This window comes from Pseudomonas sp. D8002, from assembly GCF_013385695.1.
GTDB lineage: Bacteria > Pseudomonadota > Gammaproteobacteria > Pseudomonadales > Pseudomonadaceae > Aquipseudomonas.
The window spans coordinates 94,676-150,073 of sequence record NZ_JACAPM010000049.1 but is presented as its reverse complement, the minus strand read 5'-3'; the positions used below and the strand labels follow the sequence as shown (position 1 = coordinate 150,073).

Annotated in this window: 60 protein-coding genes, 1 tRNA gene and 1 pseudogene (2 of these 62 only partly in view); 39 read left to right on the top strand and 23 right to left on the bottom strand. The window is 60.3% G+C overall.

Translation table 11 applies throughout. From position 1 onward, the window contains the following. Nucleotides 1–206, bottom strand: the start of a protein-coding gene (locus HX807_RS26720) for an SDR family oxidoreductase (RefSeq protein ID WP_003210358.1). 514 nt of this gene lie to the left of the window's left edge; the window shows 206 of its 720 coding nt (coding positions 1–206); it begins with the start codon at nt 204–206; the stop codon falls past the left edge of the window. 124 nt (nt 207–330) lie between these two features. Between HX807_RS26720 and HX807_RS26715 the strand changes: the two genes are divergently transcribed. From HX807_RS26715 to HX807_RS26700, 4 genes are read left to right on the top strand one after another with little or no spacing between them, the layout of a single operon-like run. Continuing rightward, nucleotides 331–855: a GNAT family N-acetyltransferase gene (locus HX807_RS26715; protein ID WP_134325792.1), complete on the top strand. Its 525-nt coding sequence runs from the start codon at nt 331–333 to the stop codon at nt 853–855. A 23-nt stretch (nt 856–878) separates the two neighbouring features. Next, nucleotides 879–1,313: a VOC family protein gene (locus HX807_RS26710; RefSeq protein ID WP_087695151.1), complete on the top strand. Its 435-nt coding sequence runs from the start codon at nt 879–881 to the stop codon at nt 1,311–1,313. Next, nucleotides 1,310–1,693, top strand: coding sequence for a cytochrome c family protein (locus HX807_RS26705; protein WP_177051596.1), 384 nt, complete (start codon nt 1,310–1,312; stop codon nt 1,691–1,693). The genes HX807_RS26710 and HX807_RS26705 overlap by 4 nt, the downstream gene beginning before the upstream one ends. Nucleotides 1,694–1,723: 30 nt before the next feature. Then, complete coding sequence (locus HX807_RS26700; protein ID WP_087695149.1) at nt 1,724–2,170, top strand: NUDIX hydrolase; 447 nt, start codon at nt 1,724–1,726, stop codon at nt 2,168–2,170. Here the strand turns inward: HX807_RS26700 and HX807_RS26695 are convergent. Further along, nucleotides 2,134–3,096 carry an AraC family transcriptional regulator gene (locus HX807_RS26695; RefSeq protein WP_256349591.1) on the bottom strand — a complete coding sequence of 321 codons (963 nt, stop codon included), beginning with the start codon at nt 3,094–3,096 and terminating at the stop codon, nt 2,134–2,136. The two genes, HX807_RS26700 and HX807_RS26695, sit on opposite strands and share 37 nt — an antisense overlap. A 79-nt stretch (nt 3,097–3,175) precedes the next feature. Between HX807_RS26695 and HX807_RS26690 the strand changes: the two genes are divergently transcribed. Further along, nucleotides 3,176–4,141 carry an oxidoreductase gene (locus HX807_RS26690; protein WP_177051594.1) on the top strand — a complete coding sequence of 322 codons (966 nt, stop codon included), beginning with the start codon at nt 3,176–3,178 and terminating at the stop codon, nt 4,139–4,141. 39 nt (nt 4,142–4,180) lie between these two features. Here the strand turns inward: HX807_RS26690 and phnX are convergent, their stop codons facing one another. From phnX to HX807_RS26645, 9 genes are all read right to left on the bottom strand, one after another. Next, nucleotides 4,181–5,008: a phosphonoacetaldehyde hydrolase gene (gene phnX / locus HX807_RS26685; RefSeq protein ID WP_003210349.1), complete on the bottom strand. Its 828-nt coding sequence runs from the start codon at nt 5,006–5,008 to the stop codon at nt 4,181–4,183. Between the two features lie 88 nt (nt 5,009–5,096). Then, entirely contained in the window at nt 5,097–5,969 is an 873-nt protein-coding gene (locus HX807_RS26680; protein ID WP_102368178.1) for a LysR substrate-binding domain-containing protein, read from the bottom strand. A 36-nt stretch (nt 5,970–6,005) separates the two neighbouring features. After that, nucleotides 6,006–7,301 (bottom strand): MFS transporter, encoded by a 1,296-nt coding sequence (locus HX807_RS26675; RefSeq protein WP_177051592.1) that lies wholly within the window; start codon nt 7,299–7,301, stop codon nt 6,006–6,008. 93 nt (nt 7,302–7,394) lie between these two features. Then, nucleotides 7,395–8,486, bottom strand: coding sequence for an iron-containing alcohol dehydrogenase PsrA (gene psrA / locus HX807_RS26670; protein WP_177051590.1), 1,092 nt, complete (start codon nt 8,484–8,486; stop codon nt 7,395–7,397). A 126-nt stretch (nt 8,487–8,612) separates the two neighbouring features. After that, nucleotides 8,613–10,631, bottom strand: a complete 2,019-nt coding sequence (locus HX807_RS26665) for an LTA synthase family protein (RefSeq protein WP_177008164.1) — start codon at nt 10,629–10,631, stop codon at nt 8,613–8,615. Further along, on the bottom strand, nt 10,631–11,230 hold the full coding sequence (locus tag HX807_RS26660) for a hypothetical protein (protein WP_087695143.1): 600 nt from the start codon (nt 11,228–11,230) through the stop codon (nt 10,631–10,633). Before HX807_RS26660 ends, HX807_RS26665 begins: the two co-directional genes overlap by 1 nt. Continuing rightward, a complete protein-coding gene (locus tag HX807_RS26655; RefSeq protein ID WP_102606350.1) occupies nt 11,230–12,498 on the bottom strand; it encodes an exo-alpha-sialidase in 1,269 nt (422 codons plus the stop codon). Before HX807_RS26655 ends, HX807_RS26660 begins: the two co-directional genes overlap by 1 nt. Nucleotides 12,499–12,521: 23 nt before the next feature. Then, nucleotides 12,522–13,067 (bottom strand): cytochrome b/b6 domain-containing protein, encoded by a 546-nt coding sequence (locus tag HX807_RS26650; protein ID WP_177051588.1) that lies wholly within the window; start codon nt 13,065–13,067, stop codon nt 12,522–12,524. Then, nucleotides 13,067–13,333, bottom strand: a complete 267-nt coding sequence (locus tag HX807_RS26645; RefSeq protein WP_003210334.1) for a PepSY domain-containing protein — start codon at nt 13,331–13,333, stop codon at nt 13,067–13,069. The genes HX807_RS26650 and HX807_RS26645 overlap by 1 nt, the downstream gene beginning before the upstream one ends. Before the next feature lie 147 nt (nt 13,334–13,480). Between HX807_RS26645 and HX807_RS26640 the strand changes: the two genes are divergently transcribed. Both HX807_RS26640 and HX807_RS26635 read left to right on the top strand, forming a co-directional pair. Then, complete coding sequence (locus HX807_RS26640; RefSeq protein ID WP_008438452.1) at nt 13,481–14,143, top strand: response regulator; 663 nt, start codon at nt 13,481–13,483, stop codon at nt 14,141–14,143. Beyond that, nucleotides 14,140–15,537: a sensor histidine kinase gene (locus HX807_RS26635; RefSeq protein WP_177051586.1), complete on the top strand. Its 1,398-nt coding sequence runs from the start codon at nt 14,140–14,142 to the stop codon at nt 15,535–15,537. Before HX807_RS26640 ends, HX807_RS26635 begins: the two co-directional genes overlap by 4 nt. On the opposite strand, the gene HX807_RS26630 is transcribed toward HX807_RS26635, so the two are convergent. From HX807_RS26630 to HX807_RS26610, 5 genes and pseudogenes are all read right to left on the bottom strand, one after another. Then, nucleotides 15,494–15,964: a hypothetical protein gene (locus HX807_RS26630; RefSeq protein ID WP_087695139.1), complete on the bottom strand. Its 471-nt coding sequence runs from the start codon at nt 15,962–15,964 to the stop codon at nt 15,494–15,496. The genes HX807_RS26635 and HX807_RS26630 overlap by 44 nt on opposite strands. A 9-nt stretch (nt 15,965–15,973) precedes the next feature. Beyond that, entirely contained in the window at nt 15,974–16,252 is a 279-nt protein-coding gene (locus HX807_RS26625; RefSeq protein WP_008438442.1) for a colicin E3-like toxin immunity protein, read from the bottom strand. Between the two features lie 15 nt (nt 16,253–16,267). Continuing rightward, nucleotides 16,268–17,426, bottom strand: a pseudogene (locus HX807_RS26620) (S-type pyocin domain-containing protein). Nucleotides 17,427–17,550: 124 nt separating this feature from the next. Further along, nucleotides 17,551–17,871 carry a hypothetical protein gene (locus HX807_RS26615; protein WP_008438441.1) on the bottom strand — a complete coding sequence of 107 codons (321 nt, stop codon included), beginning with the start codon at nt 17,869–17,871 and terminating at the stop codon, nt 17,551–17,553. 37 nt (nt 17,872–17,908) lie between these two features. After that, nucleotides 17,909–18,277, bottom strand: coding sequence for a PH domain-containing protein (locus tag HX807_RS26610; protein ID WP_003210321.1), 369 nt, complete (start codon nt 18,275–18,277; stop codon nt 17,909–17,911). Between the two features lie 157 nt (nt 18,278–18,434). Here HX807_RS26610 and HX807_RS26605 point away from each other — a divergent pair, with 157 nt between their 5' ends. After that, nucleotides 18,435–19,070, top strand: coding sequence for a LysE family translocator (locus tag HX807_RS26605; protein ID WP_134325800.1), 636 nt, complete (start codon nt 18,435–18,437; stop codon nt 19,068–19,070). Here the strand turns inward: HX807_RS26605 and HX807_RS26600 are convergent. Together HX807_RS26600 and HX807_RS26595 are read right to left on the bottom strand one after the other, a co-directional pair. Then, nucleotides 19,067–19,396, bottom strand: a complete 330-nt coding sequence (locus tag HX807_RS26600; RefSeq protein ID WP_003210318.1) for a hypothetical protein — start codon at nt 19,394–19,396, stop codon at nt 19,067–19,069. The genes HX807_RS26605 and HX807_RS26600 overlap by 4 nt on opposite strands. 94 nt (nt 19,397–19,490) lie before the next feature. Continuing rightward, nucleotides 19,491–19,575, bottom strand: a tRNA-Leu gene (locus tag HX807_RS26595). A 108-nt stretch (nt 19,576–19,683) separates the two neighbouring features. On the opposite strand from HX807_RS26595, the gene queA reads away from it, so the two are divergent. The 6 genes from queA to HX807_RS26565 all read left to right on the top strand — a co-directional run bounded on the left by queA (nt 19,684) and on the right by HX807_RS26565 (nt 25,763). After that, nucleotides 19,684–20,733: a tRNA preQ1(34) S-adenosylmethionine ribosyltransferase-isomerase QueA gene (gene queA / locus HX807_RS26590; RefSeq protein ID WP_003210316.1), complete on the top strand. Its 1,050-nt coding sequence runs from the start codon at nt 19,684–19,686 to the stop codon at nt 20,731–20,733. A gap of 5 nt (nt 20,734–20,738) precedes the next feature. Next, entirely contained in the window at nt 20,739–21,854 is a 1,116-nt protein-coding gene (gene tgt, locus HX807_RS26585; RefSeq protein WP_003210314.1) for a tRNA guanosine(34) transglycosylase Tgt, read from the top strand. 43 nt (nt 21,855–21,897) lie between these two features. After that, entirely contained in the window at nt 21,898–22,236 is a 339-nt protein-coding gene (yajC, locus tag HX807_RS26580; protein ID WP_003175975.1) for a preprotein translocase subunit YajC, read from the top strand. Nucleotides 22,237–22,298: 62 nt separating this feature from the next. Then, complete coding sequence (secD, locus tag HX807_RS26575) at nt 22,299–24,167, top strand: protein translocase subunit SecD (protein ID WP_003210312.1); 1,869 nt, start codon at nt 22,299–22,301, stop codon at nt 24,165–24,167. Nucleotides 24,168–24,176: 9 nt separating this feature from the next. Continuing rightward, complete coding sequence (gene secF, locus HX807_RS26570) at nt 24,177–25,091, top strand: protein translocase subunit SecF (protein WP_003210311.1); 915 nt, start codon at nt 24,177–24,179, stop codon at nt 25,089–25,091. Nucleotides 25,092–25,214: 123 nt separating this feature from the next. After that, nucleotides 25,215–25,763: a glycine zipper 2TM domain-containing protein gene (locus HX807_RS26565; protein ID WP_003210309.1), complete on the top strand. Its 549-nt coding sequence runs from the start codon at nt 25,215–25,217 to the stop codon at nt 25,761–25,763. Nucleotides 25,764–25,813: 50 nt separating this feature from the next. On the opposite strand, the gene suhB is transcribed toward HX807_RS26565, so the two are convergent. Further along, nucleotides 25,814–26,629 carry an inositol-phosphate phosphatase gene (gene suhB / locus HX807_RS26560; RefSeq protein ID WP_003175971.1) on the bottom strand — a complete coding sequence of 272 codons (816 nt, stop codon included), beginning with the start codon at nt 26,627–26,629 and terminating at the stop codon, nt 25,814–25,816. A gap of 145 nt (nt 26,630–26,774) precedes the next feature. On the opposite strand from suhB, the gene trmJ reads away from it, so the two are divergent. The 21 genes from trmJ to HX807_RS26455 all read left to right on the top strand — a co-directional run bounded on the left by trmJ (nt 26,775) and on the right by HX807_RS26455 (nt 45,590). Beyond that, nucleotides 26,775–27,545 (top strand): tRNA (cytosine(32)/uridine(32)-2'-O)-methyltransferase TrmJ, encoded by a 771-nt coding sequence (trmJ, locus tag HX807_RS26555; RefSeq protein WP_003210307.1) that lies wholly within the window; start codon nt 26,775–26,777, stop codon nt 27,543–27,545. A gap of 2 nt (nt 27,546–27,547) precedes the next feature. Beyond that, the gene (cysE, locus tag HX807_RS26550) at nt 27,548–28,330 is read left to right on the top strand and encodes a serine O-acetyltransferase (RefSeq protein ID WP_003210306.1); all 783 of its coding nucleotides are present in this window, start codon (nt 27,548–27,550) and stop codon (nt 28,328–28,330) included. A gap of 299 nt (nt 28,331–28,629) precedes the next feature. Then, nucleotides 28,630–29,121 carry a Fe-S cluster assembly transcriptional regulator IscR gene (gene iscR / locus HX807_RS26545; RefSeq protein WP_003210305.1) on the top strand — a complete coding sequence of 164 codons (492 nt, stop codon included), beginning with the start codon at nt 28,630–28,632 and terminating at the stop codon, nt 29,119–29,121. 50 nt (nt 29,122–29,171) lie between these two features. Further along, nucleotides 29,172–30,386, top strand: a complete 1,215-nt coding sequence (locus HX807_RS26540; RefSeq protein ID WP_008438290.1) for an IscS subfamily cysteine desulfurase — start codon at nt 29,172–29,174, stop codon at nt 30,384–30,386. Between the two features lie 102 nt (nt 30,387–30,488). Next, nucleotides 30,489–30,875, top strand: a complete 387-nt coding sequence (gene iscU / locus HX807_RS26535) for a Fe-S cluster assembly scaffold IscU (protein WP_003209682.1) — start codon at nt 30,489–30,491, stop codon at nt 30,873–30,875. 28 nt (nt 30,876–30,903) lie between these two features. Next, nucleotides 30,904–31,227, top strand: a complete 324-nt coding sequence (gene iscA, locus HX807_RS26530) for an iron-sulfur cluster assembly protein IscA (protein WP_003209680.1) — start codon at nt 30,904–30,906, stop codon at nt 31,225–31,227. Between the two features lie 8 nt (nt 31,228–31,235). Then, the gene (hscB, locus tag HX807_RS26525; RefSeq protein WP_008438289.1) at nt 31,236–31,757 is read left to right on the top strand and encodes a co-chaperone HscB; all 522 of its coding nucleotides are present in this window, start codon (nt 31,236–31,238) and stop codon (nt 31,755–31,757) included. A gap of 51 nt (nt 31,758–31,808) precedes the next feature. Then, nucleotides 31,809–33,671, top strand: a complete 1,863-nt coding sequence (gene hscA, locus HX807_RS26520) for a Fe-S protein assembly chaperone HscA (protein WP_087695132.1) — start codon at nt 31,809–31,811, stop codon at nt 33,669–33,671. A gap of 3 nt (nt 33,672–33,674) precedes the next feature. Next, nucleotides 33,675–34,016 (top strand): ISC system 2Fe-2S type ferredoxin, encoded by a 342-nt coding sequence (gene fdx / locus HX807_RS26515; RefSeq protein ID WP_003209674.1) that lies wholly within the window; start codon nt 33,675–33,677, stop codon nt 34,014–34,016. A gap of 14 nt (nt 34,017–34,030) precedes the next feature. Continuing rightward, nucleotides 34,031–34,231 (top strand): Fe-S cluster assembly protein IscX, encoded by a 201-nt coding sequence (gene iscX, locus HX807_RS26510; protein WP_003209673.1) that lies wholly within the window; start codon nt 34,031–34,033, stop codon nt 34,229–34,231. A gap of 92 nt (nt 34,232–34,323) precedes the next feature. Further along, the gene (gene ndk / locus HX807_RS26505; protein ID WP_003175956.1) at nt 34,324–34,749 is read left to right on the top strand and encodes a nucleoside-diphosphate kinase; all 426 of its coding nucleotides are present in this window, start codon (nt 34,324–34,326) and stop codon (nt 34,747–34,749) included. A gap of 30 nt (nt 34,750–34,779) precedes the next feature. After that, nucleotides 34,780–35,928: a 23S rRNA (adenine(2503)-C(2))-methyltransferase RlmN gene (gene rlmN, locus HX807_RS26500; protein WP_003209670.1), complete on the top strand. Its 1,149-nt coding sequence runs from the start codon at nt 34,780–34,782 to the stop codon at nt 35,926–35,928. 12 nt (nt 35,929–35,940) lie between these two features. After that, on the top strand, nt 35,941–36,699 hold the full coding sequence (pilW, locus tag HX807_RS26495; protein WP_177051583.1) for a type IV pilus biogenesis/stability protein PilW: 759 nt from the start codon (nt 35,941–35,943) through the stop codon (nt 36,697–36,699). Continuing rightward, a complete protein-coding gene (locus tag HX807_RS26490) occupies nt 36,699–37,691 on the top strand; it encodes a RodZ family helix-turn-helix domain-containing protein (RefSeq protein ID WP_003209667.1) in 993 nt (330 codons plus the stop codon). Before pilW ends, HX807_RS26490 begins: the two co-directional genes overlap by 1 nt. Nucleotides 37,692–37,695: 4 nt before the next feature. Continuing rightward, entirely contained in the window at nt 37,696–38,805 is a 1,110-nt protein-coding gene (ispG, locus tag HX807_RS26485) for a flavodoxin-dependent (E)-4-hydroxy-3-methylbut-2-enyl-diphosphate synthase (RefSeq protein ID WP_003209666.1), read from the top strand. Between the two features lie 23 nt (nt 38,806–38,828). Then, nucleotides 38,829–40,118: a histidine--tRNA ligase gene (gene hisS / locus HX807_RS26480; protein ID WP_003209664.1), complete on the top strand. Its 1,290-nt coding sequence runs from the start codon at nt 38,829–38,831 to the stop codon at nt 40,116–40,118. A 40-nt stretch (nt 40,119–40,158) separates the two neighbouring features. Then, nucleotides 40,159–40,800: a tetratricopeptide repeat protein gene (locus HX807_RS26475; protein WP_003209663.1), complete on the top strand. Its 642-nt coding sequence runs from the start codon at nt 40,159–40,161 to the stop codon at nt 40,798–40,800. Further along, nucleotides 40,793–41,944 (top strand): outer membrane protein assembly factor BamB, encoded by a 1,152-nt coding sequence (gene bamB / locus HX807_RS26470; protein WP_003209662.1) that lies wholly within the window; start codon nt 40,793–40,795, stop codon nt 41,942–41,944. Before HX807_RS26475 ends, bamB begins: the two co-directional genes overlap by 8 nt. 139 nt (nt 41,945–42,083) lie before the next feature. Next, a complete protein-coding gene (gene der, locus HX807_RS26465) occupies nt 42,084–43,553 on the top strand; it encodes a ribosome biogenesis GTPase Der (RefSeq protein WP_003209661.1) in 1,470 nt (489 codons plus the stop codon). A 109-nt stretch (nt 43,554–43,662) separates the two neighbouring features. Next, nucleotides 43,663–44,811 (top strand): pyridoxal phosphate-dependent aminotransferase, encoded by a 1,149-nt coding sequence (locus HX807_RS26460; RefSeq protein ID WP_008438276.1) that lies wholly within the window; start codon nt 43,663–43,665, stop codon nt 44,809–44,811. Then, entirely contained in the window at nt 44,799–45,590 is a 792-nt protein-coding gene (locus tag HX807_RS26455; RefSeq protein WP_008438274.1) for an amidohydrolase, read from the top strand. The genes HX807_RS26460 and HX807_RS26455 overlap by 13 nt, the downstream gene beginning before the upstream one ends. Nucleotides 45,591–45,783: 193 nt before the next feature. Here HX807_RS26455 and leuA read toward each other — a convergent pair whose 3' ends face one another. From leuA to HX807_RS26435, 4 genes are all read right to left on the bottom strand, one after another. After that, complete coding sequence (leuA, locus tag HX807_RS26450) at nt 45,784–47,463, bottom strand: 2-isopropylmalate synthase (protein WP_003209657.1); 1,680 nt, start codon at nt 47,461–47,463, stop codon at nt 45,784–45,786. A 320-nt stretch (nt 47,464–47,783) separates the two neighbouring features. Continuing rightward, complete coding sequence (locus tag HX807_RS26445; RefSeq protein WP_008438272.1) at nt 47,784–48,605, bottom strand: peptidoglycan DD-metalloendopeptidase family protein; 822 nt, start codon at nt 48,603–48,605, stop codon at nt 47,784–47,786. A 3-nt stretch (nt 48,606–48,608) separates the two neighbouring features. Continuing rightward, a complete protein-coding gene (xseA, locus tag HX807_RS26440; protein ID WP_177020410.1) occupies nt 48,609–49,988 on the bottom strand; it encodes an exodeoxyribonuclease VII large subunit in 1,380 nt (459 codons plus the stop codon). A gap of 10 nt (nt 49,989–49,998) precedes the next feature. Then, a complete protein-coding gene (locus HX807_RS26435; RefSeq protein WP_177051581.1) occupies nt 49,999–50,889 on the bottom strand; it encodes a LysR family transcriptional regulator in 891 nt (296 codons plus the stop codon). Nucleotides 50,890–50,988: 99 nt separating this feature from the next. On the opposite strand from HX807_RS26435, the gene HX807_RS26430 reads away from it, so the two are divergent. The 4 genes from HX807_RS26430 to guaA form a co-directional block, all read left to right on the top strand. Then, nucleotides 50,989–51,756, top strand: coding sequence for a sulfite exporter TauE/SafE family protein (locus HX807_RS26430; protein ID WP_003209649.1), 768 nt, complete (start codon nt 50,989–50,991; stop codon nt 51,754–51,756). A 137-nt stretch (nt 51,757–51,893) separates the two neighbouring features. Continuing rightward, nucleotides 51,894–52,442, top strand: a complete 549-nt coding sequence (locus HX807_RS26425; RefSeq protein ID WP_003209647.1) for a hypothetical protein — start codon at nt 51,894–51,896, stop codon at nt 52,440–52,442. Between the two features lie 159 nt (nt 52,443–52,601). Beyond that, the gene (gene guaB / locus HX807_RS26420; protein ID WP_003209646.1) at nt 52,602–54,071 is read left to right on the top strand and encodes an IMP dehydrogenase; all 1,470 of its coding nucleotides are present in this window, start codon (nt 52,602–52,604) and stop codon (nt 54,069–54,071) included. A gap of 82 nt (nt 54,072–54,153) precedes the next feature. Further along, on the top strand, nt 54,154–55,398 hold the 5' portion of the coding sequence (guaA, locus tag HX807_RS26415) for a glutamine-hydrolyzing GMP synthase (RefSeq protein ID WP_003209644.1). Its footprint extends 333 nt past the window's final position; the window shows 1,245 of its 1,578 coding nt (coding positions 1–1,245); its start codon is at nt 54,154–54,156; the stop codon falls past the right edge of the window.

The following is a 55,398-nucleotide window of genomic DNA, read 5'->3' as shown; positions in this document are numbered from 1 at the left end:
GCCGCCACCGCCTGCTCGATGACGTGCGCCGCTTGGCCAGGCATGCCAAGGTCTGCTTCCACCCAGCGCACCTCGGCGCCAGTGCTGCACATCAAGGGATCAGGGCGACTGCGGGACACCCCGATCAGCGTATCCCCAACCCCGCCCAGCCCTTCCATCAAGGCCCTGCCCAATCCTTTGCTTGCACCGACCACCATGGTTTTCATCGCTTGTCTCCTGAACCGCTGTGCCGAGAGGAGCGGGCATGCAAGCAGAGTGGTGGGGTGATATCAATTGAGTGGCTGTTTCCAGATGTTAATCTCAGGTGTTTCAACGATCCCGGGTTGCCTCATGCTGACTGTTATCCGACTTGCCGCCGCACCCGACGCAGTGTGTTTACCTGCAATAGAGCGCAGTGCGGCCCAGTCCTTTCGTGCGATCGAATCCTTGAGCTGGCTGGCCGATGCCGAGGTCATGAGTGTTGAACGTCATCTGCAGTTGATCGCGTTGGGTACGTGTTGGGTGGCGGTGGATACTGCTGGCCAGGTCCAGGGTTTTCTCAGTGCACAGATGTTTGATGACGACCTGCACATCCATGAACTGTCGGTGGCGCAGGTCATGCAGGGCCGTGGCGCAGGGCGGCAATTGCTTGAGGCCGTGATGAATGAGGCTCGCTCGCGCCGGTTGCGGGCAGTCACCTTGACCACATTTTGCGACGTGCCCTGGAACAGCCCGTTTTATCAGCGGCTGGGATTTGAGCAAGCACATTCGCTGGCGCCGGATCATCGTTTGGCAGAGGCTCTGCGCGAGGAGTATCGTCACGGTTTTGCGCCGGGCAGTCGCTGTGCCATGTCATGGCAGGTCGTAGCGCGTTAAGTAAAGGTACTCCAAGGATTCTCATGTTTATCCGAAACCCCCTCGTCCCCGAACTCATCGTGACGGCCCTCACGAGCAGCCTCGACTTCTGGGTCACCCAGTTGGGATTCGACATTGGTTATCAGCGCTCCGAAGAAGGCTTTGCCTACCTCGACCTGCAAGGCGCGCAAATCATGCTGGAGCAATACGATCCGGATGCCGGCCAGTGGCTGACCGCACCCTTGGAAAAACCCTTGGGACGAGGCATTAACCTGCAAATCGATGTGCCTGCCGTGGCGCCTGTTCTGCAGCGTCTGGCTGCCATCGGCTGGCCGCTGTTCCGCGACGTTGAGGACGCTTGGTACCGGGCGGGTGAGGTGGAAGCGGGGCAGCGGCAGTTCATCGTGCAAGACCCGGACGGCTACCTGGTGCGTCTGGTGCAGCGGTTGGGCGAACGACCTGTGGGGACTCATTCATGAAATACGCCGCTTTACTGGCCATTGCCTTCATCGGTGGGGCCTTCAGTCTCCAGGCTCTCGCAGAAGGCGATGCCCAAGCCGGTGAAAAGCTGTTCAGCAAAACCTGTGGCGGTTGCCATAGCGTCGGCGAAAATGCACGGGGCGGTTTCGGGCCGCAACTCAACGGCATCATTGGTCGACCGGCTGGCACCACCACTGACTATCAGTATTCAGATGCGATGAAAAATTCAGGCGTGGTCTGGACGCGGGACAAGCTGGCCGCCTATATCGAGGCGCCGAAAAAGGTGGTGAGCGGCACCCGGATGATTTTCTGGGGGATCAGCGATCAGGAGAAAATCGACAACTTGCTGGCGTACCTTGCGACATTTCAGGCGCAATAAACACCGATCCCAAGACAAGGATTTCACTCCATGGTCGCACCGCGTATCCGGGCGCTTGCCCTTTGTATCTTTCACCGCAACGGTCGAATTCTGGTTCACGAATTCCAGGATGCGGTGAAACAGCAGACAGTCTTTCGCCCCATCGGTGGTGGCATCGAATTCGGTGAACACAGCGCCGAGGCCATCGTGCGAGAAGTCCAGGAGGAACTGGCGCAGCCGATTCACAGCCTGCGCCTGCTCGGCACGCTTGAAAGCATCTTTACCTACGACGGCCACCCCGGACACGAGATCGTCCAGGTCTACGATGGTCAATTTGCGGATCAGAGCCTATACGAGCAGCCGTATCTTGACGGTGCTGAAAGCAACGGTTTTGCGTTCAAGGTGAGTTGGAAGGGCAGCTCAAGCTTCACCGCGCAGTCGCCACTGGTACCGGAAGGGCTTTACGCGCTGCTCAAGGGCGCCGCGCTACTGGATTGACGGCACGCGTCCCGATAATGCCTCGGGGCCTTTCCTGTCACTCGCTTGAAGGCGTTGCTGAACGCACTTTCAGAACCGTACCCCAACGACTGCGCTAACACGCCCACTGACAGATTCCCCTCGCGCAACGCTCGTTGCGCAAGGCGCATGCGCCACTCGGTCAGGTACGCCAACGGTGGTACCCCGGCAACGCTCTTGAAGTAGTGCGAAAAGGTGGTGCGCGACATCGCAGCCGCCGTAGCCAGGTCTTCCAGTGTCCAGGCACGCCCCGGCTCGCTGTGTATCAAGCGCAGCGCGGGGGCCAGGCGCTTGTCGCTGACCGTGCGCAGCCAGCCTTCGGGTAATACGCCCGAGGTCTCGACATAGGCCCGCAGGATCTGGATAAACATCAACTGCGCCAGTTGCGCCGACGCCAAGCTTGCCCCGAGCAAATTGGCTTGCCCCTCATGTGCCAACTGGCCGAGTAGCCATTGCACGATTGTCGCTTGCGGCGACGTGGCCCGCACGTGGATCAGGGGCGGCAGCGCGTTGGCCAGCAGGCCGCCACTCTCCGGGTCCAGTTGCACGTAGCCGCCGATTTGCACACAGCACTGGCCGTCACCGATTTGCGGGAAGCGGCCGGCGTCAGCGAATAATTGCCGCGCTTCCAAAGGCGCGACCGACACATCGCCTGCAAGCACAAACGAGCGTTGCGCACACAGCAGGAACACACCGCCCGCCTCAATCAACACCGGCGCCAGTTCGCCATCCATCCACAACCAGCACTGCCCCTTCACCACCCCGAAAAACTTGATCTTGTCCGGCGCGGGAAAACGCAGGGCCCAGGCGCCGCCCGCGCTGAAGCCGCCGGTCATCACCGATTGGGCATTCACGAACGTGAGAATCTCGGAAAACGGGTCGCTGGGCATATTCGTACTTTTACGCATGTAAACGGGATGTTCGAGTATTCAGAGTACGGCTTTCGAGGGGTAGCGTGTTAACCACACGTCCAATGGAGACTCTGTCATGCCCACAGTACAAAAACCGATCCACAGCGGCTATGGAGCAGCAACCACCGCCGCCGAAGTCATCCGGGGCGTCGATCTCTCGGGCAAGGTGGCGATTGTCACGGGCGGCTACTCCGGCATTGGCCTGGTCACCGCCCGTACCCTGGCTGCCGCGGGCGCCCGCGTGATCATCCCGGCCCGTGACCTGGCCAAGGCACGCGCCGCACTCAAACCTTACCCACAGCTGCAACTTGAACCCCTGGACTTGATGGACGCCCAGTCCATCGAACAGTTTGCCGAGCGCTTTCTGGCGACAGGCTGCCCGCTGCACCTGCTGATCAATAACGCGGGCATCATGGCGCCGCCGCTGAGCCGCAATGCCCTTGGCTACGAATCTCAGTTTGCGACCAACCATCTCGGGCATTTCCTGCTTACCCAGCGCCTGTGGCCGGCCTTGCAGCGCGCCGAAGGTGCACGGGTGGTGACGCTGTCCTCACGGGGGCATGTGCACGGCGCCGTCGACTTTGACGACTGGAATTTCGAGCGCCAGGCCTACGATCCATGGAGGGCCTACGGTCAGTCCAAGACTGCCAATGCGCTGTTCGCCGTGCATCTGGATACGCTCGGTGCGGCGAGTGGGGTAAGGGCTTTTGCGGTGCATCCCGGTGGAATCATTACCGATCTGGTGCGGCACATGAAGCCTGAAGTCTTGCAGGCATCAGGCTATGTCGACGAGCACGGGAAACCGGTGATCGACCCTGAGCGGAACATGAAAACCCCGGAGCAAGGCGCGGCCACCAGTGTGTGGTGCGCGGTGAGTGGGCAGTTGGCGGGAATGGGCGGGGTCTATTGCGAGAACTGTGATGTGGCGGCGGCAGTGAGTGCGGAATCGGAAGAGCAGTTGGGTGTCAGGCCGTGGGCGGTGGATACCGGGTTGGCGCAGCGGCTGTGGATACTTAGCGAGCAGCTTGTCGCAGGGCGATAGGCCGCAGTGTGGGGTCAGCTCACTGACCCCATCGGCCCATCAAGAACCCTGCGGCGTTTCTCCGCGCGCCAAACGCGCATTGATATCGTCGATCACCGCCGGCAGTTCGACGATGGTGTCGATCAGGTAATGCGGCCGCGAGCCCTCGAACATCTGTGTAATGCGCGCACGCTCCAGCGCCAGCTCAGCAGCAGGCAGCGCCTTGTATTGCTCGTAGGTCAAACCCAGTGCGTTGCCGGAACAGGTCAGCGCCACCGTCCACATGCCGGCGCTACGGCCTTCCAGGATCCCCGGCCAGGTGTCGTCGACCTTCACGCACGCGGCCACATCGCTGACCCCCAGGGCAATCACGTTGGCCAGTGCCTGCGCCGGATGCGGGCGCCCGTTGGGCACTTCGTCGGTCGCCACCACATGGTCGGCGACGTAGCCGTTCTGTCGCGCCAGCTCGACCACCTTGGCCATCACCACCGCCGGGTACCCGGAGCAGGAGCCAATCTTCAAGCCCTGCCCGCGCAGGGTGTTGATCGCCTCAAGGGCGCCGGGAATGACCGCCGAATGCAGCGCGATTTTCTCGATCTGCAACGGCATGAAGCGTTCATACAGTGCGGTGACATCCTCGTCAGTCGGCAAGCGATCAAACACCGCCCGATAACGCTCGGCAATCTGCGGCAGGTTGCACAAGGTGCGGATGTGATCCCACTTGCCCATGCCCATCGGGCCGCGGGCTTCCTCCAGGGAAACGGCGACGCCGAACTCGCCGAACGCCTCGACAAAAATCTGCGTGGGGGCGAAGGAACCGAAGTCGACGACGGTGCCGGCCCAGTCCAGGACCACGGCTTGCAGCTTGGAAGGTTGTTGGTAGTGCATGGCAAGTCTCCATTTTCAGGTGTGAGCAGGCCGTCTCTCTCTCAAAGAAGAGGTAAGCGCCTGGTGAGGGTTTAAACGGTCAAGACGATCAGGTGGCCGGGATCGGGCTGGCCTCGAATAGCTCGGCGATCATCGGTCGGTTGCGGCGGATGCCCAGGCAACACAAGTGGTAGTCGATGAAAAACGGATGGTCGACGAAGGTGATCGGCGTGGTGCCCGGGGTTTCGGCGTATTCCACGGCAGACACAAAGCCGATGCCGATGCCCTTGGTGATCGCGTGCACAATGGCTTCGCGACTGTTCAGCTGCATCACGCAGTTCACGGCGATGCCCTGGCGCTTGCAGCTTTCTTCCACCAGTTGCCGGGTGCGTGAGCTTTTCTCGCGCATCACCCACTTTTCGCGGCTGATCTGTTCCACGTGCACCTCTTTCTGCCGGGCCCACGGGTGGTCATCGCGCACCACCGCAATAATCGGATAGCGCCGGTACAGCTGGGTATCGAAGCGCTGGTCGAACTCCGAAAGGGCCAGGATCGCCACGTCGATATCGAAGTTGAAGAGCCGGTCCAGGGTTTCCTTTTCCGGGGAAAACGAGGTTTCCAGTTCGATGTCCGGGTGGCGCTGCATCAGCTCGTAGGTCAGGTTCATCGCGATCGGCGGCGACACCGCGCCCAGGCGCAGCAGTCCGGTCTTGCGCTGCTTGAAACTCTGCAACAGTTGCATGGCTTCATCCTCCTGGCCGAACAGCCCCTGGGTGATCCCGTAAAGGGTGTGCCCGGCGGCACTCATCTCGATAAACCGCCCGCGACGGTGGAACAGCTCCACCGAGAACTGCTTCTCCAGCCCGTTGACCTGCTCGCTGACCGTCGGCTGGCCGACGCTCAGGTATTCGGCGGCGAGGGTGAAACTGCCGGTCTTCGCCACCGCATGAAACGAGCGCAGCCACTTGTGGTACTGGTACATAACGAGTCCTGTTCCTGAGGTCCGCCGGGCCGGTCATCAACGTCGGATAAACAACGCCACCGCTGCGCTGCACAGGCAGGCCGAGGTCACGACGATGAAGATCAGCGAGGTATTGCCGGTACTGTCGAGCATACTGCCGATCAGCGGTTCCGCCAGGCCGGCGAACAGATAGGATGAGAAATTCATCACGCCCGTGGCCGTACCCGCACGCTTGGCGCCGACCAGGTCCGGGCACAGCGCCCAGAAACTCGACGCCGGGCCATACACGAAGAACCCGCAGAGGAACAACGCTACCAGGCCGATTGCGCTGTGGGGCGGCAAACTCCACATCCACAGGCTGGTGGCGGCGCCGAGGAACATGTAGAGCATGATCGCCAGGTAGCGTTTGGAGCCGAACAGCTTGTCCGAGACCCAGCCGTTGCTCAGGGCGCCGATGGCCATGCCCACCGGCAGGGCCACGGTGATCCACTTGGGGTCGATCATGCTGTCGCCGCTTTTCCAGTCGGCCCCGAGGAAGTGCACCGGCACCCAGACGATCAGGCCGTAGCGGGCGGCGTTCTGGAAACCCAGGGAGATCGCGGCGATGATCAGCCGCGGATTTTTCAGCACCGCCTTGTAGCGCTGCGCCGAGGATTCGACTTCGCCGTGGGCCACTTCATGATTCTTGTCTTCGGCATTCGCCACGCCGGTATCGGCCAGGGGCTCGAAGCCCATGTCTTGAGGCCGCTCGCGGGCCACCAGGTAGAAAATGATGCCGCCCGCCAACATCAACAGCACCGGCAGGCGGAAGATCCAGCGCCATTCCAGTTGGAACACTTCCAGCACCACGATGGAGGTGACGTACGACAGGACCGAGGCGCACCCGGCCGCGAACACATAAAAGCCATACACCTTGCCGCGCTCGCCGGCGCTCCACCAATTGGAAATCAGCCGGCTGCCGGGTGCCCAGCCGAGGGCCTGGAAGTAACCGTTGATGCCCCACGGCAGGATCAGCCCGGCAAAGCCGCTGGCGAAACTGGTGACCCAGTTGGCCGCGCAGGACAGCACCGCGCCCAGGGTCATGATGCGGCGGCCGCCGAACTTGTCGGCGAGGTTGCCGTTGATCGCCTGGCCAATCGCGTAGGCCCAAAGCATCGCCGCGGAGGCCCAGCCGAGGGTTTCCTTGGTCAGGCCGAACTCGGCCTGGATCCCGGGGATGGCAAAGCCGAAGGTCTGGCGGCCGGTGTAGAAAAACAGATAACAAAACATCGCCGCCAGCAGCATGCGCCACTGGGCTACGCGAAACGATGAGGTACGGACGGCAGGAACAGGCAGCACGTGTGCACGATTCATGATGTTTTCCTTATTGTTATTCGCCCCGGCGACCGCAGCCGCTGGGGGGCACTCTTGATAGGTGCAACAGGAAACGACTGAATTACGGTGAGTCTAGGCCGCTTGCGCGCCGATGAAATTCTTGCCGCGTGCGCCTTGCAGGGCGAAGCGGATCATCGCCTCGGCCTCGGTGGCATTCACGCCGTAGTCGGCAAATTCGGTCTTCACGTCCAGGCTGTGGAGGAAGTCGCGCAGCTGCGCCTGGGCCTGCTGCAGGTCGGTGCCGAATACCCGTTGCAGGGTGCGGTCCCGCGCGGCGTCGTGCCCCCATGCCAGGCCCAGTACCAGCGGCAAAGTGAAGGAACAGGCGATGCCATGGGGCAGGCCGTGGTGCAGAGTCATCTCATAAGAGATGGAGTGGGCGAGGGCGGTCTTGGTGTTGGAAAAAGCCAGGCCGGCTTTCAGCGCCGCCAAGGCCATGCGCGAGCGCAATTCCTGGTTGCCGAGGTCACGCCGCAAGCGCGGCAGGCATTCCAGGATGTCTTCGATGGCGGAGATGGCGAAGGTGTCGGAGACCGGGTTGGCGTTGACGTTCCAGATCGATTCCAGCGCATGGGACAAGGCATCCAGCCCGGTGGACACCGTGACCCCGGCCGGCACCGTCAGCATCAACTGCGGGTCGATGATCGCCACTGTCGGCCAGGTGCAGTCCAGGTGCAGCGAATACTTCTTGAGGCTGGCGGAATCCCAGATCGTCGCCCATGGCGTGACTTCGCTGCCGGTGCCGGCGGTGGTCGGTGCGGCAATCAACAGCTTGTGGCGGGCCGGCGCGAAAGGTTTACCGGTGGCCAGCAACGCCAGCAGCTCGTCGAAATCCCCGGAATCTGTGCCGACGATCAAGGCCTTTGCCGTATCAATTGCACTGCCACCGCCGACGGCGACCACCACCTGGCAGTCACCGGCCTGCAGCCAGAAACGCTCGTAGGTGTCGCGCAGTTGGGCCACGTCAGGGTTGGGCTGTACGTCTTCAATGACGTACACCAGGCGCTCACCCAGCAGGTCCTGGATGCGGTCTACCAAACCGAGCCCGCGGGCTTCGGGAAAGGTCACGAGGGCGACGGTCTGGCCTTCGGTAAGAGCGGCGAGTTCTTGCAGGCAGCCCCAGCCGAAGCGGGTGTCTACCGGGTTTTGGAAGCGGGCAGTCATGGCGGGTTCCTGGTTTTTGTTATTGGAAGTGCCGCCATAGTCGGGGAGGGTGAGGTGGACCTCAAATCGATAGATTGTGGGGATGGATTGGCTGGGCCGATAGTACAGCCCAACCGTCAGGTGACTTCAGCGCACGTTCCGGAACAACATCAATCGCGCACTCTCATGCAGGCCACGAGTCAGCCCCTGCAACCGCTCAAACTCCTCGGGATACTGCTGAGCCACATTGTCCCTCGGCGTTTGCGACGCCAGGTCATGCAGGGTCGGCGAGCTGCCGTCGTGCTCCATTTGCAGCAGGAAGTCCTTGGTCACGCCGCCGATCAGCGGGAACGTGCCCTCGCGCAATACCAGCGGCACCACGCGCTCGCCTTCCGGCGCAGGTTGCTGGATATCCCGGCCCATCGCGCCATTGCGGAACGGTATGCCCGCCATGCCGGCCACGGTCGGCAGCAGGTCCGCCAGGCCGACGGCTTCTTCGATCACCCGGGGTTGCAGGCCGGGCGCGTGGATCATCATCGGCACGTTGTTGCTTTCCAGCCCAAGCTGCTCGAATGCCGGCGCCATGTGCGGAATCTGGCTGATTCGGGTGTTGTGGTCGCCGAAGAACACGAAGATGGTGTTGTCGTAGTAACCGCCAGCCTTGGCGATTTCCATCAGGCGGCCGATGTTGAAGTCCAGCAGGCGCACGGCGTTGTACTGCTCGACGCTGCGGCTGCCTGCGGCCTGGACTTGTTCCACGGTGAGGTCATGCACCTTGAAGCCATCGTTGGTCTTGGGGATGGTGAACGGGCGGTGATTGCCGGAGGTTTGCAGGTAGGCGAAGAACGGTTGGTCCTTGGGGATGGCCCGCAGCAGTTCGTCGCCTTCCTTGAACAGGTCCAGATCCGAAACGCCCCACACGTCCACCCGTGGCGAGCGCCAGTGGCTTTCGTCATACAGCTTCACGCCGTCGATGCTCTGGCGGATCAAGGCGTTGATATTCGCCCAGCCGGCATTGCCGCCGATCATGTAGAGCTTCTGGTAGTCCTCGAACGCATTGATCAAGGTGTGTTGCCGGGTGATCAGCGGGTTGCGGGTCGCCGTCTCCTGGCGGGTAACGTCGGGCACGCCGGTGATGCTCGCCCACACGGTTTTGGCGGTGCCGGTGACGGGCACGTAGAAGTGTTTGAAGAACCAGCTTTCCTTCGCCAGCTTGTCGAGGTTCGGCGTGGGGTTCAGCGGGTTGCCATAGGCGCCCACGGCGCTGGTGCCGAGGGACTCGAGCATCACGAAGATCACGTTCGGCGGGCGCTCGCCCTTGAGCCGATAAGGCTGCACGGCTTGTTCACGGGCGAAGTTCAACTGCTCGGGGTCGGGCTGGCTGACCCCCAGATAATTCGCGACTTGCGGGTAATGCTCTCGCACCCGCGCCTCATCGAATTGCGACTGGCCGACCTTGAGGGTGTCGTACAGAAACAGCACCGGGTTGAGGCCCACGGCGGCGATCTGGTTGTTGCCGGAAAAGAACGCGTCGCTCCAGCGCAGAGGCACCGGGTTTTCGATATTGAGGTTGGCGACGCGGCCGAGCAGGGCCAGCAATACCGCGATCACGCCGACGGTGGCCACGGATGCGATGGCCAACTTGCCAATGGGTTTGCGTTCGCCATCCAGGGTGATGCGTTCAAGGCGAACCAGGGCGTAGGTCCATAGGCCGACGGCGGCAAGCCAGCTCAAGGTTATCCACAGCACCGGGTAGGTTTCCCACACCATCTGTTGTGAAATCTGCGCGTCTTCCAGGTAACGCAGCACCGTGGCGTTGATGCGCACACCGAGGTAGGCGTAGTGGCCGAAGTCGATGATGTACACCAGCCCGACGATGGCCAGCGCCAGCAGCAGATAACCCCGTGCCAGCCAGCGCAGGGCGGGGACAGTCACCAGGTTCCAGCGTGGCAGCCAGGCGAGCAGTGCCAGGGGCAACAGGATCAGCACCGCCAGGCGCAGGTCGAAACGCAGGCCGATGCCCACGGTTTCCAGCAGTGCGGGCTCCCTCAGGCCGACCCCGGAAAATCCCCATACAAACACCAGCCGCAGTGCCGCCAGCAACGCAAATACCAAACCGATCGCGCCCACGCCGTAGCGCAGGCGGCGCGAGTGCAACCATCCCATCATTGACCTCTGTGCAATTTTAAAAGAGGGCGCCAGGCAGCCATCGCCAGCATCCACAACCCGGCCACCAGGCAGTAGCCCGTCAGCAGTGGGTCGATCAGATAGTCCCAGTAGTTTTCCGAGGCCTTGAGCCGCAGCGCGAACGCCAGGGTGCCCGCCGCGAGCATCCACACCGCCAGCGTATTACGCAGCCAGAGCATCAACAGTGCTGCCGCGCCTATCAGCACGATCATCGGCCGAGGGTTGAAACCCCAGCGGTAGGGGTCAAAGTACGTCAGGCCCATCGTTGCCGGGTACAGCACCAGGCTCAGGATGCCAAACAGCAGCAGCACCTGGACCTTCAGCGGGCGCTGGAGCGGCTGCACCACACCCAACCGGCACAGGCTGACCCACGCCAGCAACACCAGGGTGCTGATGGCCAGGTCATCGGTGAAGCTGCGCACATACGCCGCCAACGGCAGTTCGTTGACCGGGATAAAACTCACCACCACCAACACCGGCAGCAGCCAGGGGCGCCAGGGTGTTGTGACGCGCAACAGGCTGAGCAGCACAAAACCCAACAGCACAAAACTCAAATGCGCTTGCCATACAGAAACCATCACAGGCGCTCCGACAGCCAGGCTTCGTTGAAGCTGACATGTTTGATAAAGGTGTTATTCCACGAGTACACCAGGTGGTACATGCCGTCCGGGCTGCGGCTGAAGTACGGGTACTCGTATTCGAAATCGCAGCCACGGGGCTTGCACACCCGGTAATCCAGGTTGCTGAGGAAGCGTTGTTCCAGCGGCAGGCGCAGGGCACCGCTGGAGGCGCGGAAGCCTTCGCCGATGATTTCCTTGTAGGCCTCGGGGGAGAACGGTTGGCCCAAGGGGTCGGGGGATTGATCCAGTTCCACCACGGTGCGCCACTGATTGAGCTTGGCATCGGTGCCGTACAGGCTGAGCTTGAAGCGGCCGTCCTGCAGGTCGTTGAGGGCCACGAGCAAACCGTCGCCTTCAGTGCTGACGGCTGCCAGCGAGGAGTTGGGATTGGACGGTTCCAATGGGTAAGGCTCGCTCCAGGTTTGGCCGGCGTCTTCGGTGCGGCTGGCGAGGACTCGGTGATGGGTTTCGCCGGCGTAACGCAACATGGCGATGGCGCGTTGGCCGTCCTGCGGGACGATGGTCGGCTGCAGCGAGTTCTTCCCACGGCTGATACGGAATTTGTCGACCACCGCACCGTCGGGGCTCAAGTACAGGTACTCGGCGAATTTGCCCATGAACTCGTGGTACACCGGCAGGCCGATGGAACCGTCGGCGTGGAATACCGGTGCGGCGCGCACCAGCGTGCTGATATTGAAGAATGGCGAGGTGATCAGTTGCCGAGGGGCCGACCAGTTCGTCCCGAGGTCATCCGAGACCATCACGTTGATCGCGCTGGTGGCCCAGCCGCCTACCGACACCGAAACGTAGAACATCCACAGGCGATTGTCCGGTGCCAGGGCGATCACCGGGTTGCCCAGCTTGCGGATGTAGCGGTGCGTGCCGTCGCGGGTGCTTTCGCGGGTGGCCAATACTTGCTCCGGGCCCCACTCGGCGCTTTTCGCGTCAAAGCGCGCGGTGCGCACCTGCACATCGGCGGCGCCCTCGCGGGACCCGGCAAACCACACGGCCATCAGGTCGCCGCCGGGCAGGGCGGTGACCGAGGAGGAATGCACAAAGTCATTGAGCTGCGAGGAGACAAAGCGGCTGCTGTATTGCGGGGCGGCCTCTGTTGGCGAGCTGTCCTTGGGGCCTTGGGCAAACGGCGCCAATACGTGGGGCGGATGACTTTGCCAGGCGGCGAAAAACACCACCAGCAGACTGCAGATCATTAAAAGCGGGCGCATAGAGAACCTGTCGGGAAAAAGGATTACTGCGCACGGTCATCCGGCAGGCGCCTCCTGCGGCCGGTGAGCATGGATAACGGCAGGTTGTCCCGCACCTGGATACTTTCAAACAACGCCGCCAGCACATGCACGCCTACCAGGCCGGCCAGTACATTGGCGGCAGTTTCGTGCAACAGCAGCGGCCAATCGGCGCCCCACAGGGCGTCGACTTCCTGCATCAAAAAGCCACTGGCACCGATAGCCAGCAGCGCCAGCAACATCAGAATCATCACCAGCGCGCCAATGGGCGAATGGCCCAGGCGGTGCCGCGGCCGGCGGTTGAGCAGTGAACGCACATGGCCCATGAGCCGTTCCGGCGTTGGCCAGAAGTCCGCCCAGCGCGCGCTGCGCGGACCGACAAATCCCCACACCAACCGCACCAGCAACCAGGCCATGGCGTAATAGCCCAGCCATACGTGCCAGTCGTCGCCTGCCTCGTTGAAGAAGTAATTGGCCACAAAGACGCCGGCGATGGAGAGGTGAAACACCCTCACCACCGGGTCCCAGAGGCGCAGGGAGGTGGCTGGCATCAGCCCTTGATCTCTGTCTTCACGGCCTTGCCGGTGACTGGATCGTGGTAGATCTCGACCTTGCGCTTGTCCTTGTCAAAGCCATAGATCTCGTAGCAGTTGCCGTCAGTGACCTTGAACTTGCTGATCTCGTAGCCCTGGGCCTTGAGTTGCTCCTGAAAGGCCTTCTGGTCCTGCCATTGCGAGCGCTCGGCAGTGGTGCATTGCGGGCCGGCGAAGGCCATGGGGCTGGCGATAATCAGCGACAGCAAGAGAATTTTGCGCATGGAAGCACTCTCAGCAGATGTGGGAGATTTCACTGTGCAAAACCAACCTTAGCGAAAGCTTAGTTGGCAACGGCCCGTAACATCTTTCCCGAAATAGCCTCGACGGTTACACGGCATCATGCCGCCGGTTACTCCAGAGAATCAGTTATGCGCCTGCTCCTTGTCGAAGATGATCGTGCCCTTGGCCAAGGGATCCGCGTGGCCCTGGGCGCCGAAGGCTACACCCTGGACTGGTTGCAGGATGGCGTCAGCGCCTTGCACGCGTTGCGCACCGAAAGCTTCGACCTGCTGCTGCTCGACCTCGGCCTGCCGCGCCTCGACGGCCTCACACTCCTGCAAACCCTGCGTGCCGAGCAATACGACCTGCCGGTGCTGATCCTCACCGCCCGCGACGGCACCGCCGAACGCATTGCCGGCCTGGATGCCGGCGCCGACGACTACCTGGTCAAACCCTTCGATGTCGAAGAGTTCAAGGCCCGCGTCCGCGCCCTGTTGCGCCGCAGCCAGGGCCGGGCGCAGCCATTGCTGGAACATGCGGGCGTGAGCCTGGACCCGGTGACCCAACAGGTCAGTTATCAAGGCGAGGACGTTGTGGTCACGCCGATGGAATACCAACTGCTGCACCAACTGATGGTGCGCCCCGGCAAAGTCGTCACCCGCGAACGTCTGTCCCGCGCGCTGTACGGCTGGCAGGACCGCGTCGAAAGCAACACCCTCGAAGTCCTTATCCACAACCTGCGCAAAAAACTCTCCACCGAACTGATCCGCACCGTACGCGGCGTGGGCTACGTGGTGGAACTCAAGCCATGAACTCGGTCCGCGCGCGCATCCTCATTCCGGTGCTGGTGCTGATCCTGCTGGGTGATGGCCTGATCAGTTGGCTGGTGCTGCGGGACAGCCACCACGAAATCGAAGAAGTCTACGACGCTCAACTCGCCCAAAGTGCCCGCTTGCTGCAAGGCGTACTGCGCCAGCGCGACCCCGGCGATGCCGATTGGGACCGCCTGTACCAGGCTTTCGATCAAGCCATGAGCCGCGTCGGCGAAGACGGCGCCGCGCATCCCTACGAAACCCGCCTGACCTTTCAGGTATGGCGCACCGACGGCCAACTGCTGGTGCGCTCCACCGACGCGCCGATCCTCAACGCACCGCCCACCACCCTCGGGCCTCACGACCTGATGGAAAACGGCAATGACTGGTGCGCGTTCATGCTCGCCGACATGCAACAAGGCCTGCTGATCTGGGTGGGCGAGCGCGACGACATTCGCCAGGACGTGATCCAGCGCATCATCCGCCACACCCTCTGGCCCATCCTGATTGGCGTGCCGCTGCTGGCGTTGTTGATCTGGCTGACCATCGGCTGGGGCCTCAAGCCCCTGCGCGCCATGGCCCAGGCCATTCGCGGGCGGGACAGCAATACGTTGCGACCGCTGCAACTTGAACCGTTGCCGGCGGACCTGGAACCGATGCAAACCGCGCTGAACCGCCTGCTGGTGCAGGTGGATGACCTGCTGGAGCGGGAGCGTCGGTTTATCGCGGACGCGGCGCATGAACTGCGCACGCCGTTGGCGATATTGCGCATTCACGCGCAGAACGCCCAGAGCGCGGAAACCGAGGAGCAGCGGCGAGAGGCGTTGGACTTCCTGGTGAATGGCGTGGACCGGGCGACGCGTATTGGCAGCCAACTGCTGACCATGGCGCGCATCGAGCCGCAGTTGAACAACACCGTACGAGTGCGTGTGCCGTTGACGGAGTTGGTGCGCGAAGAACTTGCGGAACTGACGCCCCTGGCGATGGAGAAAGGCGTTGAGTTGGTGCTGGAAGGGGATGAGGAATGCTGGATTGAAACGGACCCGATAGCGTTGGCGATTGCGCTGCAGAACCTGGTGACCAATGCGCTGAATTTCTCGCCGGCGGGGAGTGAGGTGAGGGTGGTGGTGCGGGAGGAGGATTCGGGCGTGGTGCAGCTGTGTGTGGAGGATGCGGGGCCGGGGATTGATGAAGGGGAGATTGGGCGGTTGTTCGAGCGGTTTTATAGTCGTGGGAATGCGAATGGGGCGGGGTTGGGGTTGGCGATTGTGCAGATGATCGTGGGGAAGATTGGGGGGCGGTTGGAGTTGTATAACCGGGAGGTGGGTGGGTTGTGTGCGCGGTTGAGTTTTAGCGCCTGCGTGCTGAAACCGGTGGGAATACCACACCGTTGAAGGTGTGGGTGCAGCAGTTGCAAAACGGCTTCATGAGCGCGGGTGTCAGTTGTGGGTTAACCTTTTGCAGCAGGCCAGCCTCGTCGACATACAAGCCGCTGTAGTAACTGGATTCGTCCGTTCGTACGTACTCTTTTTTGTCGCTTTCATGCAGAGCAACCATCCAGAACACAGGTTCCGGGCGGTCCAGGCGGGCGTTGGCTTCGCTGAACACACCATCCCAATGATGGCCGACCTTGGACAGAAGAAACCGAAATAGTGGCGTGTAATCGAGACCGTGCCGGTGATGGCTATGCATTGATCCACGGCTGAGCATGGAATTCTTTTCACTTTTACTATGGCGTTGTTGCCTGTAGGTGCGGCAACTGCCGTGACGCACGTTGTGCGTGCGGGTGTTGACTGAGCGGTAGAGAGGGGGCTTTTTCATTGGATTCCTTTATGGTTTCTTGGAGGATTGGGGCGGCCATGTGCCTTGGTAGCTGAAAGAGATTTGGTAATCGAAGTTCACGGGTTCAATTACGTGCTGGAAATGCGGTTGGATAGTCGCTATCCAGCTTGGGCGAACGTTGAACACGTCCGCATATATCGCCGTTTCTTGACTCAACCCTAGTGTTTCAAAAAAGCTCTCCGCGTCATCAATATCTGCCGAGTATTCATCTGCCTTCACGTAATTGCTTTGCTTGTCGTACCAACGCAACCTGACTTTCATAACCATGATGTGTTTTCCACTTTATCTGTATATGCGGCGTTCGGGTTTTGCTCGACCTCGGCGCTCACCGGTGTAGGGATCGAATGCGCCTAGGTGGGCAAGGTCACTGTTTCGATAGACTTCTAATTCGCCTTTCTTGGAATTCCACTCAAATATTTTCCTCCCTTTGGCATCTATCCAGCGTTCGCGTAAGCCGGTACCGCCTTTTCTAGGTGTCACGGGTCTTTGGTCTATCAGACCTGGAAAGCCTGTTATGTCTGCAGCGTTGGGGGCCGGGAAATAATCATGGTCCGGGTTTTTAAGCCCCTTTCGTGGTTCGTTAACCACCACATACAGCGGCCGAACCCCCGACTCCACCGAAAAAACCAGAATAAAATCCCGATACTCCGGCGGATAAATCGGGTTCACCAGCATCTGTTTGGCCGCCTCCGTCGGCGGATAAATCCACATCACCGGCGCTTGTGGTGCAGCCTCCAATGCCGGTATGCCAAGGGTGTCGCCAGGATCAATGGCCGGCGTCCAAATCAGCTCCACACCCTCGCCAAGATCCGCCACGAACTGACTGTCACGACTCTGAAACTGCACCACATCGATCATCTGCCAGTCGGTATTTTTACCGGTGTAAAACCCATATCCCTTCAGCGTCCCATCGGCGCGTTGCTCGATATGCAACCGCATCCGCGAACGGGCTTTTTGCAGGTGACGAAGCTGCTCCATAGAGCGCACTGTCGCCAAGCTCCGACGGCCAGGCCAGCGCCACCAGCCCTGCAAGCAAACCCCCAGCGGCGGCACCGATCGCCGCAGCCGCGGACTCCAACGCGGATGTGCGCAGCACAAGCTGGCCAAGCCCAACGGGTAGGGCACTACCGCTGATTTTCCTGAGGGAAACTCCGCCTTGGCTGTCCACTTCCCGTCCGCCTAACAGCGTGAAGTGGCCGTAATCCTTGATCAGCTCAAGCGGCACATAACCGGTGGGGTTGTTGTAGCTGATGATCCCGTCGGGCAACTGGCACGACTTGGCGAATACATGGCCTGGAATTCTCGCGGGTTCAGGCGTGGGCGCGGGAGGGGCTTCATACAAATCAATGAACGGTGAATACGGAATCTGCTTAGGCTGCGGCGTCAGGATTCGCCGCTTCAGCTGCTCTTCTTCGGTAATTGGATACGCGCGCTCTGTCATGGCTGCTCACTTCCCTGTGCAAGGAAGCGAGCCTATGAGAGCGGAGAAGAACCTGAAATTCTCGTTGTTCGATGGGAGGTGTGGGAAAGTCACTTTAGCAATCGCTACATTGATTCAAGCACGCTTACTCTGCCTGAGAGCGCTGTATCTGCGCGCCCAACTGCGCGGCTTTATTACGTAACCCGTCCAACCGGTCGTTCAACTCCTTGTATCCAGGCTTCCAGAAAAAAACGCCGCCTTCGCTGCTTTGTCCAAGAACGAGGTCATTGAACGAGCCCATTCCGCCGTATGCAGAGCGCAAATAGGTGATTCCGGAGTAATCGGATGCTTGCAATAAGGTTTTGGCCTTACGCATCCATCGGCTCCAGTGATTGTCCCCATCGCTTTCCAGCAGGATGGCAAGTTCCTCAAGCACATCGATTAGCTCTGCGGTTTTTGGGCCCATAGTGGGAAATCCTTAAAAGCGGAGTTTTCGTAACGGTTCAAAGCACATGCCGGGAAATCACCCTCGATATCTCAACAATCGACGTCTTCCCCGTGAACTCAAACTTCACTTTCCCCACCGCCGAAAAGTAAATCTCCAGCTCCGAATCCAGATCGAACGTCCCGGAGGTTTCCACCGAATACGCGACGATGTTTTTGTACGGCAGGGACGTGAAGTCTTTTTTGCTGCCGGTAATTCCCTGCACGTTCACGGCGATGATGCGCTTGGTGGTGAACACCACCCCATCGCGCATGGCCTTATAGGAATCGATGACCTGCTCATCATCCAGCAGCAATGACGAAACGCGCTCGGCGTATTCGTTGTTCTGCTTGAGCTTGAAGAAGCCTTTGTTGTTGAAGTCGATCATGTGCCTTTCCTTGGGTGAGTGGTGCAGCAGATGCCGGTACCGGTGTATGACGTTTTGCTCGCGGATCTGTATCTAACGGCGTTCCTTTTATCGACCTACCATGGCGCCAACAACCCGCCGGCCATTACAAGGTTTTACGTCGTCAAGGAGCCACACCATGCCCGAACTCTCCAGCGTGCTTGCCTACGGCCTGATCTCGCTCGGCATGGTACTGACGCCCGGCCCGAACATGATTTACCTCATTTCGCGGTCGATCTGCCAGGGGCGAGTGGCCGGGCTGATTTCCCTGGGCGGCGTTGCGATGGGTTTTGTCGTCTATATGTTCTGCGCGGCATTGGGTATCACCGCTTTGGTGATGGCGGTTCCCTATGCCTACGACGCGCTGCGGCTCGGCGGGGCGCTGTATCTGGTTTACCTGGCCTGGCAGGCGGTGAAGCCGGGTGGCCGGTCGCCGTTCCAGGTGCGGGACTTGCCCAAGGACAGCCCGCGCAAGCTGTTCATGATGGGCTTTGTCACCAACCTGCTGAATCCCAAAGTGGCAGTGATGTATCTGTCGTTGCTGCCCCAGTTTATCGACCCCAACGGGCACGCCAGTGTGCTGTCGCAATCGCTGGTACTGGGCTTTACGCAGATCATGATCAGCGTGAGCGTCAACGGGCTGATCGCTCTGATGGCGGGCTCGATCGCGGGGTTCTTCATCCGCAAACCGGTCTGGCAAACCGTACAGCGCTGGTTGATGGGCTCGGTGCTGATGGGCCTGGCTGTACGCATGGCGGTCGAAGGCAGGCGTTAAAGGATCGCCTTCAGGTAATCCTTGAGTGCGTTGAGCGGGGCATTGAGTTCTTCGAGTGTCGTCGCTTGGCGCGCATCCACCGCAAGCCGTTGCAGCTCGCGGCCCATCACGGTGTGTGCACCGCCCAGGGATTCGAGGGCCAATGCCAGGCACTCGTCGATCTTATGCTGGATGGCATTGATATCGCCCTTGCGCACCAGCAAGCCAAACACCTCCCGCTCATAGCCGTCCATGACCAGGTCGTCCCGCAGAATCGGGCTCGCGCCTTCGGTCTCATGCACCAGCTTGAGCGCAAAAAGCGCTACAGCTTCCAGCGTCTGTTCCATGGCCAAGGTTCCTCTTTTCTCGCGTTCGCCCGCCCATCATCACTTTCCTGCAGGCGAAAAAAAAGACCTTGAATTTCAAGGTCTTTTTTTAAGATGGTGCCCCGAGGGAGACTCGAACTCCCACTCCTTTCGAAAACGGATTTTGAATCCGCCGCGTCTACCAATTCCGCCATCAGGGCTCAATGGCGGCGAAGTATAGAGATGAGATTACCGTTGGTCAATCACGTTTCATGGTCAATTTTCACTATTTCCGCTAGACTTCCCGGCCCTGCTAGACGAACCCCATCATGCGCGTTGCTGACTTTACTTTTGAGCTCCCTGATTCGCTGATCGCTCGCCATCCTTTGGCCGAGCGTCGCGCCAGTCGACTGCTGACCCTGGACGGGGTCAGCGGTGCCCTCGCACACCGTCAATTCACTGATTTGCTTGAGCATTTGCGCCCGGGCGACTTGATGGTTTTCAACAATACCCGGGTGATTCCGGCTCGCCTTTTTGGCCAGAAAGCATCCGGCGGCAAGCTGGAAATTCTGGTGGAGCGGGTGCTGGACAGCCATCGCGTGCTGGCCCATGTGCGCTCCAGCAAGTCGCCGAAACCGGGTTCGAAGATCCTTATCGATGGCGGTGGCGAAGCAGAAATGCTGGCCCGTCATGATGCGTTGTTCGAGCTTGGGTTTGCCGAGGAAGTGTTGCCGCTGCTGGAACGCGTCGGCCATATGCCGTTGCCTCCTTATATAGACCGCCCGGATGAAGACTCGGACCGCGAGCGTTATCAGACGGTGTATTCCCAGCGCCTGGGCGCGGTGGCTGCACCGACGGCGGGGCTGCATTTCGACCAGCCGCTGCTGGATGCGATTGCCGCCAAAGGCGTTGAAACGGCCTATGTGACCCTGCACGTGGGGGCCGGCACGTTTCAGCCGGTGCGTGTGGATAACATCGAAGACCACCATATGCACAGCGAGTGGCTGGAAGTCAGCCAGGACGTCGTGGATGCGGTTGACGCGTGCAAGGCGCGCGGCGGGCGGGTGGTGGCGGTCGGTACGACCAGCGTGCGCTCGCTGGAAAGCGCGGCGCGCGATGGCGTGCTCAAGCCGTTCAGTGGCGACACAGACATCTTTATTTACCCGGGCCGGCCGTTTCATGTGGTCGATGCCCTGGTGACCAATTTCCATTTGCCGGAATCCACGCTGTTGATGCTGGTGTCGGCATTTGCCGGTTATCCCGAGACCATGGCCGCTTATCAAGCCGCCATCGATAACGGATACCGTTTTTTCAGCTACGGTGATGCGATGTTTATCACCCGTAATCCGGCGCCGCGCGGCCCAGAGGAACAATCATGAGTCGTATGTCGTTTGAATTGCTGGCCACGGATGGTAAAGCTCGCCGCGGCCGTTTGACTTTCCCTCGCGGTACCGTCGAGACCCCGGCTTTTATGCCGGTCGGTACCTACGGCACGGTAAAAGGCATGCTGCCGCGTGACATCGTCGCCACGGGCGCCGAGATCATCCTCGGCAACACCTTCCACCTGTGGCTGCGTCCGGGCACCGAAGTGATCAAGAAGCATGGCGACCTGCATGACTTCATGAAGTGGCAAGGCCCGATCCTCACTGACTCCGGTGGTTTCCAGGTGTTCAGCCTGGGCGCCATGCGCAAGATCAAGGAGGAGGGCGTGACCTTCGCCTCCCCGGTGGACGGCGCCAAAGTGTTCATGGGCCCGGAAGAGTCGATGCAGGTGCAACGTGACCTGGGCTCCGACATCGTGATGATTTTCGACGAGTGCACGCCGTACCCGGCCGATGAAGACGTCGCGCGGATTTCCATGGAGCTGTCGTTGCGTTGGGCCCAGCGCTCGAAAAACGCCCATGGCGATAACACCGCTGCCCTGTTCGGTATCGTGCAGGGCGGCATGCATGAAAGCTTGCGCAAGCGCTCGCTGGAAGGCCTGGACAAGATCGGCTTCGACGGCCTGGCCATCGGCGGCCTGTCGGTGGGCGAGCCCAAGCACGAGATGATCAAGGTGCTGGATTACCTGCCGGGCCTGATGCCGGCTGACAAACCTCGTTACCTTATGGGCGTTGGCAAACCGGAGGATCTCGTAGAGGGTGTGCGCCGCGGTGTGGACATGTTCGATTGCGTGATGCCAACCCGTAATGCCCGCAATGGGCATCTGTTCATCGATACAGGCGTGCTGAAGATCCGTAACGCGTTCCATCGCCATGATGAATCGCCGCTGGATCCTACCTGTGACTGCTACACCTGCCAGAACTTCTCGCGCGCTTATCTGCACCATCTGGACAAGTGTGGGGAAATGCTGGGTAGCATGTTGAATACCATCCACAATTTGCGTCACTACCAAGTCCTGATGGCTGGTTTGCGCGAGGCTATTCAACAGGGTACATTGGCCGCCTTCGTCGATGCCTTCTATGCCAAGCGCGGGCTGCCTGTGCCGCCCTTGGACTGAGTTTTCCGACCCTAAGATTCACTATTTGCAACTGGAGTGCTAAATGAGCTTTTTTATCTCTAATGCCATGGCTGATGCCGCTGCACCGGCCGCTGCCGGTCCTATGGGCGGTGGTTTTGAGTGGATTTTCCTGGTCGGCTTCCTGGTCATCTTCTACCTGATGATCTGGCGTCCACAGGCCAAGCGCGCCAAAGAGCAGAAGAACCTGCTGGGCAGCTTGCAGAAAGGCGACGAAGTCGTGACCACTGGCGGCATCGCCGGCAAGATCACTAAAGTGTCCGACGCTTTCGTGGTTCTGGAAGTCTCCGACACCGTAGAAATGAAGTTCCAGAAGGGCGCCATCGCTGCCACGCTGCCAAAAGGCACGCTCAAAGCGATCTAAGTAACAACCTTTACCAATCGACGGGGCGCGCAAGGCGCCCCGCGTTATAAGCGGGCGGCGTGATGCTGAACAAATACCCTCTGTGGAAATACGTACTGATCCTGGCGGTGCTGGCGATCGGTTTTATTTATTCCGCTCCCAATCTCTATCCTGATGACCCGGCTATCCAGATCACTGGCGCCAGCACTGCGCTGCAGGTCAATCAGGCTGATCTGGACCGTGCGAGCAAAGCGCTCACCGACGCGGGTATCCAGGTTAAAGCGGCAAGTTTGGCTGCTGATGCGAAGGGCGGCTTGTTGCGCCTGACCAAGCAAGAAGACCAATTGCCGGCAAAAGACGTTGTGCGCAAGGTCATGGGTGATGACTACGTCGTCGCACTGAACCTGGCACAGACCACGCCAAAATGGCTGCGCGCGATCGGCGCACACCCGATGAAGCTGGGTCTGGACTTGTCCGGTGGTGTGCACTTCCTGCTGGAAGTGGACATGGATAAGGCCCTCGACGCTCGCCTGAAAGTCTACGAAGGCGATGTGAAGAGCCTGCTGCGTAAAGAGCGCCTGCGTTATCGCAGCCTGCCGCAGCTCAACGGTGCCATCCAGCTGGGCTTTGCTGACGAAGCAACCCGCGAACAGGCCCGTGCGCTGATCCGCAAGAACTTCAACGATTTCGACATTGTTCCGGCCGACCTCAATGGTCAGGCGGTACTGCGTCTGGCGATGACCCCGGCCAAGCTGGCGGAAATCCGTGAATACTCGATCAAGCAGAACTTGACCACGGTACGTAACCGCGTCAACGAGCTGGGTGTGGCCGAGCCGATCGTTCAGCGCCAGGGTGCCAACCGCATCGTGGTTGAACTGCCGGGCGTGCAGGACACCGCTGAAGCCAAGCGTATCCTGGGTAAAACAGCCAACCTGGAATTCCGCCTGGCGGCTGAGCCGGGTGCTACCCGTGCTACTGCAGAAGAGTTCGAGTTCCGTGAAGGCAATCGTCCACCTGCACTGATCGAGCGTGGCTTGATCATTACGGGTGACCAGGTGACCGACGCCAAGGCTGGTTTCGGCGAGCACGGTACGCCTGAAGTGAACATCCGCCTGGATGGCCACGGCGGCGAACTGATGAGCCGCGCAACCCGCAGCAACGTCGGTCGCAGCATGGCGGTGATCTTCATCGAGCAACGTCCTGTCACCACCTACACCAAGCAAGTGGTCGACGGCGTCGAGAAAGACGTACCTGTACAGACCTTTAAAGAAGAGAAGAAGATCATCAGCCTGGCGACCATTCAGTCGCCGCTGGGTGCTCAATTCCGCATCACCGGCCTGAACGGCCAGGGTGAGTCGTCCGAACTGGCGCTGCTGCTGCGTGCCGGTGGTCTGGCCGCCCCGATGTACTTCGCTGAAGAACGTACCATCGGCCCGAGCCTGGGTGCTGACAACATCACCAAGGGTATCGACGCTGCACTGTGGGGCATGCTGTTCGTCTCCCTGTTCATCATCGCCATCTATCGCTTCTTCGGCGTCATCGCCACCGTCGCGCTGGCGGGCAACATGGTGATGCTGCTGGCCCTGATGTCGCTGCTGGGTGCAACGCTGACCCTGCCAGGTATCGCCGGTATCGTACTCACCATGGGTATGGCGGTTGACGCCAACGTACTGATCTTCTCGCGGATTCGTGAAGAGATTGCTGCGGGCATGACCGTGCAACGGGCAATCAACGAAGGCTTCGGCCGGGCATTTACTGCAATTCTCGACTCCAACCTGACCACCCTGTTGGTCGGCGGGATTCTCTTTGCCATGGGCACCGGCCCGGTCAAAGGTTTTGCGGTGACCATGTCCCTCGGTATCTTTACCTCGATGTTCACGGCCATCATGGTGACCCGCGCAATGGTCAACCTGATCTTTGGCGGACGTGACTTCAAGAAGTTGTGGATTTAAGGGGCTGCCATGTTACGTACAATCAACTTCATGGGCGTTCGCAACGTTGCGTTCGGCTTCACCATGCTCCTTACCGTTCTGGCGTTGTTCAGCTGGTTCCATAAGGGCCTGAACTACGGTCTGGACTTCACCGGTGGTACGCTCATCGAGCTGACCTACGAGAAGCCGGCCGACGTTAGCCTGGTGCGCAACGAGCTGGTCAAGGCCGGCTATCACGAAGCCATCGTCCAGAGCTTTGGTGCAACCACTGACCTGCTGGTGCGTATGCCGGGCGAAGACCCGCAACTGGGTCACCAGGTAGCCGAGGCCTTGCAGAAGGTCGGCGGCGACAACCCGGCGTCGGTCAAGCGCGTCGAGTTCGTGGGCCCGCAGGTAGGTGAAGAGCTGCGCGACCAGGGCGGCCTCGGCATGCTGATGGCGCTGGTCGGCATCATGATCTACCTGGCTTTCCGCTTTCAGTGGAAGTTCGGTGTCGGCGCCATTGTGTCGCTGATCCACGACGTGATCGTGACCGTGGGTATCCTGGCCTACTTCCAGATCACCTTCGACCTGACGGTATTGGCGGCGGTGCTGGCAATCATTGGCTACTCCCTCAACGACACCATCGTGGTATTCGACCGGGTGCGTGAGAACTTCCGGGTGCTGCGCAAGGCGACGTTGATCGAGAACATCAATATCTCCACCACCCAGACCCTGCTGCGCACCATGGCGACGTCGATCTCCACCTTGCTGGCGATTGCCGCGCTGATGGTGTTCGGTGGCGACAACCTGTGGGGCTTCTCGCTGTCGCTGTTCATTGGCGTGCTGGCGGGTACCTACTCGTCGATCTACATCGCCAACGTGGTACTGATCTGGCTGAACCTCAACAGCGAAGACCTGATCCCTCCTGCCAGCACCGGCAAGGAGGTCGACGACCGCCCTTGATGGGTGATTGTTGATCTGCTGTTACAAATAAGGCGCGAGTATTGAACTCGCGCCTTTTTTTTTGCTCCAAGGCTGGGTATAGCGCGGATCGTTCGGTCCGTTTGTGATGGTCAGGAGGTTCACGTGAACAAGTCGTTACTGGTTGGTGCGGTATTGGGTGCTGTCGGTGTGACTGCCGGGGGTGCTGTTGCCACCTACAGCCTGGTAAAAAGCGGCCCTGAGTATGCGCAAGTGCTGGCGGTGCAGCCGGTGAAAACCCAGATTAAAACCCCGCGTGAAGTCTGCAAGGATGTTGCCGTAACCCGGCAGAAACCTGTGCAGGATCAGCATCAGATCGTCGGTACGGTGGTCGGTGCGCTGGCGGGCGGCCTGTTGGGTAATCAGGTCGGCGGCGGTAATGGCAAGAAGCTGGCCACCGTGGCCGGTGCGGTCGGTGGTGGTTACGCTGGTAACAAGGTTCAGGAAGGCATGCAGAACCGCGATACCTACACCACCACGCAAACTCGTTGTAATACCGTTAATGACATCAGCGACAAGGTTGTCGGGTACGACGTACGTTACACCCTGGACGGCAAGGAAGGCTCCGTGCGCATGGATCGTGATCCAGGCAACCAGATCCCCGTCGACAAGGAAGGGCGCCTGGTTATCGGTCAGAACCAGCCGCAGCAGTAATCCCAGGTATAAAAAAGCACCCCGAGGGGTGCTTTTTTGTGCTCGCTCGCTTAGCGCTTCAGCGAAGCCGGCAGATGCGGCTGGATCGCCGTCAGGACTGCCTTGAAGCATTTGGTGTTGCCGGCAACCACGTGACCCTTCTCCAGGAAGTCGTGACCACCGGTGAAGTCGCTCACCAGGCCGCCCGCTTCTTGAATCAGCAGTGCGCCTGCAGCCATGTCCCACTCGGACAGGCCCGACTCCCAGAACGCATCAAAACGGCCGGCAGCGACATACGCCAGGTCCAGGCTGGCTGCGCCGGCGCGACGGATGCCGGCGGTCTGGCCAACCAGGGCGCGGAACATGCCCAGGTAGTTTTCCAGGTTGTCCATCTGGTCGTCACGGAACGGGAAGCCGGTACCCAGCAGGGCGCCGTCGAGGCTGGTGCGACCGCTGACGCGCAGGCGGCGACCGTTCAACTGGGCGCCACGGCCACGGCTGGCGGTGAATTCTTCCTGGCGAACCGGGTCCAGCACAACGGCGTGTTCCAGGCGGCCACGGTATTTGCAGGCAATGCTCACGGCAAAGTGCGGGATACCGCGCAGGAAGTTGGTGGTGCCATCCAGTGGGTCGATGATCCACAGGTAGTCTTCGCCTTCGCCGCTACCTTTGTGCAAACCGGTTTCTTCACCGAGGATGCCGTGGGTAGGGTAGGCCTTGCGCAGCGCGTCGATGATTTTCTGCTCGGCAGCGCGATCCACCTCGGATACGTAATCCTTGGCGTCTTTTTCGTCGACCTTGATGGTATCCAGGCGCTCGATGGAGCGGAAGATCAATTCACTGGCGCTGCGGGCGGCGCGCAGCGCGATATTCAGCATGGGCTGCATGGATGTGTCACCTAAGGTTGTTAAAGAAAGCCGAGCATTCTAGCAGAAACTTTCTTCAGGTGAAGGACGACGTTACCTTTCATGGCATAACCTTAGGCTGTTCTGTAAGATTTGCTCCCCTTTCCCGTGTCCGAGAGCGCCTCCCTTGCTGCAAAACATCCGTGTCGTCCTCGTCAATACCAGTCATCCCGGCAATATCGGCGGCGTGGCGCGAGCCATGAAGAACATGGGGCTGACGCGCCTGGTGCTGGTGGAGCCGCGGGTGTTCCCGCACCACGAGGCCGATGCGCGCGCGTCCGGCGCCAATGACATCCTCGAAAAAGCCCAGGTCGTTGCCACCCTGGAAGACGCCCTGGTCGGCTGCAACCTGGTGCTCGGCACCAGTGCTCGCGACCGTCGCATCCCCTGGCCGCTGCTGGATCCTCGCGAATGCGGGACCAAAGTCGTGGAAGAGGCCGCCGGCGGCGCTGAAATCGCCTTGGTATTCGGCCGTGAAGACTCCGGCCTGACCAATGAAGAGCTGCAGCGATGTCATTATCACGTGCACATCCCATCAGACCCCGAGTTCAGTTCGCTGAACCTCGGGGCAGCGGTGCAGGTGTTGAGCTATGAAGTGCGCATGGCCTGGCTGGCCGCTGAAGGCCAGCCAAGCAAGGTAGAGAAGGACGAGGTTGCATCGACCAAGAGTGGCGAACTGGCCACCATGGACGAGCTGGAGCGGTTCTATGAGCACCTGGAGCAAACCCTGGTGGCCATCGAATTCCTCGATCCGGAAAAACCGCGGCACTTGATGGCGCGCCTGCGTCGGTTGTACGGACGCAGCTCGGTCAGCCGGGCGGAAATGAATATATTGCGTGGCATCCTCACGGAAACCCAGAAAGCGGCCCGTGGCGAGCTTCTTAAGCGGAAGGATTAAAAATGTTCGAGCGTTTGCGAGAAGATATCCAGAGTGTTTTCCACCGTGACCCGGCGGCGCGCAATGCCTTTGAAGTGCTGACCTGCTACCCGGGCATGCACGCGATCTGGATCCATCGCCTGTCCGGCGCCTTGTGGGGCATGGGCTGGAAATGGCTGGCGCGGCTGGTGTCGAACTTCGGCCGTTGGTTGACCGGGATTGAGATTCATCCGGGCGCCAAGGTCGGCCGTCGTTTCTTTATCGACCACGGCATGGGCATCGTTATTGGCGAGACCGCCGAGATTGGTGATGACGTGACCCTGTACCAGGGCGTGACCCTGGGTGGCACAACCTGGAACAAAGGCAAGCGCCACCCTACGCTGGAAGATGGCGTTGTAGTAGGGGCGGGCGCGAAGGTGCTCGGTCCGTTTACCGTGGGTGCGGGCGCCAAGGTCGGCTCCAATGCTGTGGTGACCAAGGCTGTACCGCCTGGCGCAACGGTTGTCGGTATTCCGGGGCGGATCATCGTCAAGCCGGAAGTGGGTGATGAGCAGGAGGCCAAGCGCAAGGCCATGGCCGAGAAGATCGGCTTCGATGCCTATGGCGTCAGCGAAGACATGCCTGACCCGGTAGCGCGTGCCATCGGCCAGTTGCTGGATCACCTGCAGGCGGTAGACGGCAAGCTGGACGGTATGTGCGGTGCCCTGAAAGACCTGGGCAGCAGCTACTGCGCCAAGGATCTGCCTGAGCTGCGCAAGGAAGACTTCGCCGAGATCAAGGACGAAAGCGCTACCAAAGCTGGCTGACTCTTGAGCCGGTCGCGATCCCAGTGGGAGCTGGCTTGCCTGCGATGGCGGCGAGTCAGTGCCGGAAAGGCTGGCTGGCAAACCGCTATCGCAGGCAAGCCAGCTCCCACATTTGATCTCCATTGGTCTTGAGGTTGGGGGCTTGGCCCTGTTCCCGCTGGTCCATCCCGTCCCGCCCTGCTATGATTCGCGCGCCCTTTTTACGGGTATTCCTGACTAAAGTACTAGGTCTTATAGTTGACTTAAATACTCGGGAATCGCATACTTGCTCCCATTCTGAAACACCTTGGTACTTGTCCATGAGACTGACTACAAAAGGCCGATACGCGGTGACCGCCATGCTTGACCTGGCCTTGCACGCGCAAAATGGGCCGGTGTCCCTGGCCGATATCTCCGAGCGCCAAGGCATTTCCCTGTCCTACCTCGAGCAGTTGTTCGCCAAGTTGCGCCGCAGCAATCTGGTTTCCAGCGTTCGTGGTCCAGGCGGCGGCTATCAATTGTCCCGCGACATGCAGGGCATCCAGGTCGCCCAGGTGATCGACGCGGTGAACGAATCCGTCGATGCCACCAAATGCCAGGGCCTGGGTGATTGCCACGCAGGCGACACCTGCCTTACGCACCACTTGTGGTGTGACCTGAGCCTGCAGATCCATGAGTTTTTGAGTGGTATCAGCTTGGCTGATCTTGTGACTCGCCGTGAGGTGCAAGAAGTAGCCCAGCGTCAGGACCAGCGCCGTTGCAATACCAAGGCGCCGCGTCTGGACAAGATTGAAGCGTCCGCCGTCGAGTGACAGCCGAAGAGCTAACGGCACGCCAGCCAGCCTGATTTAGGAGAAAGTCCATGAAATTGCCGATTTACCTTGATTACTCAGCGACCACCCCGGTTGATCCGCGTGTCGCGCAAAAGATGAGCGAATGCCTGCTGGTTGACGGAAACTTCGGTAACCCGGCGTCCCGTTCCCACGTTTTCGGCTGGAAAGCTGAAGAGGCAGTGGAAAACGCTCGTCGCCAGGTCGCTGACCTGGTGAATGCCGACCCACGTGAAATCGTCTGGACCTCCGGTGCCACCGAGTCCGACAACCTGGCAATCAAGGGTGCGGCGCATTTCTACGCGACCAAAGGCAAACACCTGATCACCACCAAGATTGAGCACAAGGCTGTCCTCGACACCATGCGCCAACTGGAGCGTGAAGGTTTTGAGGTTACCTACCTCGAGCCAACCACCGACGGTATCGTGACCCCTGCGATGATCGAAGCCGCGATGCGTGAAGACACCATCCTGGTTTCCGTGATCCACGTGAACAACGAAATCGGCACCATCAACGACATCGCCGCCATCGGCGAGCTGACCCGCTCCAAGGGCGTGTTGCTGCACGTCGACGCTGCTCAGTCCACCGGCAAGGTCGATATCGACCTGTCGAAACTGAAAGTCGACCTGATGTCGTTCTCTGCCCACAAGACCTACGGCCCTAAAGGCATTGGCGCGCTCTACGTGAGCCGCAAGCCTCGCGTACGTATCGAAGCCACCATGCACGGCGGCGGTCACGAGCGCGGCATGCGTTCGGGCACCCTGGCGACCCACCAGATCGTCGGCATCGGCGAAGCGTTCCGTGTGGCCAAGGAAGACATGGCTGCCGAAAACGTGCGCATCAAGGCCCTGAGCGATCGCTTCTACAAGCAGGTCGAGCACCTTGAAGAGCTGTACATCAACGGCAGCATGACCGCCCGTGTACCGCACAACCTGAATTTGAGCTTCAACTACGTCGAAGGCGAGTCGCTGATCATGGCGCTCAAGGACCTGGCGGTTTCGTCCGGCTCGGCCTGCACCTCGGCTTCCCTTGAGCCGTCTTACGTCCTGCGCGCCCTGGGCCGCAACGACGAACTGGCTCACAGCTCGATCCGCTTTACATTCGGCCGTTTCACCACCGAAGAAGAAGTCGACTACGCCGCGCAGAAAGTCTGCGAGGCCGTCACCAAGCTGCGTACCTTGTCCCCGCTGTGGGACATGTACAAGGACGGTGTCGACATTTCCAAGATCGAGTGGGCGGCACACTAAATATAGAAGCCGCCACCCAAAAGGCTCTGTAAAGACGTGGCGGAAAACGCAGGCGTGTTTGCAGGGTTCCAGAGCGGCCCTGATGAGTGAGGATTCAGTACCATGGCTTACAGCGAAAAGGTCATCGACCACTACGAAAACCCGCGCAACGTCGGCAAGATGAACGCGGAAGACCCTGATGTCGGCACCGGCATGGTCGGCGCTCCGGCGTGCGGCGACGTTATGCGCCTGCAGATCAAAGTCAACGAAGCTGGCGTTATCGAAGACGCCAAGTTCAAGACCTACGGTTGCGGTTCGGCCATCGCCTCCAGCTCCCTGGCGACCGAATGGATGAAAGGCAAGACCCTGGATGAGGCTGTGACTATCAGCAACACCCAGCTGGCCGAAGAGCTGGCCTTGCCGCCAGTGAAAATCCACTGCTCGGTACTCGCAGAAGACGCCATCAAGGCGGCCGTTCGCGACTACAAGCAGAAGAAAGGCTTGATCTAAGCAATTTGGCGACGAGTAAGGAGTCACGATGGCTATCAGCATGACAGAAGCGGCTGCGCAGCACATTCGCCGCTCCCTGAATGGGCGCGGTAAAGGTGAGGGGATTCGTCTGGGTGTTCGCACCACGGGCTGTTCCGGCCTTGCCTACGTGCTGGAGTTTGTCGACGAGGTGGTCGAGGAAGATCAGGTGTTCGAGAGTCACGGCGAAAAAGTGATCATCGACCCGAAAAGCCTGACCTACCTGGACGGCACCGAACTCGATTTCGTCAAGGAAGGGTTGAACGAAGGCTTCAAGTTCAACAACCCCAACGTACGCGGTGAATGTGGCTGCGGCGAAAGCTTCAACATCTGAGGCTGATCGTGGGTACTCCTTGTCATTTCGCTTTGTTCGAGCTGCAGCCGAGTTTTCGACTGGACCTTGAACAGCTTGCCACGCGCTACCGTGAATTGGCGCGTGGGGTGCATCCGGACCGCTTCGCTGACGCTTCCGAGCGTGAGCAACGCCTGGCGCTGGAGCAATCAGCCAGCCTCAACGAAGCCTATCAGACGCTCAAGAACCCTCCCAAACGCGCGCGCTACCTGCTCGCGATGGGCGGTCGCGAGCTGCCGCTTGAAGTCACGGTCCAGGACCCTGATTTCCTGATGCAGCAGATGCAATGGCGCGAGGAGCTTGAAGAACTGCAGGACGAGGCTGATCTGGCCGGAGTCGCAGTGTTCAAGCGCCGTCTGAAAGTGGCCCAGGATGAACTCAACGAAAGCTTCGCAGCCTGTTGGGATGATGCAGCGCAACGTGAACAGGCCGAACGCCTGATGCGGCGCATGCAGTTCCTCGACAAGCTCACCTACGAAGTGCGCCAGTTAGAAGAGCGCCTCGACGATTAACCCAGTGCCGCCCAGGTTGCACGCCTGATATACAGATAAGTCCTGATTACCATGGCCCTACTGCAGATCGCCGAACCCGGTCAAAGTCCTCAACCGCACCAGCGTCGTCTGGCGGTCGGGATTGACTTGGGCACTACCAATTCGCTGGTCGCTGCATTGCGCAGCGGTCTTTCCGAGCCGCTGCCCGACGCGGATGGCCAGGTTATCCTGCCGTCTGCCGTGCGTTATCACGCTGACCGCACCGAAGTGGGCGAGTCGGCCAAGCTGGCGGCGTCTACCGATCCTTTGAATACCGTGCTGTCGGTCAAGCGCTTGATGGGTCGTGGTTTGTCCGACGTCAAGCAGCTGGGCGACCAGCTTCCCTACCGCTTTGTCGGCGGCGAATCACATATGCCGTTCATCGACACGATCCAGGGCCCGAAAAGCCCGGTGGAAGTGTCGGCCGATATCCTCAAGGTCTTGCGCCAGCGCGCCGAGACCACCTTGGGTGGCGAACTGGTAGGTGCGGTGATTACTGTTCCTGCATATTTCGATGACGCTCAGCGCCAGGCCACCAAGGATGCGGCGAAACTTGCCGGCCTGAACGTGCTGCGCCTGCTCAACGAGCCGACCGCAGCCGCTGTGGCTTACGGCCTGGATCAGCACGCCGAAGGCCTGGTGGCTATTTACGACCTGGGCGGCGGTACCTTTGATATTTCGATCCTGCGCCTGACCGGCGGTGTCTTCGAAGTGCTGGCTACCGGTGGCGATACCGCCCTGGGTGGCGATGACTTCGATCACGCCATTGCTGGCTGGATCATCACCAGCGCCGGCTTGTCTGCCGACCTGGACCCGGGTGCGCAACGTAATTTGCTGCAAACTGCCTGTGCCGCCAAAGAAGCGCTGACTGACGCTGCGTCGGTTGAAGTTTCCTACGGTAGCTGGTCGGCTCAACTGACCCGCGAAGCGTTCGATTCGTTGATCGAACCGATGGTCGCCCGCAGCCTGAAAGCCTGCCGCCGCGCCGTGCGTGATTCCGGTGTCGAGCTGGAAGACGTGGTCGCCGTGGTCATGGTGGGTGGTTCGACCCGCGTGCCGCGTGTTCGTGAGGCGGTCGCTGAAGCCTTCGGCCGTCAGCCGCTGACTGAAATCGACCCGGATCAAGTGGTGGCTATCGGTGCCGCGATCCAGGCCGATACCCTCGCCGGTAACAAGCGTGATGGTGGCGAACTGCTTCTGCTCGACGTGATCCCGTTGTCCCTGGGGCTGGAAACCATGGGCGGCCTGATGGAGAAGGTGATTCCACGCAACACCACCATCCCCGTTGCCCGCGCCCAGGACTTCACCACGTACAAAGATGGCCAGACGGCCATGATGATTCACGTGCTGCAAGGCGAGCGTGAGCTGATCAGCGACTGCCGTTCCCTGGCGCGCTTCGAATTGCGCGGCATTCCTGCGATGGTGGCTGGTGCGGCGAAGATTCGCGTGACCTTCCAGGTCGACGCCGACGGCTTGCTCAGCGTTGCCGCTCGCGAACTGGCCTCCGGCGTTGAAGCCAGCATCCAGGTCAAGCCGTCCTACGGCCTGACCGACGGTGAAATCGCCAAGATGCTCAAGGATTCGTTCCAGTACGCCGGTGACGACAAGGTCGCCCGCGTGCTGCGTGAGCAGCAAGTCGACGCCCAGCGCCTGCTCGAAGCGGTGCAGGGCGCCCTGGAAGCTGACGGCGAACGTCTGCTGGATGCCGAAGAGCGCATGGTCATCGACCTGCAAATGCAGGAACTGGCTGAATTGATGAAAGGCACCGATGGTTACGCCATCGAGCAACAGACCAAGCGCCTGTCGCAAGTGACCGATGCCTTTGCCGCCCGTCGTATGGACCAGACGGTAAAAGCCGCCCTGGCGGGCCGCAACTTGAATGAACTTGAGGATTAACTGATGCCGCAGATCATTTTTCTGCCACACGCCGAGCATTGCCCGGACGGTATGGTTGTGGAGGCTGAGACCGGCAAGTCCATTCTCGAAGTCGCTCACGATAACCACATCGAGATCGAAAGCGCCTGCGGCGGCGTTAACGCCTGTACCACGTGCCATTGCATCATCCGCGAAGGTTTCAATAGCCTGGAAGAGGCTGATGAGCTGGAAGAGGACTATCTTGATAGGGCGTGGGGCCTTGAGCCGACGTCGCGATTGAGCTGTCAGGCAAAAGTGGGAACAGAAGACCTCACCGTCGAGATTCCGAAGTATTCGCTCAACCATGCCGCCGAAGCGCCGCATTGATTCAAGGAAATGTCATGAGCCTGAAATGGGTTGATGTACAAGAAATCGCTATACAACTTGCTGAAGCTCACCCGGATGTCGATCCTCTGTCGGTGAACTTCGTCAAGTTGCGCAACCTGGTGATGCAGCTGCCGGAATTTGACGACATCCCGGATCGGGGTGGCGAAAAGGTTCTTGAGGCGATACAAGGCCTGTGGATCGAAGAAGCAGACTGAATCGCCTTTTTACGCAGTTAGGCAATACCCAAGAACCCGCGTATAATTCGCGGGTTTAATTTTTCGCAAATTACCGTTTCTGGAGTTACACCATGGCTGTTCAACGTACTTTCTCCATCATCAAGCCTGACGCTGTTGCAAAAAACGTCATCGGCGAGATCACCACTCGTTTCGAAAAAGCCGGCCTGAAGGTTGTAGCTTCGAAACTCAAGCAACTGTCCAAGGCTGAAGCTGAAGGCTTCTACGCTGAGCACAGCGCTCGTGGTTTCTTCGGCGACCTGGTTGCCTTCATGATCTCCGGCCCTGTTGTTGTTCAGGTTCTGGAAGGCGAAAACGCTATCGCTCTGAACCGTGAGCTGATGGGCGCTACCAACCCTAAAGAAGCTGCTGCCGGCACCATCCGTGCTGACTTCGCTGAATCGATCGACGCCAACGCCGTTCATGGTTCGGACTCCGAAGCCGCTGCTGCCCGCGAAATCTCGTACTTTTTCGCTGCTACTGAAGTAACCGCTCGCTAAGCATTGGCTTAAAAGAGCGAAGGTGAATCCATGACTACATTGACTGCAAAAACCAACCTGCTGGGTCTGACTCAACAGGAAATGGAAAAATTCTTCGACTCAATCGGGGAGAAGCGTTTTCGTGCCGCTCAGGTAATGAAGTGGATTCACCATCTTGGCGTCGATGATTTCGATGCCATGACGAACGTCAGCAAGGCCCTGCGCGACAAGCTCAAGGCCATTGCCGAAGTTCGCGGCCCCGAAGTGGTCAGCGAGGACATTTCCACCGACGGCACCCGTAAGTGGGTGGTGCGCGTGGCGTCCGGCAGCTGCGTCGAGACCGTGTACATTCCCCAGGGCAAACGCGGCACTCTGTGCGTTTCGTCCCAGGCAGGCTGTGCCCTGGACTGCAGTTTCTGCTCCACCGGCAAGCAAGGTTTCAACAGCAACCTCACCGCCGCCGAAGTCATCGGCCAGGTGTGGATTGCCAATAAATCGTTCGGCAGCATCCCGGCGACCGCCGACCGTGCCATCACCAACGTGGTGATGATGGGCATGGGCGAGCCGCTGCTGAACTTCGACAACGTTGTCGCGGCCATGCACCTGATGATGGACGACCTGGGCTACGGTATCTCCAAGCGCCGCGTGACCCTGTCGACCTCCGGCGTGGTACCGATGATCGATGAGCTGGCCAAGCACATCGACGTCTCCCTGGCGTTGTCGCTGCACGCACCGAATGACGCATTGCGTAACCAATTGGTGCCGATCAACAAGAAGTATCCGCTTAAGATGCTGCTCGAATCTTGCCAGCGTTACATGGCGACCTTGGGCGAAAAGCGTGTGTTGACCATTGAGTACACCATGCTCAAGGACATCAACGACAAGGTCGAGCACGCGGTCGAGATGATCGAGTTGCTCAAGAACGTACCGTGCAAGATCAACCTGATTCCGTTTAACCCGTTTCCCCATTCTGGCTATGAGCGGCCGAGCAACAACGCCATCCGCCGTTTCCAGGATCAACTGCACCATGCAGGCTTCAATGTCACCGTGCGCACCACCCGCGGCGAAGACATCGATGCGGCATGTGGCCAATTGGTAGGACAGGTGCTGGATCGCACCCGTCGCAGCGAACGTTATATCGCCGTGCGTGAATTGAGTGCCGCCGACGATATGCCGCAAAGCGCCGCGACTCGAACCTGAGAGAGGATCTCTATGCCCTTGCGCCTTGCGCTGCTTTTGCTTGTTGCCAGCCTCGCGGCTGGCTGTGTTTCATCGGGCCATGACAGCCCGTTGCAAACCGGCAAGGGCCGTGACGAAGCGCGAGCTGCCTATGTGCAGCTGGGCTTGGGGTACTTGCAGCAAGGGATGACCGAACAGGCCAAGGTGCCGCTGAAAAAAGCCCTCGAGCTGGATGGCAGCGACGCCGACGCCAATGCTGCGTTGGCCTTGGTGTTCCAGGCCCAGGCCGAGCCCGAATTGGCCGATCAATATTTCCAAAAGGCCCTGGCCACACGCCCTGGCGACCCAAGACTGCTGAATAACTACGGCAGTTTTTTGTTTGCGCAGAAACGTTATGCCCAGGCATCCGAATATTTCCAGCAGGCTGCGGCCGATACCCTCTATCCTGAGCGTGCGCGGGTTTTCGAGAACCTGGGGGTGACCTCAATGCTTCTCGGCCAGCGCGACACCGCACGCCAGCAACTGGAAAAAGCCCTGCACCTGAACCAGCGCCAGCCACGGGCCTTGCTCGAAATGGCTGAGTTGTCCTTCGAAGACAGGCATTATGTGCCGGCACGTGACTATTACGAGCGTTTTAGCCTGCTGAGCGGGCAAAATGCACGTAGTCTATTGCTCGGTGTGCGCCTGGCGACGGTTCATGAAGAACGCGACAAGGCCGCACGTTTTGGCCAGCAACTCGAACGACTCTATCCCGGTACGCCGGAATATCAGCAATACCTGTCGGAGCAATGATGAAAGCGGCGCACCCGGAAGTTGTAGCAGCTAATCGTGGAAACCCAGGCGAGACCTTGCGTCAGGCCCGCGAAAGCAATGGTTGGTCGCTGGCAGAAGTGGCCCTCAAGCTCAATTTGACCACGACTTCATTGGGCAACCTTGAAGCTGGCGCATTCGACAAGCTGCCAGGGCATACCTTTGCCCGCGGCTATATCCGCGCCTACGCGAAGTTGCTGGGTATCGACCAGGCTGCATTGGTCCAGGAATTCGACCAAATCACCGGTACCGATTCCCAGGGCAGCAATGTCCATGGTCTTGGCCGCATTGAAGAGCCTGTGCGGGTTTCCCACACCATTTTGCGCATTGTCAGCCTGTTGCTGCTCATCGCCGTGATCGGCGGTGGTTTTGTATGGTGGCAGGATCAGACCGCCCAGCGTGGCAAGGACTTGTCCAGCAACGCCATGGAGCACGTCGAAGTCGAAAGCGCCGACGGCACCACCCAGATTCATCCGTTGGATGAGCCGGAAGACCAGGCCGTGGCCCAGGGTCAGGCGGCGCCTGAGGCAGAGCCAAGCGCCGAGCAGCCTGCGCCCGAAGCAGGTACTGCCGCCGCAGTGGCACCCGTCGCACCCGCTCCAGCGGTTGCAGTGACGCCTGCTGCTCCAGCTCATACGCCAGCAACGCCAGCAGTACCGGCGCAGGCTCCGGCAACAACGGCTCCCGTCGCCCCGGCGATTTCCGCGCCAACCACCCCGGTACTGATCGCCGGTGATGGCCGAGTACAAATTACCTACGTCGCTGACTGCTGGACGCAAGTCTCCGATGGCAACGGCAAGGTGCTGTTCAGTGGTCTGAAGCGTAAGGGAGATACACTTGACCAGGGCGGCAAGCCTCCTTTGACGCTGCGTCTGGGCTTTGCCCGTGGCGCGCAAGTGGCCTACAACGGCCAGCCTGTGGACGTGGCGCCGTTCACCAGTGGCGAGACTGCTCGCCTCAAGTTGGGACAATAAAGTCATGCACGGCGAATCTCCAATCAAACGTCGCGTATCGCGCAAGATCTGGGTCGGCTCGGTGCCGGTGGGCGGCGATGCCCCCATCGCAGTACAGAGCATGACCAACAGCGACACCAATGATGTGGCGGCCACTGTCGCCCAGATCAACCGCCTGGAAGCGGCGGGCGTCGACATCGTGCGGGTTTCCGTACCGGACATGGACGCTGCCGAAGCCTTTGGCCGCATCAAGCAACTGGTCAAGGTGCCGCTGGTCGCCGATATCCACTTCGACTACAAGATCGCGTTGCGCGTGGCCGAGTTGGGCGTCGATTGCCTGCGGATCAACCCGGGCAACATCGGCCGTGAAGACCGGGTTCGCGCCGTGGTGGATGCCGCCCGTGATCGCGGGATTCCAATCCGCATCGGCGTCAACGCCGGCTCCCTGGAAAAAGACCTGCAAAAGAAGTACGGCGAGCCGACGCCGGCCGCACTGGTCGAGTCCGCGCTGCGCCACGTAGAACACCTTGAACGCCTGAATTTCCAGGACTTCAAGGTCAGCGTAAAGGCTTCCGACGTGTTCATGGCGGTAGAAGCGTACCGCCTGCTGGCCAAGGAAATCGTCCAGCCGCTGCACCTGGGTATCACTGAAGCCGGCGGTTTACGTTCAGGCACAGTGAAATCTGCGGTGGGTCTCGGTATGCTGCTGGCCGACGGGATTGGCGATACTATTCGCATCTCCCTCGCGGCAGACCCGGTAGAGGAAGTGAAAGTCGGTTACGACATTCTCAAATCCCTGCATTTGCGTTCCCGTGGCATCAACTTCATTGCCTGCCCGAGCTGCTCGCGGCAGAACTTCGACGTGGTGAAAACCATGAACGAACTGGAAGTACGCCTCGAAGACCTGCTGGTGCCGCTGGATGTCGCGGTGATCGGCTGTGTGGTCAACGGGCCGGGTGAGGCCAAAGAGGCCCATGTGGGCCTGACCGGTGGTACGCCAAACCTGATTTACATCGACGGCAAGCCGTCGCAGAAATTGACGAATGACAATCTGGTGGATGAGCTGGAACGGCTGATCCGCCAGAAAGCGGCCGAAAAGGTCGAAGCTGACGCAGCGGTTATCGCGCGCGGCTGATCGAACGAATTTAAGGATTTGATGTGAGCAAGTCTCTGCAAGCCATTCGTGGCATGAACGACATCCTGCCTGAGCAGACGCCCCTGTGGCGCTACTTCGAGGGCACTGTCGCGCGCCTGCTGGATAACTACGGTTACAAGCAGATCCGCATGCCGATCGTCGAGTTCACCGAGCTGTTCAAGCGCTCCATCGGTGAAGTGACCGACATCGTCGAAAAAGAGATGTACACCTTCGAAGACCGCAACGGTGACTCCCTGACCCTGCGTCCGGAAGGTACTGCCGCGTGTGTGCGTGCGGTGCTCGAACATGGCCTCACCGGCGGTGGCCAGCCGCAGAAGCTCTGGTACATCGGCCCGATGTTCCGCCACGAGCGTCCGCAGAAAGGCCGTTATCGCCAGTTTCACCAGATCGGCCTGGAAGTCTTCAACCTCGACGGTCCGGACATCGACGCCGAGCTGATCGTGCTGACCTGGCGCCTGTGGGGCATGCTGGGCATCCGCGATGCGGTCAAGCTTGAACTCAACAGCCTGGGCACCAGCGAATCCCGGGGCCGCTACCGCGAAGCCCTGGTGGAATTCCTGTCGGCCCACCTGGACAAGCTGGACGAAGACAGCCAGCGCCGCCTGAAAACCAACCCGCTGCGGGTACTGGACACCAAGAACGCCGAGACCCAGGCCGTACTGGTGGACGCGCCGAAAATGGCCGACTACCTTGACGACGAGTCCCGTATCCACTTCGAGGGCCTCAAGGCTCGCCTGGATGCAGCCGGTATTCCTTACGTCATCAACCCGAAACTGGTGCGTGGCCTCGATTACTACAGCAAGACCGTGTTCGAGTGGGTCACCGACAAGCTCGGCGCCCAGGGCACGGTGTGTGCCGGTGGTCGTTACGACGGCCTGGTCGAGCAGATGGGCGGCAAGCCGACCACCGGCGTAGGTTTTGCCATGGGCATCGAGCGGCTGATCCTGCTGCTGGAAACCCTGGAGCAGGTTCCCGAAGAAATCTCCCGTCAGGTGGACGTGTACTTCTGTGCCTTTGGCGAGGCGGCCGAACTGGCTGCCCTGGCCCTGAGCGAGAAACTGCGCGACCAACTGCCGAACCTGCGCCTGCAAGTCAATGCCGGCGCCGGCAGCTTCAAAAGCCAGTTCAAGAAAGCCGACAAGAGCGGTGCGTTGTATGCACTGATCCTGGGTGATGATGAGTTGGCCCAGCAAGTGGTAAGTTTCAAACCCCTGCGTGGTCAGGGTGAACAACAAAGCATTGCCTTTGATGCGCTTGCAGCGCACCTGGCCACCTGCATCGTGCAGGGTTGAAGCTGTCAAACAGCCGATTTAGCGATTAAGGAGTATTGGGGTGTCGAGTACTGATGATGACCAGCTGGCCGAGTTCAAAGACTGGTGGCAGCGCAACGGCAAGCCCCTGGTCACTGGCGGCTTGCTGGCTTTAGTAGTGGTGTTCGGCTGGCAAGCCTGGCACAAGTATCAGGCTAACCAGTCGCAAGGCGCCTCGATTATCTATCAGCAACTGCTGGAAACCACGCTGACGCCAAACGGCAAGCCTGACCTGGCCCAGGTTGCAGACCTGGCCGGCAAGCTGAAGAGCGAATTCGGCGGTAGCACCTACGCGCAATACGGCAGCCTGTTCGTCGCAAAAGTTGCGGTCGACAACGGCAAGCTGGATGACGCCGCCTCCGAGCTGAAAGCCATCACCGACAAGCCGGCCAACCCGACACTGGGTGAAATCGCACGTCAGCGTCTGGCTCAGGTACTGGCGGCACAGAACAAGGCCGACGAAGCACTGAAACTGCTCGACGGCGATGCTGACAAGGCATTCCTGGCCACTCGTGAAGAGCTCAAGGGCGACCTCCTGGTCCAATTGGGTCGTACCGACGAAGCCAATGCTGCGTACCAAAAAGCCAAGGCGGCGCTGTCTGATGAAGCGGCGGTCGGTGGCTTACAAATCAAGCTCGACGACTTGGCCAAAGGGGATGCGTGACGTGATCCGTTGGAAACATGCAGCATTGCTGGCTCTGGCCGTTTTGGCCGCGGGTTGCAGCAGCAACAGCAAAAAAGAACTGCCTCCGGCCGAGCTGACCAGCTTCAAGGAAGAAGTGGTCCTGCAAAAGCAGTGGAGCCGCTCCATTGGTGACGGTCAGGGCGATCTGTACAACCTGATGGTCCCGGCGATCGACGGTGACACTATCTACGCCGCTGATTCCACCGGTGTTGTGGTCTCCATGGATCGCATGAACGGCGACGTCAAGTGGAAGAAAGACCTCGAACTGCCTGTGTCCGGCGCCGTTGGCGTGGGTTCTGGCCTGGTGATGCTCGGCACGCTGAAAGGCGACGTCGTGGCACTGGATTCGAGCACCGGTGAAGAGAAATGGCGCGCTCGCGTGACCAGTGAAGTGCTCTCGCCGCCTGCTACCAACGGTGACGTGGTTGTCGTGCAGACCCAGGATGACCGTGTGATCGGCCTCGACGCCGCCACCGGTAACCAGCGCTGGTTGTATGACAGCACGCCGGCGGTCCTGACCTTGCGCGGTACCAGCGGTCCGGTTGTGACCAGCAACCTGGCACTGGCAGGCCTGTCGACCGGTAAAGTGGTCGCCCTGGACACCCAGAACGGCGTGCCGGCCTGGGAAACCCGGGTCGCGATTCCTCAAGGTCGTTCGGAACTGGACCGCGTAGTGGACATCGACGGTGGCTTGCTGCTGTCGGGTGATACCCTTTACGTCGCTACTTATCAGGGCCGTGTTGCGGCGCTGGACGTGCAGAGCGGCCGGATCAACTGGCAGCGTGATGCTTCCAGCTACGCCGGTGTCGCCCAAGGGTTTGGCAGCGTCTACGTAAGCCTGGCGTCCGGCACCGTTGAAAGTGTCGACGAGCGTTCCACCACTGCATTGTGGAGCAACGACTCCCTGGCCCGCCGTCAGTTGTCGGCACCGGAAGTGTTCTCCAGCTACGTAGCGGTAGGCGACTTTGAAGGTTACCTGCACCTGCTGAGCCAGGTGGACGGTCGCTTCGTGGGTCGCGAACGTATCGACAGCGACGGCCTGCGTGCCCGTCCGCTGGTGGTAGGTAACATGCTTTACGTGTATGGCAACAGCGGCAAACTGGAAGCGCTGACCATCAAGTAATGGTTTGACTATGCTTGGGGTAATTCCCAGGCGGCCCTGCTTCGGCAGGGCATGCGGCGCTTTCGAGCGCTGCCCCGAGCACCAGCCGCTGCCTTGCAGCGGCTTTTGTATTTTCTGAAATAACGAAGTGGAGAGCCGCATGGTTCCCGTAATCGCCCTGGTGGGCCGACCGAACGTCGGCAAGTCCACCTTGTTCAACCGCCTGACCAGGACTCGCGACGCCATCGTCGGCGACTTGTCCGGTCTGACCCGTGATCGCCAATACGGTGAGGCAAAGTGGCAAGGGCGCTCCTACATTATTGTCGACACCGGTGGTATCTCCGGTGACGAGCATGGCATGGACGAAAAGATGGCCGAGCAGTCGCTGCTGGCCATTGAAGAAGCTGATGTCGTGTTGTTCCTGGTGGACGCCCGCGCGGGCTACACCGCTGCAGACCAGATGATTGGCGAGCACCTGCGCAAGCGCAACAAGCGTTCCTACGTGGTGGCCAACAAGATCGACAACATCGATCCTGAAATGGCCCGCGCCGAGTTCAGCCCGATGGGCCTGGGCGATGCGATCCCGATCGCCGGTGCCCACGGTCGCGGCATTACCCAGATGCTGGAAATCGCCCTGCGCGACTTCCCGCGTGATGACGTGGATGAAGTCGAAGGCGAAGAAGAAATCGTTGCCGAAGGCGAGGAAGCCAAGCGCATTCCTGGCCCAAGCGAAAAAGACGGTATCAAGATCGCGATCATCGGCCGTCCGAACGTCGGCAAGTCGACCCTGGTCAACCGCATGCTCGGTGAAGACCGGGTAATCGTCTATGACGAGCCGGGCACCACTCGCGACAGCATCTACATCCCGTTCGAGCGTAACGACGAGAAGTACACGCTGATCGACACTGCCGGTGTGCGCAAGCGCGGCAAGATCCACGAAGAAGTTGAAAAGTTCTCCGTGGTGAAAACCCTGCAGGCGATCAAAGACGCCAACGTAGTGATCTTCGTCATGGACGCCCGCGAAGGCGTGGTAGACCACGACCTGAACTTGCTGGGCTTTGCCCTGGAAGCCGGTCGCGCCCTGGTGATTGCGATCAACAAGTGGGACGGCATGACGCCGAGCGAGCGCGACTACGTCAAGGTCGAGCTGCAGCGTCGTCTGTTCTTCGTCGAGTTTGCCGATATCCACTTTATCTCGGCACTGCACGGTACCGGCGTGGGTAACCTCTACGCCTCGGTGCAGAACTCGTTCAAGTCCGCGGTTACCCGCTGGCCGACCAACCGCCTGACCCAGATTCTTGAAGATGCGGTCAGCGAGCACGCGCCGCCGATGGTCAACAACCGTCGCATCAAGCTGCGCTACGCTCACTTGGGTGGTGCCAACCCGCCGATTATCGTGATTCACGGTAACCAGCTGGAGAAGGTGCCGAAGTCCTACGTGCGTTACCTGGAAAATACCTACCGCCGTGTCTTGAAACTGGTCGGTACGCCGATCCGTATCGAGTTCAAGGGTGGCGAGAACCCGTACGAAGGTAACAAGAACAGCCTCACCGACCGCCAGGTAAACAAAAAGCGCCGGATGATGACGCACCACAAGAAGGCCGACAAAAAGCGCCGCGACAAGCGCTGATCCTGATCGGTTGAAAAAGGGCTCTTTCGGAGCCCTTTTTTTGTGCCTGGCGGTTGACCCTTCGCGGCATGCAGCTTAAAACTTGGGGCTCACCGCAAGGGGCGCACCGATGATCACCAGCAAGCTGCCGAATGTCGGCACCACCATCTTCACCACCATGTCGCAACTCGCTGCCGAAACCGGTGCGCTCAACCTGTCCCAGGGCTTTCCCGACTTTAACGGGCCCCAGGAGTTGCTCGATGGAGTGGGCAGACACATTGCCCTGGGCCATAACCAATACGCCCCGATGACCGGCCTGCCGGTACTGCGCCAGCAAGTGGCGGCCAAGATCGCCCGCAGCTATGGCGCAACGGTGAATGCCGACAGCGAAGTGACCATCACCCCAGGCGCCACTGAAGCGATCTTCTGTGCGATCCAGGCGGTGATCCGCAGCGGTGATGAAGTCATCGTGTTCGATCCGGCCTACGACAGCTACGAGCCTTCTGTGGAACTGGCAGGCGGTCGCTGCGTACACGTGCAACTGGGCCTGGATGATTTCGCCCTGGACTTCGAGCAACTGCGCGCTGCGCTGTCGCCGCGCACCCGCATGATCATCCTCAACAGCCCGCATAACCCCACCGGTGCCCTGATCAGCCGTGCCGAGCTGGACCAGTTGGCCGAGTTGATCCGCGACCGCGACATCTACCTGGTCAGCGACGAGGTCTACGAGCACCTGGTGTTCGACGGTGTGCCCCACGTCAGCGTGTTGGCCCACGAAGAGCTGTATCAGCGTGCGTTTGTGGTCAGTTCGTTCGGCAAGACCTACCACGTCACCGGCTGGAAAACCGGCTACGTGGTCGCGCCGCCAGCCCTCAGCGCCGAGCTGCGCAAGGTGCATCAATATGTCAACTTTTGCGGCGTGACCCCGTTGCAGTACGCTTTGGCAGACTTCATGGCCGAACACCCGGAACACGTCGAGGAGCTGCCGGCTTTTTATCAAGCCAAGCGCGACCTGTTCTGCGACCTGCTGGAACCGTCGCGTTTCAGCTTTACCCGGGTGGCCGGTACCTACTTTCAATTGGTGGATTACTCACAGATTCGCCCGGACCTGGATGACGTCGCCATGTCGCTGTGGATGACCCGCGAGCATGGCGTAGCAACCATCCCGGTCTCGGTGTTCTACCAGAACCCACCGCAAGGCCAGCGCCTGGTGCGACTGTGCTTTGCCAAACGCGAGGAGACGCTGCGTCAAGCAGCCGAGAAACTATGCGTGATCTGAGTGCACTGCCCAACCTGAACATCGCCCTGGTGCAAACCACCCTGGCCTGGCACGACCGCCAGGCCAACCTGGAGCATTTTGAACTGTTGCTGGAACAGGCCAAGGGTGCCGACCTGATCGTGCTACCGGAGATGTTCACCACCGGTTTCTCGATGGAATCGGAAACCCTCGCCGAGCCTGAAAACGGCCCCACCCATCAATGGCTGCAGGCCCAGGCGAAGAAGTACAACGCGGTGATCACCGGCAGCGTGATCATCCAGGCCGCCGACCGCAGTCACCGCAACCGCCTGCTGTGGGCGCGACCGGATGGTGAGGTGTTGCACTACGACAAGCGTCACCTGTTCCGTATGGCCGGTGAACACGACCACTACACCCCCGGCGAGCGCCAGGTGCAGTTCGAACTCAAGGGGTGGCGGATTCGTCCGTTGATCTGCTACGACCTGCGATTCCCGGTGTGGAGTCGTGACGCCCAGGACACTGACTTGCTGCTGTACACCGCCAACTGGCCGGGCGCACGTCGCCAGCACTGGAACCGTCTGCTGCCGGCACGGGCCATTGAAAACCTGTGCTACGTGGCGGCGGTGAATCGGGTGGGCACGGACGGCAAGGGCTTTGCCTACACCGGCGACAGCCAGGTCGTGGACTTCCAGGGCGAAAGCCTGCTGAGCGCAGGGGAGGCGGACGGGGTGTTCCAGGTGTGCCTGGACGCAGCGGAATTGGCGGAGTACCGCACACGCTTCCCGGCGAACCTGGATGCGGACAGCTTCGAGTTCACCTGAAGGATTTTCGCCGCCTTATAGATTGCCTTCGCGAGCAAGCCCGCTCCCACATTCGTCCTGCGCTACCTGAAAGAACGCGGTCAAAATGTGGGAGCGGGCTTGCTCGCGAAGAGGCCCTTAAAATCACCACAAATTCCAATAAAAAGGCCCCTGGATTCTCGTCCCGGGGCCTTTCGCATTTCAGCGGTCGTGTTTATGCCGCTTTCGCTTCCAGCTGGCTCAACGAGCGGTTCAGCGCGCTGAACACCGCCTTGAAGCTCGCCGTGGTGATGTTTTCATCAATGCCCACGCCATGCACCGGACGCTCACCGTTCACTCGCAGCTCGATGTAGGCCGCCGCCTTGGCATTGGTGCCGGCGCCAATCGCGTGTTCGTTGTAATCCATGATCTCCACACCAATCGGCAGCCCGGCCACCAGCGCTTCCAGGGCGCCGTTGCCTTTGCCGTGCCAGCGCAGGTTGGTTTCGCCCTGGCCCTTGCCGGAGACTTCAACTTCCACCGAGCTGTTGCCGTTCTCTTCCTGCAAGCGATGGCTGACCAGCGCGTAAGGAATGTTGGCTTGCAGGTATTCACGCTGCAACAAGCTGTAGATCTGCGCGGCGGTCATCTCCAGGCCCACGCGGTCGGTTTCGGCCTGTACCACCTGGCTGAACTCGATCTGCATGCGGCGCGGCAAGCTGATGCCGTATTCCTGCTCCAGCAGGTAGGCGATGCCGCCTTTGCCCGACTGGCTGTTGACGCGGATCACCGCCTCGTAGCTGCGGCCGATGTCGGCCGGGTCGATCGGCAAGTACGGCACTTCCCACAAGGCGTCGTCTTTCTGCTGGGTGAAGCCCTTGCGGATCGCGTCCTGGTGGGAGCCGGAGAAGGCGGTGTGAACCAGGTCGCCGACGTACGGGTGACGCGGGTGCACCGGGATCTGGTTGCACTCTTCGACGACTTTGCGAATACCGTCGATGTCGGAGAAGTCCAGCTGAGGGTCGAGGCCCTGGGTGTACATGTTCAAGGCCACGGTGACCAGGTCGACGTTACCGGTACGCTCGCCGTTGCCGAACAGGCAGCCTTCGACACGGTCGGCGCCGGCCATCAGGCCCAACTCGGTGGCGGCTACGCCGGTGCCACGGTCGTTGTGGGTGTGCAGGCTGATGATCACGCTGTCGCGACGGTTGATATGACGACCGAACCACTCGATCTGGTCGGCATAAATGTTCGGGGTGGCGCACTCGACGGTGGCTGGCAGGTTGAGGATCACCTTGTGCTCAGGCGTCGGGTTCCAGACCTCGATCACCGCGTCACAGACTTCCTTGGCGAACTCAAGCTCAGTGGCGCTGAACGTCTCTGGCGAGTATTCGAAGGTCCACTGGGTTTCCGGCTGCTGGGCGGCGTATTTGACGAACAGCTTGGCCGCGTTGACCGCGATCGCCTTGATGCCATCCTTGTCCTGGTTGAACACGATGCGGCGGAACGACGGCGAGGTGGCGTTGTACAAGTGAACGATGGCTTTCTTCGCCCCGCGCAGGGATTCGAAGGTGCGTGCGATCAAGTCTTCACGGCCCTGGGTCAGCACCTGGATGGTGGTGTCCTCGGGGATGTGATTGTCTTCGATCAGGGTGCGCACGAAGTCGAAATCGGTTTGCGACGCAGCCGGGAAGGAGGCTTCGATTTCCTTCACACCGACGGCCACCAGGGTCTTCCAGAAACGCAGCTTTTTCACCGCGTCCATCGGTTCGATCAGCGACTGGTTGCCGTCGCGCAGGTCGGAACTGCACCAGATCGGCGCGGTGGTGATGGTTTTCGAAGGCCAGGTGCGGTCCGGGATATCAATGGTCGGGAACGCGCGGTACTTCGAAGACGGGTCTTTGAGCATGCTCATCGGGAAATCCTTTGTCTAGGGGCCGAGAAAAGGCGGCCTGCCGTAAAACTGTTATTGGGGATAAAGCAGAAGACGAGGCAGATCGATTCAGCCTGGCAGTCGTGCGCTGACTAGGCACAGGCTGCGGTGCTGGCGGAGCTGAATGAGGGTGTGAGAGGTTTTCATAGGTCCAACCCTAACCGCCGGGGTGAAAGATGGCAAGCAGTCGGAAAAAATTGAGAGAAGTTCTGCTATTGCTGAGGAAAACGAGATTTTATGGTTGAGAATTGTGCGCGGGGTTGTTTTGTTTGCGCACCCTTTGCCGTGTGCGCAATTGAGCATTAGGGCTGAAACGCGCCGATAAAGATCGCCGGATCCACCCGTGCGTCGTTCAGGCTGATGTTCCAATGCATATGCGGCCCGGTCGCCCGGCCGGTGGAACCGACCTTGCCCACCACCGCACCACGAGCCAGTTGCTGGCCCACGCTCACATCAATCTTCGACATATGGCAGAACATGCTGATAAAGCCCTGGCCATGGTCGACAAACACGGTGTTGCCGTTGAAGAAGTAGTTGCCGGTCAGGATCACCTTGCCCGCTGCCGGGGTCTTGATCGGCGTGCCGGCGCCCACGGCAAAGTCCAGGCCGGAATGCGGATTCCGCTCCTCGCCATTGAAGAAACGTCGTACGCCGAACTTGCTCGACAGCGGCCCGTTCACCGGCTTGTCCAGCAGCAGGTTGCTCGGCGTGTTCGGGCTGAAACTGCGATACGCCTTGAGCTGGACCGCCAGCTCGCCTTCGATGCGCTTGAGTTGCGCCGGGTCCGGGTTCACCTGGCTCTTGTTCTTCAGGGTGATGTGCTGCTCGGGGTATTTCTTGAAGCCCACGACAAACGGCAGGTTCTGGCTGCCGCTGGTGATGCGTTGGGTGCCGGGCTTGACCGTCAGCGGGATGCCCACAATCGCCAACCAGTTGTTTTGCTCCTTCACCACCAGCACTGGGCGGTTCATGTAGGTGGCTTTGGGCGCCGTGGCCGAAGTGCCGAGGTCGACCACCGCCACGCCACCGGGCACCGGCTTGTTCAGCAGGCGGGTGATGTAGCTGTCGGCATGGGCGTTAAAGGTCAGGCACAGCAGCATCAACAAACTTAAAAAGCGTGGCATCAATCAATCCAGTAACGAGAGGGTGACGGGCGTCAGGTGGTTGTCTTCCACCCGTACCTGCAATTGGCCTTCACCGAGGCGCGCGGTCAGGCGCTGGCCGGTGTGGGTTTGCGCGGCGTTGCGAATCGCCTGGCCGCGTTCGTCGAGCAAGATGCTGTAGCCGCGTCCAAGCGTCGCCAGCGGGCTGACCACGTGCAGCGTCTGCACCTGGCTTTGCAGTTGCAGGCGACGGGCCTTGAGGCCTTCGCGCATGGCACGGGGCAGGCGTTCGGCAAGGCTGTCCAGGCGTTGGCGCAACAGCGCCAGTTGGCGGCCGGGGTGTTGGCCGGCGAGGCGGGTTTCTAGGCGGATCAAACGCTCGCGACGGGTGTTGAGGCTGCGCTCGAAGGCACGCCGCAGGCGCATGTCCAGGTCATCCAGGCGCTGGGCCTGTTGGCGCAGGCGCTCGCCCGGGTGACGCAGGCGACGAGCCATGCCTTCCAGGCGCAGGCGGTCGTGGGTCAGGCGGTTGCGCATCAGCATCACCAGGCGGCGGTGCAGGTTCTCTACCTGGCGAGTCAGGTGGCTGGAGTCCGGCGCCAACAGCTCGGCAGCGGCGGAAGGCGTTGGGGCGCGTACGTCGGCGACAAAGTCGCTGATCGACACATCGGTCTCATGGCCAACGGCGCTGACGATGGGCGTCACGCAGGCGTCCACCGCACGCGCCACGGCTTCTTCGTTGAAGCACCAGAGGTCTTCCAGCGACCCGCCGCCACGGGCCAGGATCAGCGCGTCGAAGCCGCGTGCATCGGCCAGCTTCAGTGCGCGGACGATCTGCGCCACGGCTTCACGACCTTGTACGGCTGTCGGGATCAACGTCAGTTCCACGTTGGGCGCCCGGCGACGGAACACGCTGATGATGTCGCGAATCACCGCACCGGTGGGCGAGCTGATAATCCCGATGCGCCGTGGGTGTGCGGGCAGCGGCACCTTGCGCTCGACACTGAACAGGCCTTCGGCGCTGAGTTTTTCCTTCAGCGCGTCGAAGGCCAGGCGCAGTGCGCCGTCACCGGCCGGCTCCACCGTGTCGAGAATCAGCTGATAGTCGCCACGGCCCTCAAACAGCGAGACCTTGCCCCGCACCTTCACCGCCAGGCCGTCTTTCAACGCCTGGCGCACCCGTGCGGCGTTCTGCCGGAACAGCGCACAACGCACCTGGGCGCCACTGTCCTTGAGGGTGAAATACACGTGGCCGGAGGCCGGGCGGGCGAGGTTGGAGATCTCGCCTTCGACCCAGATATTGGTGAACACGTCTTCCAGCAACACCCGCGCGCGGCCGTTGAGCTGGCTGACAGTCAGGACTTCGCGGTCCAGCCCCAGACGGGCAAAGGGATCTTTAATCATGGGCGGCAGTTTATAGGCATTCGTGCAGGGTTTGACAGAACTGCTCCACCAGCGCGTTCGGCGTTTGCTGGCAGGCGAGGGCGACGGTGCTTTGGCAATCGGGATCGGCCAGGGGTAAAAAATGGATGTTGGCCGGCGCAATGTCCTGCATCGACTTCGGCAGCAAGGCGATCCCGAATCCGGCCTGGATCAGCTGTAACTGCGTGGTCTTGCGCGACATCACCCGCGCCGCCTTGGGGAAAAATCCTGCACGCATGCACAACTCGGCTGACAGGTAACTCAGCCCTCCGCGCTGGGGGTGAGGGATCGAGATAAACGCTTCGTTCTTCAGTTGCGCCAAATCGATACCGGATGTGTGCCCGGCCAACCGGTGGTTCGGCGGCACGGCCAGCAACAGCCTTTCGCTATATAAAGGCACGATGCGCACGCCTTCGCGCTGGCGCAACACCGGTAAGCGCAACAGCCCGACCTCCAGTCGGCCGTCGGCGATTTCTTCCAACTGGGCTTCGGAGGACAGTTTGGCGATGTCCATCGACACGCCCGGGCATCGTTCCAGCCAGGCACCGATGCCGCGCAGCAGGCGGCCACTCATCGGCACCGTGCTCGAATGGCTCATTCGCAGCGTGCCGAGCTGTCCATTGCCCACTTGCGTCGCCATCTCACTGGCCTTGAGCAGTTCGCCCAGCAGGTTGCGTGCCCGCGGATAAAAAGCCTCGCCCGCAGCCGTCAGCCGTGGCTGGCGCGCAGTGCGTTCAAACAGCGGCGTTTGCAGCAGGTTTTCCAGCTCCTTGATCTGCCGGCTCAGTGCCGATTGCGCCACAAACAGCCGCTCGGCCGCTGCGCTGAAGCTGCCGCTCTCGGCGATTTCGACGAAGTAACGCAATTGCCGGGTGGAAATCACAAGTCATGCCTTTTCGAGATGAGTGATGGGCTTTGAAGATATTAGTCGCAACGCTTGCCAATGGCTAAAGTGATGGCCATCTCTAATAAGGAATACGTCATGAGTCCGGTCGAGCTGTTGAGTCATTGGTCGTTTGGCGGTGTGGACTGGCTGGTGATCGGCGTGGCGATTGCCCTGGCGTATATCGTGTTCGGCATTGCAGGCTTTGGTACCGCATTGGTGGCGGGGCCGATCCTGATTCTGTTCATGCCGCTGTCGAAGATCATCCCCTTGCTGGTGCTGCTGGATTTTGTCGCGGCCTTCGGCAACCTTCTGCAATCGCGCCGGGATGTGGTGAAACCGGAGTTGTTCAGGCTACTGCCGTGCATGGCGATTGGCTGCACCCTTGGGGTGATCTTCCTGCTCAACCTGCACTCTGATTTATTGCTGCTGTTGATGGGGCTGTTTATCAGCGCCTATGCGATCTACAGCCTGGCGGTGAAGGCCAAGCCCACGCAGATGGCAGCCGGCTGGGCGATTCCCATGGGGGTTGTCGGCGGGCTGTTTGGCGCGTTGTTTGGCAGTGGCGGCTTTCTGTATGCGATCTACCTCAACAGCCGATTGCCCAAGGATGGCGCGCGGGCGACCCAGAGTGCGTTGATCAGTTGCAGCACGGTGGTGCGCCTGAGCCTGTTTCTGATCGCGGGCGTGTATGCCGAGCTACCCTTGTTGATGTTGGCGGTGTGCCTGTTGCCGGCCATGGCGCTCGGGCTGTGGGCGGGGCGGCGGTTGACCCTGCGCATGTCCCGCGAGGCGTTTGTGCGGTTGGTGACCTGGCTGGTGCTGGCCAGTGGCATTGCCTTGATTGCCCGTTACTTGAGTACTTGACCTGATTGTTTCAGGGATTAAGCTGCCAGCCTTCAGGGCTTCTTCGCGAGCAAGCCCGCTCCCACATTTGGAACGCATTCCCCCTGTGGGAGCGGGCTTGCTCGCGAAGGCGCCAGTAGCCACGCCGCAGGACTCCCATGAATTCCCAAAGCATCCTTGTCCCGAAAATCTCCACGCTACCCGTCCACGAACCCCGCGCCCGGGCGATCGTGCGCTGGCTGGTGCGCAAGAACATCGTCAAGGAAGAACTCACCACCTGCGGACGCACCGGCAACCGCATGGGCTATGCCCTGGCCGACGGTGCCCGCGCCGTGGTGCTGCACCCCGACGCGCTGCCGTTCAACGAGCCGATCAACGGCCTGGAGATCATCTACAAGCGCTGCATCTACACCCCGGCCAAAGGCTTCCTGGAAGAGGCCGGCTGTCCCGAGTGCCTGAAGGAAGTCGGCGAAGCCCTGTTCGAAAGCCTGGAAGACTGGATGCCCGGCCACACCGATAACTTCACCTGCCCGCTGTGTGGGCATGAGGACGACATCAACGGTTTCCTGTTCCTGCAGGAATGCGGCTTTTCCAACCTGGGATTCATCTTCAATAACTGGGCGGAGGCGGGGTTCAAGCAGAGTTTTATCGACGAATTTGCCGACTGGCTGGACCAGAAGATGAGTTGGGTCAAAGTCGAACTTTAATTCGATGTGAGCGTTCCCACGCAGAGCGTGGGAACGCTCAGTGCTGCAAAAATCATCCATCTATCAGTATTACCAAGTTTGTCAGAGTTTTACATTGAACCCGAGGGGGTGTCTGACTATAATGGCGCGCTTCCATTTTCCCGCTCGGGAGCCCCCGCGATGCTGCGTATCAGCCAAGAAGCTCTGACATTCGACGACATTCTCCTAGTGCCCGGTTATTCCGAGGTGCTTCCTAACGAAGTCAGTCTCAAGACCCGCCTAACCCGTGGCATCGAGCTGAATATTCCTCTGGTTTCCGCTGCCATGGACACCGTCACTGAAGCCCGTTTGGCAATCGCCATGGCTCAGGAAGGCGGCATCGGCATCATCCACAAGAACATGACCATCGAGCAGCAAGCTGCCGAAGTTCGCAAGGTCAAGCGTTACGAAGCCGGTGTGGTCAAGGACCCGATCACCATCGAGGCCGATGCCACCGTTCGTGACCTGTTCGACCTGACCCGCCTGCACAACATCTCCGGCGTTCCGGTGCTGCACGATGGCGACCTGGTCGGCATCGTCACTTCCCGTGACGTGCGTTTCGAGAACCGTCTTGAAGTCACCGTCCGTGAAGTGATGACGCCTAAAGAGCGCCTCGTTACTGTCAAGGAAGGCGCCGACAAGAACGATGTGCGCGAGCTGCTGCACAAGCACCGCATCGAACGCGTACTGATCGTCGACGACAAATTCGCCCTCAAGGGCATGATGACCGTCAACGACATCGAAAAAGCCAAGGCTTACCCGCTGGCCAGCAAGGACGATCAAGGTCGTCTGCGCGTAGGCGCTGCGGTCGGTACCGGCAAAGACACCGGTGACCGTGTAGCGGCCCTGGTGGCTGCCGGTGTTGACGTGGTGGTGGTCGACACTGCCCACGGTCACTCCAAAGGCGTGATCGACCGCGTTCGCTGGGTCAAACAGAATTTCCCTGACGTGCAAGTGATCGGCGGCAACATTGCCACCGGCGCTGCCGCCAAGGCCCTGGCCGAAGCCGGTGCTGATGCGGTCAAGGTCGGTATCGGCCCTGGCTCGATCTGCACCACCCGTATCGTTGCAGGTGTAGGTGTGCCGCAAATCAGCGCCATCGCCAACGTCGCCGCGGCCCTTGAAGGCACTGGCGTACCGTTGATCGCCGACGGCGGCATCCGTTTCTCCGGTGACCTGTCCAAGGCCATCGTCGCCGGTGCTTCCTGCGTGATGATGGGCTCGATGTTCGCCGGTACTGAAGAAGCGCCGGGCGAGATCGAACTGTTCCAGGGTCGTTCGTACAAGGCTTACCGCGGCATGGGCTCCCTGGGCGCCATGTCCCAGGCTCAAGGCTCTTCCGACCGCTACTTCCAGGACTCCTCCGCGGGCGCCGAGAAGCTGGTACCGGAAGGCATTGAAGGGCGTGTTCCGTACAAGGGCACCCTGAGCGCCATCATCCATCAACTGATGGGCGGCCTGCGTTCCTCGATGGGCTACACCGGCAGCGCCGACATCGAAGAAATGCGCACCAAGCCTGAGTTCGTGCGGATCACCGGTGCCGGCATGGCCGAGTCCCACGTCCACGACGTACAGATCACCAAGGAAGCGCCAAACTACCGCGTAGGTTGATGCTTCCAGCAAATAGTTAAGTAACCGGGGCTGTCTTATTCAGCCCCGAGTTGTTTCTGATTCATTAGACGAGACTGATCTCATGGCCCTCGACATTCACGCCCACCGCATCCTGATCCTCGACTTCGGTTCCCAGTACACTCAGCTGATCGCCCGCCGCGTGCGTGAAATCGGCGTGTACTGCGAACTGCATCCGTTCGACATGGACGACGAAGCGATTCGCGAATTCGCTCCAAAAGGCGTCATTCTCGCCGGCGGCCCCGAGTCCGTGCACGAAGCCAACAGCCCGCGTTGCCCGCAGGCGGTGTTTGACCTGGGCGTGCCGGTCTTCGGTATCTGCTACGGCATGCAGACCATGGCCGAGCAACTGGGCGGCAAGGTTGAAGGTTCCGAGCTGCGTGAGTTCGGTTACGCCCGTGTCGACGTGGTCGGCAAGAGCCGCCTGCTGGACGGCATCGAAGACCACATCGACGCCGACGGCCTGTTTGGCCTCGACGTATGGATGAGCCACGGTGACAAGGTCACCCGGATGCCGGAAGACTTCCACATCCTGGCCAGCACCCCGAGCTGCCCGATTGCCGGCATGTTCAACGACGAGCGCGGCTACTACGGCGTGCAGTTCCACCCGGAAGTGACCCACACCAAGCAAGGCGGTCGCATCCTGTCGCGCTTTATCCTCGACATCTGCCAGTGCGAAGCCCTGTGGACCCCGTCGAAGATCGCTGAAGACGCCATCGCCAACGTACGTGCCCAGGTCGGCACCGACAACGTCCTGCTGGGCCTGTCCGGCGGCGTTGACTCCTCCGTGGTTGCGGCGCTGCTGCACAAGGCCATCGGCGACCAACTGACCTGCGTCTTCGTCGACAACGGCCTGCTGCGCCTGCACGAAGGCGAGCAAGTGATGGCCATGTTCGCCGAGAACATGGGCGTCAAGGTGATCCGCGCCAACGCTGAAGATCAGTTCCTGAACAACCTGGCCGGCGAGTCCGACCCGGAGAAGAAGCGCAAGATCATCGGTCGCACCTTCATCGACGTATTCGATGCCCAGTCCAACAAACTGGACAACATCAAGTACCTCGCCCAGGGCACCATCTACCCGGACGTGATCGAATCGGCCGGCGCCAAGAGCGGCAAGGCCCACGTGATCAAGTCCCACCACAACGTGGGCGGCCTGCCTGAGGAAATGAACCTCAAGCTGGTAGAGCCACTGCGCGAACTGTTCAAGGACGAAGTCCGTCGTCTGGGCCTCGAACTCGGCCTGCCGTACGACATGGTCTACCGCCACCCATTCCCGGGCCCGGGCCTGGGCGTGCGGATCCTCGGTGAA

Bases quoted from the DNA above. Each gene is read 5' to 3' on its own strand.
- cysE (WP_003210306.1), top strand. From the start codon at position 27,548: ATGTTCGAGCGTTTGCGAGAAGATATCCAGAGTGTTTTCCACCGTGAC.
- HX807_RS26540 (WP_008438290.1), top strand. From the start codon at position 29,172: ATGAAATTGCCGATTTACCTTGATTACTCAGCGACCACCCCGGTTGAT.
- iscA (WP_003209680.1), top strand. From the start codon at position 30,904: ATGGCTATCAGCATGACAGAAGCGGCTGCGCAGCACATTCGCCGCTCC.
- HX807_RS26610 (WP_003210321.1), bottom strand. From the start codon at position 18,277: ATGATCGACTTCAACAACAAAGGCTTCTTCAAGCTCAAGCAGAACAAC.
- HX807_RS26630 (WP_087695139.1), bottom strand. From the start codon at position 15,964: ATGAAAAAGCCCCCTCTCTACCGCTCAGTCAACACCCGCACGCACAAC.
- ndk (WP_003175956.1), top strand. From the start codon at position 34,324: ATGGCTGTTCAACGTACTTTCTCCATCATCAAGCCTGACGCTGTTGCA.
- psrA (WP_177051590.1), bottom strand. From the start codon at position 8,486: ATGACTGCCCGCTTCCAAAACCCGGTAGACACCCGCTTCGGCTGGGGC.
- HX807_RS26715 (WP_134325792.1), top strand. From the start codon at position 331: ATGCTGACTGTTATCCGACTTGCCGCCGCACCCGACGCAGTGTGTTTA.
- der (WP_003209661.1), top strand. From the start codon at position 42,084: ATGGTTCCCGTAATCGCCCTGGTGGGCCGACCGAACGTCGGCAAGTCC.
- xseA (WP_177020410.1), bottom strand. From the start codon at position 49,988: ATGATTAAAGATCCCTTTGCCCGTCTGGGGCTGGACCGCGAAGTCCTG.
- secF (WP_003210311.1), top strand. From the start codon at position 24,177: ATGTTACGTACAATCAACTTCATGGGCGTTCGCAACGTTGCGTTCGGC.
- HX807_RS26635 (WP_177051586.1), top strand. From the start codon at position 14,140: ATGAACTCGGTCCGCGCGCGCATCCTCATTCCGGTGCTGGTGCTGATC.
- HX807_RS26625 (WP_008438442.1), bottom strand. From the start codon at position 16,252: ATGGTTATGAAAGTCAGGTTGCGTTGGTACGACAAGCAAAGCAATTAC.
- HX807_RS26455 (WP_008438274.1), top strand. From the start codon at position 44,799: ATGCGTGATCTGAGTGCACTGCCCAACCTGAACATCGCCCTGGTGCAA.
- HX807_RS26640 (WP_008438452.1), top strand. From the start codon at position 13,481: ATGCGCCTGCTCCTTGTCGAAGATGATCGTGCCCTTGGCCAAGGGATC.
- HX807_RS26690 (WP_177051594.1), top strand. From the start codon at position 3,176: ATGCCCACAGTACAAAAACCGATCCACAGCGGCTATGGAGCAGCAACC.
- HX807_RS26680 (WP_102368178.1), bottom strand. From the start codon at position 5,969: ATGTACCAGTACCACAAGTGGCTGCGCTCGTTTCATGCGGTGGCGAAG.
- HX807_RS26645 (WP_003210334.1), bottom strand. From the start codon at position 13,333: ATGCGCAAAATTCTCTTGCTGTCGCTGATTATCGCCAGCCCCATGGCC.
- HX807_RS26425 (WP_003209647.1), top strand. From the start codon at position 51,894: ATGAATTCCCAAAGCATCCTTGTCCCGAAAATCTCCACGCTACCCGTC.
- HX807_RS26665 (WP_177008164.1), bottom strand. From the start codon at position 10,631: ATGGGATGGTTGCACTCGCGCCGCCTGCGCTACGGCGTGGGCGCGATC.
- HX807_RS26445 (WP_008438272.1), bottom strand. From the start codon at position 48,605: ATGCCACGCTTTTTAAGTTTGTTGATGCTGCTGTGCCTGACCTTTAAC.
- tgt (WP_003210314.1), top strand. From the start codon at position 20,739: ATGTCGTTTGAATTGCTGGCCACGGATGGTAAAGCTCGCCGCGGCCGT.
- HX807_RS26600 (WP_003210318.1), bottom strand. From the start codon at position 19,396: ATGGAACAGACGCTGGAAGCTGTAGCGCTTTTTGCGCTCAAGCTGGTG.
- yajC (WP_003175975.1), top strand. From the start codon at position 21,898: ATGAGCTTTTTTATCTCTAATGCCATGGCTGATGCCGCTGCACCGGCC.
- leuA (WP_003209657.1), bottom strand. From the start codon at position 47,463: ATGAGCATGCTCAAAGACCCGTCTTCGAAGTACCGCGCGTTCCCGACC.
- fdx (WP_003209674.1), top strand. From the start codon at position 33,675: ATGCCGCAGATCATTTTTCTGCCACACGCCGAGCATTGCCCGGACGGT.
- HX807_RS26650 (WP_177051588.1), bottom strand. From the start codon at position 13,067: ATGCCAGCCACCTCCCTGCGCCTCTGGGACCCGGTGGTGAGGGTGTTT.
- HX807_RS26660 (WP_087695143.1), bottom strand. From the start codon at position 11,230: ATGGTTTCTGTATGGCAAGCGCATTTGAGTTTTGTGCTGTTGGGTTTT.
- ispG (WP_003209666.1), top strand. From the start codon at position 37,696: ATGCACGGCGAATCTCCAATCAAACGTCGCGTATCGCGCAAGATCTGG.
- phnX (WP_003210349.1), bottom strand. From the start codon at position 5,008: ATGCACTACCAACAACCTTCCAAGCTGCAAGCCGTGGTCCTGGACTGG.
- guaB (WP_003209646.1), top strand. From the start codon at position 52,602: ATGCTGCGTATCAGCCAAGAAGCTCTGACATTCGACGACATTCTCCTA.
- HX807_RS26695 (WP_256349591.1), bottom strand. From the start codon at position 3,096: ATGCGTAAAAGTACGAATATGCCCAGCGACCCGTTTTCCGAGATTCTC.
- HX807_RS26490 (WP_003209667.1), top strand. From the start codon at position 36,699: ATGAAAGCGGCGCACCCGGAAGTTGTAGCAGCTAATCGTGGAAACCCA.
- queA (WP_003210316.1), top strand. From the start codon at position 19,684: ATGCGCGTTGCTGACTTTACTTTTGAGCTCCCTGATTCGCTGATCGCT.
- HX807_RS26460 (WP_008438276.1), top strand. From the start codon at position 43,663: ATGATCACCAGCAAGCTGCCGAATGTCGGCACCACCATCTTCACCACC.
- HX807_RS26705 (WP_177051596.1), top strand. From the start codon at position 1,310: ATGAAATACGCCGCTTTACTGGCCATTGCCTTCATCGGTGGGGCCTTC.
- HX807_RS26710 (WP_087695151.1), top strand. From the start codon at position 879: ATGTTTATCCGAAACCCCCTCGTCCCCGAACTCATCGTGACGGCCCTC.
- bamB (WP_003209662.1), top strand. From the start codon at position 40,793: ATGCGTGACGTGATCCGTTGGAAACATGCAGCATTGCTGGCTCTGGCC.
- HX807_RS26675 (WP_177051592.1), bottom strand. From the start codon at position 7,301: ATGAATCGTGCACACGTGCTGCCTGTTCCTGCCGTCCGTACCTCATCG.
- iscX (WP_003209673.1), top strand. From the start codon at position 34,031: ATGAGCCTGAAATGGGTTGATGTACAAGAAATCGCTATACAACTTGCT.
- HX807_RS26605 (WP_134325800.1), top strand. From the start codon at position 18,435: ATGCCCGAACTCTCCAGCGTGCTTGCCTACGGCCTGATCTCGCTCGGC.
- HX807_RS26430 (WP_003209649.1), top strand. From the start codon at position 50,989: ATGAGTCCGGTCGAGCTGTTGAGTCATTGGTCGTTTGGCGGTGTGGAC.
- hscA (WP_087695132.1), top strand. From the start codon at position 31,809: ATGGCCCTACTGCAGATCGCCGAACCCGGTCAAAGTCCTCAACCGCAC.
- suhB (WP_003175971.1), bottom strand. From the start codon at position 26,629: ATGCAGCCCATGCTGAATATCGCGCTGCGCGCCGCCCGCAGCGCCAGT.
- pilW (WP_177051583.1), top strand. From the start codon at position 35,941: ATGCCCTTGCGCCTTGCGCTGCTTTTGCTTGTTGCCAGCCTCGCGGCT.
- rlmN (WP_003209670.1), top strand. From the start codon at position 34,780: ATGACTACATTGACTGCAAAAACCAACCTGCTGGGTCTGACTCAACAG.
- secD (WP_003210312.1), top strand. From the start codon at position 22,299: ATGCTGAACAAATACCCTCTGTGGAAATACGTACTGATCCTGGCGGTG.
- HX807_RS26615 (WP_008438441.1), bottom strand. From the start codon at position 17,871: ATGGGCCCAAAAACCGCAGAGCTAATCGATGTGCTTGAGGAACTTGCC.
- HX807_RS26655 (WP_102606350.1), bottom strand. From the start codon at position 12,498: ATGCGCCCGCTTTTAATGATCTGCAGTCTGCTGGTGGTGTTTTTCGCC.
- iscR (WP_003210305.1), top strand. From the start codon at position 28,630: ATGAGACTGACTACAAAAGGCCGATACGCGGTGACCGCCATGCTTGAC.
- iscU (WP_003209682.1), top strand. From the start codon at position 30,489: ATGGCTTACAGCGAAAAGGTCATCGACCACTACGAAAACCCGCGCAAC.
- HX807_RS26700 (WP_087695149.1), top strand. From the start codon at position 1,724: ATGGTCGCACCGCGTATCCGGGCGCTTGCCCTTTGTATCTTTCACCGC.